Genomic DNA, 49,450 nt, shown 5'->3' with positions numbered 1-49,450 from the left:
ACCCGTCGAACCCGACGTGTAAATCACATACACCACACCATCCGGCGACACCACCGCACCCACATCCCCCACCGGCAACCCATCCAACACACCCGGCTCATCCACCACCAACACCACACCACCACAATCCACAAGCCCCACCGTCTCCCGCTCACACACCAACACGCCCACACCCGCATCACCCACCACAAACCCCAACCGCTCCACCGGCACCGCCGGATCCAACGGCACATAACCCGCACCCGCCTTCAACACACCCAACAACACCGGCAACAAATGCACACCACGAGTCAGACACACACCCACCAACGACTCCGCACCCACACCCCGCCCACGCAACCAATGCGCCACCCGATTAGCCCGCGCATTCAACTCCCCGTACGACAACGACACCCCACCCACCACCACCGCCACCGCATCCGGCGACCGCCGCACCCGCTCCTCGAACAACTCGTGCAGGCACGACTGGACGGGAGCCGCCGACCGGGGTGCGCCGATCACCACAGCTCGTTCCGCAGCGTCGAGCAGTTCCAGGCTCGCCAGCGGCGCGTCCACGTCGGCCACCGCGGCGGCGAGCAGGTTGCGCAGGTGGGTGGCCATGCGCTCGACGGTGGACCCGTCGAACAGGGCGGTCGCGTAGACGAGATGGCCGCCGAGACTGCCGTCGCCTGCGTCGCCGACCTGCAACTCCAGGTCGCACTTGGCGATGCCGCCGGTGAGCGGGTACGGCCACATCCGCGCACCCGGCAGCGCCACGGCGTCGCGGCGCGGCTCGTGCATGGTGAGGGCGACCTGGTAGAGGGGGCTGCGCGACATGTCCCGCTCCGGCTGCAACTCGTCGACCAGCCGCGCGAACGACACGTTCTGGTGGTCGTACGCGTCGGCAAGCACCTCGCGGGCCGCCGCGACGAGTTCGGCGAAGCTCTGCCGCTCGTGCCAACGGGTGCGCATCACCAGGTTGTTGATGCCGTACCCGATCAGTCCCTGTAGCTCCGGCCGGCTGCGCCCGGACACGACGGTGCCGACCGGCACGTCGGTCAGGCCGGTGTACCGGGAGACGAGCAACTGGAACGCGGCGAGGAAGACCACGAACGGAGTGGTGTCGAGCCGCTCCGCAAGCTGCCGCACCTGGCCGGCGAGCGCGGCGGGAAGCGCGAACTCGACCGCGGCGCCGTCATGCTCGCGCACGGCGGGACGCTGCCGGTCCGCGGGCAGGTCGATCGTCGGCAGCTCGGCGAGCTGCTCGCGCCAGTACTCCAGGTGCCGGGCCGTCTCCCGCTCGGCGCCGGCGGCGTGCTGGGCGGCAGCGAAGTCGGCGTACTGCACGGGCAGGTCGGGCAGGTCGGGGACGGCGTTCTCGACGAACGCGCGGTAGAGCTGGGTGAACTCACGCACGAAGACCTGCGCCGACCAGGCGTCGAACGCCACGTGGTGGAAGATCACCGCGAGGACGTGGTCGTCGGGTTCGAGGGCCACGAGCCGGGCCCGGATCGGCCAGTCCCGCTCGAGGTCGAACGGCCGGGCCGCCTCGGCGGCGAGCACCTCGGCGCAGCGCGCCTCCCGCTCGTCGGCCGACCCGGTGAGCACGTCGGTCGCCACCTGGATCAGGGCCGGCGCGTCGATCACCTGCTCCGGCTCGTCGCCGGTGAGCACGTAGCGGGTACGCAGGATCTCGTGCCGGGCGATCAGCGCGGACAGCGCCCGCTCGATCGCGTCCCGATCGGCCTCGCCGCGGATCCGGAACGCGAGCGGGACCAGGAACTCGCGGCTGTCCGGGTCGAGCCGGTTGAGGAACCACATCTGCTGCTGACCCGACGACAGGCGCAGCGGCCGGTCCCGGTCGGCGCGCGGCAGCCCGGATCGCCTGGCCGTCCGGCCCCCGCCCAGCCGGCGCAGGAGCAGTTCGCTGCGCAGGTCGGACACGGACGGGACCTGATCGATATTTTCGGTGGTCATCCGAGACCGCTCCCTTGCTCGCGACGGTTCCGCTCGTGGCGCGGACGTAGTGGTGGTGCGGGAAAGCACGGCACCAAGGCAGCCTCTCGGCGGGCGCGATAGTTCATCTATACGGCGACTATCCGCGCGTCCGCGCAGCTCACGGGCGGGTGGCCGCGGGCGGCGCCTCGGCCGGCTCGTCGTACGCGCGCAGCCGCATCTCCTCGTCCGCGGTGATCTGCAGCCGGGACATGCCGAACCGCAGCAGTGGCGGACTCATCAGCGAGGTCACGATCGCGATGAGGACGATCGTGGTGTACATCGTGGTCGTCAGGACGCCCAGCTGCACACCGACCATGGCGATGACCACCTCCATCACGCCGCGCGCATTCATGCCCGCGCCGAGAGCGACCGCCTCCCAGCGGTTGAGGCCACTGAGCCAGGCGCCGAGGAACGCGCCGCTGAACTTGCCCACGATGGCGATCACCAGCAGCAGCGTCGCGATGCCGAGCACGAGCGGCTTGGCCAGCAGCGTGAGATCCATGCGCAGCCCGGCGGTGGCGAAGAACAGCGGCGCCAGCACCGCGGTCACCAGCAGACGCAGCGGGGCGAGGCGCCGCACCACCTCCGGCCCGGCGCTGCCGATCAACATGCCCCCGATCAACGCGCCGAAGATGGCCTCCAGATGCAGCGCCTGAGTGGCGGTCGCGCACAGCACGATCAGGATGGTCGCGCTGACCAGGACGGGGCCCTGGCCCTCCGACCGACTCGCGACCCGCATCACACGGCCGACCAGCGGACGCCCGACGAACACGGCGACCAGCACCACGGCGGCCAGGTACGCGATCGGCAGCACCAGGTCGCTGGCGCGCAGTCCCGTTGTCGCGACGGCCGTCACCACGGACAGGCCGAGCCACCCCAGCAGGTCGTCGACCGTTCCTGCCATCAGGATGAGCTGGCCGACGTTGCGGTGGATCATCCGCAGGTCCATCAGGGTCTTCGCGATCACCGGAATGGCGCTGACCGCCATGGCGATACCCAGGAACAGCGCGAACGCCGGCCGTTGACCGTGCTCCGACAGCAGCGACCGTGGAAGCAGCAGCCCCACCGTGACGCCGAGGGCCAGCGGGATCAGCAGCCCCGGCAGACTCACCCGCAGCGCGGTCTGGTGGCGCCGGCGGATCATCCGCAGATCCAGGCTCGCGCCGGTGAACGCCACCAGCAGCACCAACCCGACCTGCCCGACGGCATCGAGCAGGTGAAACTGTTCGACGGTGGGCGGAAACAGCCATCGGAACGCCGCCGGTGCGACGCCCCCCAGCAATGACGGTCCCAGCAGGACGCCGGCCAACAGCTCGCCGACAATGGCGGGGAAGGAGAGCCGCGCGGCCAGCTTGCCGAGCAGCGCTGCGGCCAACAGCAGCACGCCGATCTGCAGGAGCAGGAAGAGCAGTGGGGTGCCACCGAGCGGGCTGACCGGGTCTGCGACGTACATGGAATCCCCTGCCTGAAGGCGACCGAGAGGGCTCGTCCACCATGAGCAGGATCCCTATACTCCGTCAGTATCCCCAGCTTGGCGCCGCTCGCCGAGCTGGCGTTGGCACGCTCGCCTCGCCGGCGCCGCGGGCCGGCCGCCGGGGGCTGTGCGGGATGGTGACGCGGGCCCGTCGTCGGCTCTCGCCGCGGGCGGCGCCGGCAATGGCCGATCCGGTATGGTATTTGCCTCAGTGGCCGGGCGAAGTGTGGGGGGTTTCCTTGAGGCGTCGAGGGTTCCTGTGGACGTCCGGGCCGGCCGACCGGCAGAGGATGAGGACGTGACCAGGCCCGCGTCCACGTCCACCAACGACCCGCTCCGGCCCGACAGGCGGCCCGGCGCCCGGTCCCATCCGCCGCGGACCCGGCTCCGTCGACTCTGGGCGCGTCACCTGGTCCGGGACGAGGGCGGCGCGGACCGGTTCGCGTTGTTTCTCGTCGCCGCGGTGGTCACGATCCTGGTGACCAGGGCGTTCCTGGGCATGGCCGGCTACCCCCAGGTGGGCAGCGGCGGGCTGCACGTGGCACACGTGCTGTGGGGCGGCCTCGGAATGCTCGCCGCCCAGCTGATGACCATGCTGTTCCTCGGCAGCGCGGTGAAGAACGCCGCCGCTCTCATGGCCGGTGTCGGGTTCGGGCTGTTCATCGACGAGGTCGGCAAGTTCCTCACCGCCGACAACAACTACTTCTACGAACCCGTCGCCGCCATCATCTACGCCGTCTTCGTCGCGACGTACGTCGCGGTGCGACTCGCCGTCAACCGGCGGCCCCTGAGCGAGCGGGAACGGCTGGTCAACGCCGCGCAGCGGACGGCCGACGGCTACGCCGGCTCGGCGACGGGCGGTGCGTGGCTGACCCGGATCCGCGAGCAGTGGCGGGCGGCGCTGGCCCGTTTCTGCCGCCGCCCGTTCGTCCGTCGCTGGACCGCACCGGCGATCGCGCTGATCACCCTCTTCTCGCTGGGTCGCCCACTCGTGCTGCTGTCTCGGCAGCCCAACCTGCCCAACGCCATCTACGCGGCGTTCGCGGCCACCGCGTTCGTGCTCGGGGTCCTCGGGCTGTGGCGCTCGACCCGTGGCCGGCCGGCGGCCGGGCTGTTCGAGGTGGCCCTGATGGTGGAGCTGCTCGTGGTGCAGGTCTTCTGGCTCCTGGACAACGAGTTCGCCGGCATCCTGCCGGTCGCCTGCACCGTGGCGCTGCTCGTCGTGAACCGGCAACACGCCGCCGCCGCGAGGCCTGACGGGGCAGCATGAACCAGTCGGGTGTGGCAGCCCGACCCGGAGATCGACTCCTGCACACGCGACGTCGCGGTGGGGGCGGCCCGCATGAGCGCCTGCATGTGGAGGTGGAACCCCGGCCCGACGGCGGCAACGTCTTCCGGCTACGACTCCCCGCCGGACCGCCTCCGCTGCGGACCGGCGCCCACCGTGCCGGCGGCTGACCGGCGCGACAGGTCTCGCCTCCGGCCGAGGTCGTCGCGGCGTTCCTCGCGCCGCTCCACGACGAGGCGGCACGGGCGGGCCGTCACGATCCGTCGGTGGGCGCGACGGTGGGCGGAGCACCGAGTCGCTCACCCATCCGTACGGTCGCCCCGACCGGCAGCGGCTCCATGGTGCCGGCGTCTCGTGAGCAGGCCAGGACGACCGTGGAACCGAACTCGAAGTGCCCCAGCTCGGCGCCGGCCGACGCGGGAAGCGCCGGATCGTAGCGACGACGGCGCACCTCGCGCCGTCGGGCGTTGGTGTGCAGGTCGTCGAAGGCGAGACGGGTCATCCCCACCATGGTGGCGCCGACGGCGACGATCGCCACCCGCCCGCCGCGCTCGCCGTCGACCTCGATGACGATGCGCTCGTTCACCGCGAAGAGGTTCGCCACGTTGGCCACGGCGGCGACGTTGACCGGCCAGAGTTCACCGGGGATGTAGGTGGCCGCGGTGACCTTTCCGGACAACGGGAAATGAATGCGGTGATAGTCCTTCGGCGAAAGGTAGAACGTGGTGTACGTGCCTCCGTCGAATCTGTCCGCCAACTCGCGGTCACCGAGCAGCGCGGTGAGGGAATAATTGTGTCCCTTGGCCTGCACGAGCGTGTCGGACTCGATGACTCCGTATGCGCCGACGGTGGCGTCGACCGGGGAGACGATGGCGTCGGCCGCGAGCGGACGTGATCCCGGCCTGAGCGTACGGGTGAAGAACGCGTTGACGGACGGGTACTGCTCGAGGGGGAGAGCCGCCTCCTCCGGCCGAGCACCGAAGATGCGGCTGTAGGTGCGGTACGCCGGGCCGCGCCACCGGACCGGAACGGTGCGGGTGGCGAGCCATCCCGCGCCGCGACTGATCGCGTGCTTCGGGATGACCGAGAGGACAAGAATGAGCATTCGGCCGAGCATCGCGGAACTCTAACACGACGCCAATTGTCGAGATCGGGTGCGTCAACCCGGAATGGTGTCGACGCGCTCGGACTCATTGTGCGTATTCAGCTGTCCGGCACCGACCGCCCGATGTGCGTGGGCGCCGGACCGCGCACCGTCGACGCGGCCTTCTCCAACAACTCGTAGCCGTACTCGCGGGAGATGGCCAGGGCCCGCGACGCGTACGCCCGCGCCTCGTCGTCCCCGGTCCCCCCGCGCAACCGGTGGGCCCGGGCCAGACCGATCAACGCCTGCGCCTCGGCGTGCCGGGCCCCGTCGCCCCGGGCCAGGGCGAGGACCTGCCCCAGGCGGTCGATCGCCGGATCGGCGTCGCCGGCCCGCAGGTCGAGGTCGGCGCGGGCGAGCAGGGCGTGCGCCTCGACCCACCGGTCACCGACCTCGCGGGCGATCCGCAGCGCCTCGACCGCGTCGCGTCGCGCCCGGTCGAGGTCACCGGTGGCCCCGTGCACCGCCGCCAGCAGCCGCAGGGTGTCGGCCTCGCAGCTACGGGCGCCGGCCCGCCGGTGCGTGGCCAACGCCCGCCCCAGATGGACCGAAGCCTCGTCGTAGCGGCCGAGCAGCAGGTGGGCCTCACCCAGGCAGCCGTGCGCCGTGCCCTGCCCGTGCCACTCGCCGACCCGGCTCTCCAGCTCGATGACCTGCTCGCAGTAGGTGACGGCGTCGGCCAGCCGGCCCTGCTGGAGACGGATGTTGCCGAGATTGGCCAACCGCGCCAACCGGCCGGCGAACCGGCCGATCCGGGTGTCGATCTCCAACGCCTCGAGGCTGTAGCGGGCGGCCAGGTCCAGCCGGCCGGTCTCGAACGAGACGTGGGCCAGATTGCTCAAGGCGCTGCCCTCGCCCTCGGCCCAGCCGCCGCGCCGGGCGAACCCGAGCGCCCGCCGGAAGTCGTCGAGCGCGTCGGCGTACCGGCTGGTGGCCAGCAGGACGGTGGCCCGGCTCAGGTGGGCGGCGGCCTGCCCCAGCGGATGGTCGTCCTCCCGTGCGTACGCCAGAGCGGCCTCGGTGACCGGCAGCCACTCCGCCGACGGCGAGGTGAAGTCGAGGTGCCAGCGCAGGTGGTCGGTGAGCCGCCAGGCGGCCGTCCGGTGCTCCGGCCCGGCGGCCATGACGGCGGCGATCATGTTGTCCCGCTCGGCCTCCACCCAACTCCGTGCCTCGGCCGCGGTGGAGAACCCGACCCGGTGCCGCGCGCTCACGCCGGACGGCAGTGGCAGCCGCACGACACTCGGATAGAGCAGGCCGGCGGCGAGGTCCATGGTGGACAGATAGTGGTCGTACAGTCGGTCGAGCGCGGCCTCCCGGTCGGTGTCCTCGATCGAGCCGCGTCGCCGGGCGTAGAGGCGCACCAGGTCGTGCCAGCGATAGCAGGCGGGAGCGGACTGCTCCAACAGGTGGGCTCGGGCGAGGGCGTCGAGCAGCGGCTCCACCTCGACCACCGGCACGTCGGCCAGGGCCGCGGCGGCCGGCGGGGTGACGACATCTCCCGGGGCGACGCCCAGCAGCCGGAACACCCGGCGGGCAGCCGCCGGCTGCGCCTCGTACGACAGGTCGAAGGCGGCCACGGTGGCGGTCGTGGTGTCGCCGGGGACACCGAGCGCCGCCAGCCGGTCGCCGGCGGCGAGCCGCTGGTTGTACCGGCCGATCGGGGTCAGCTCGGCCCGCAGGTTGGCGGCTGCGATGCGCATGGCCAGCGGAAGGTAGCCGCACAGTCGGGCGAGTTCCGCCGTGTCCCGTCCGGCCGCCCCGGGCAGCAGCATGGCCAGCAGGTCATCGGCCTCGTCCGGGGAGAGCACGTCCAACCGGAGCCGGGCCGCGCCCTCCCGGGCGGTCAGGCCACGCAGTTGCTCGCGGCTGGTCACCAGCACCACGCACCCGGCTCCCCCGGGCAGCAGCGGACGGACCTGGTCGGCGTCGGCGGCGTTGTCGAGCACGACGAGGATCCGCCGCAGGGCGGTCACGCTGCGGTAGAGCCCGACCGCCTCGTCCGGCTCCGCCGGGATTTGCTCCGCCGGCACGCCCAGCGCCTGGAGGAAGTGGACGAGCGCGGCCATCGGTGTCACCGGCGGCCGTGGTGAGCTGCCGCGCAGGTCGACGTAGAGCTGACCGTCGGGAAACCGATCCCGCTCCGCGTGCCCCCAGCGGACGACCAGAGCCGTCTTGCCGACCCCGGCCAGCCCCGTGACGACCACCGGCGGCGCGGGCCGCTGGCCGGCGAGGGCGTCCAGGGCCGCCAGCGGATCGCGGCGGCCGGCGAAGTGCGTGACCACGGCCGGCAACTGCGCCGGGGCCACCGGCCGGACGGCGGGCGCGGCGAGGCTCCGGTCGTCGGTGAGCACGGCGCGTTCCACGTCCCGCAGCTCCGGGCCGGGCTCGATCCCGGTCTCGTTGACGAGCACGTCACGGACCCGGCGGTACGCCTCCAGCGCCTCGGCCCGCCGGCCGCAGCGGTACAGCGAGACCATCAGGTGCCGGCAGAGCCGCTCGCGCATCGGATGCGCGTCCGCGAGCGCGGCCAGTTCCTCGACGATCTCCGCGTGCTGGCCCAGCTCCAGTTGCGCGGCGAAGCGTTCCTCGTACGCCGCCAGTCGGAGCTGCTCCAGGCGGGCCGCCGCCGCCGAGACGGTGAGCGTCTCGGGCACGTCGGCCAGCGCCGGGCCGCGCCACAGCGCCAGGCCGCCGGACAACTGGCGGACCCCGTCGGCGACGCGGCCCTCGGCGACCTCCCGCTTCCCGGCCCGCGCCATCCGCTCGAACACCTGGACGTCGATCGTGTCCTCGCCGGTCACCAGCTCGTAGCCGGCCGCACGGCTGACCACGTCGCCGGCCCCACCGGCCCGCAGCAACCGGCGCAGACGCATGACGTACCCGTTGACGGCGCTGGCCGCCGTCCGGGTGGGACGGCCACCCCAGATCTCGTCGACCAGTCGATCCCGGCTCACCGGTTGCCCGGCCTCGGCCAGCAGCACGGCCAGCACGACGCGGTGGTGCGGCGCCGTGACCGGCGCCCACTGCGCGCCGTCCCAGATCCGCACCGGTCCCAGCGCTCGTATCCGCACGACCAGTCCCACCGCCTCATCGCGGATTCATCGACGAATTATCACCCGTGGCTACGTTCCACGCGAGGCGTAGGAGCACCGACCGGCGTCGTGCGCCCGCGCCGGCCGACCGCACGAGAGGAGAACGCCAGCTCATGACATCCGCGTTGCACCGAAGGGCGAGGGCATCGGGCGCCGTCACCGCCGCCCTGGCGACGGTGGCCGTCCTCGGCCTCACCCTGGGGACCGGCGTCCACGTCACCCCTCCCGAGCCACTGACCGTCAGGCCGGTGGCGGCCCAGGCCGGCGCCGACCCGGGGATCTGCACCCGCGACATCACCTACCGGGGCGTGCTCACCCGCTGGACCTTCGACCCCTGTGTCCCGGACGGGGAACCGCTGCCCGCCGACGTGCACCAGGCGTTGGTGGAGGACTGGCAGGAGGTGAACGGCTGTCCGTCGGCGACCCCGACCACGACGGCGACCCCGGTGCGGCGGACCGTGCCCGCGGAGCCGGCCCTCGCCGGGACGACGGCGTCGGCCTACCCGAGCGGTCCCACCGGCAGCCCGAGCGCACCGGCGAGCACCAGCGCGAGCCCGAGCCCGAGCAGCAGCTCCTCGCCGTGCGCCAGCTCGTCGCCGGGACCGAGTGGCAGCCCGAGCGGTTCCCCGTCGGGCAGCCCCAGCGGGTCACCGTCGACCAGCCCGAGCGGGTCGACCAGCCCCAGCGGGTCCCCGTCCACCAGCCCGAGCGGATCGACCAGCCCCAGCGCCTCACCGTCGACCAGCCCCAGTGGATCGACCAGCCCCAGCGGGTCCCCGTCCACCAGCCCCAGCGGATCCACCAGCCCCAGCGCCTCACCGTCGACCAGCCCCAGTGGATCGACCAGCCCCAGCGGGTCACCGTCCACCAGCCCCAGCGGATCGCCGACGGACAGTCCGCCGCCCACCGACCCGCCCACCGATCCGCCCACCGGCCCGGTGGACCCGCCGCCCAGCCCGACGCCCGGCCCGCCGTGTCCGGGCAACGCGGCCGACGAGAGGCTGGGCGAGGCGCGCAAGGACCGCTACTGCCCGCCGAACCGCAACCCCGCCCAGCCGGTGGTGCTGGTGGCCACCGGAGACTCGGTCACCTCCGCCCACCTGCAGTTCATGAACGCCTTCCCGATGGGCGCCTGCGTGGGCAACACGAGAGCCGACTTCCGCGGCATGCCCGGCAACGACATGCTGTTCAGCTACGCCGGCAAGTACGCCGTCAATCGCAACCAACGGGTCGTCGAGTACTACAACTTCGCCCGCACCGGCTACGGCACCCAGCAGATCCTCGGCGCGGCCCCGGGACACCAGGACGCCTGCCAGAACCCCTGGGCCCGGAACTGGCCCCCCGTCGACCTGGCCACCCGGGCCATCCAGCAGGCCAAGACCGACCGGAAGGCCGCCTACTTCGTCAGCACCGGCGGGGTGAACAACACCACCTGGACGGGGCTGCTCAAGGCCCTCGCCAGTTGCGGGCTGATGGACCACTACCGCGAACTGATGCAGCGGTACTTCACCGAGCACAAGCTGCCGTTGCAGGCGCAGATGGACTGGTTCGACCGGGCGGGCAACTTCACCGCGAAGGCCAGGGTCATCGACGGCGGCGCGTGTCACGGCAAGATCGTCGGTGACGTCACCGGGATCAGGTACATCCACCACCGGGTCGAGGTGCCCACCTGGGACGGCCCGGCCCTCTACCAGCAGATCAAGGCGGACGTCGAGGAGATCGTCGACGAGGTGCTCGGCGCCGGCGCCGACAAGGTGGTGTGGATGGGCTACTACGACATCAGCCCGGCCCGGTTCGACGTCGGCCGGCTCGCCGAGCAGTACCGGGTGAACCTCGCCCAGGAGCTGCACGGCTACCTGCCGGGTCAGATCCCCTCCCAGGAACGGGACCTGATCGACGACCCGGGCTGGAAGGCGACCGTCGCGCAGTGGACGAACCAGCTCAACCTGGTGATCCGCACCGGGCTGCCGGCGGACAACCCGAGGGTGCGGTTCGCCCCGGCCCCGGCCCTCGGGGTCACCGACCTCCAGAAGACCGCCTTCGGCGGATCCCCCCACCCCAACGAGTCGGGTCACGGCAAGCTGGCCGCGGCGCTGGACGCGACCTTCAACTGACCGCTGTGCCGACCCGGTCGGGGCCCGTCACCACCCGGTGGCGGGCCCCGACCGGGAGGTGGCCCGCCGGAAGGGGCCGGGCCCGGCGCCACGGCCCGCGGTGACGGCGCGGCGGCGCTAGAGTTCGCCGACGCCCGCCGACGCCACCGGGACGGCCGGCGCGGCCAGCTTCGCCCGAGGGCGGTCGGCGTCCGGATGGCGCAGCTCGTCGAAGATCGTCAGCGCCTCCCGCCACGCCCGGCGGGCGGCGTCGACGTCACCGGCGGCCCGCAGGCTGTCGCCCAGGTTGTCCAACACCTCCGCCTCGTCGTACCGGTCGCCGAGTTCCCGGTGCAGCGCCAACGCCCGCCGGTAGCAGTCCGCGGCCCGGTCGTGGTCGCCGAGGCCGTGCCGGACGTAGCCGAGGCTGTCCCAGGTCAGCGCCGCGCCGTGCCGGTCGCCGTTCTCCTCGTGCAGCCGCAGGGCGGCCCGGCAGCAGCGCAGCGCCGGCCCCGGCTCGTCGAGCCGGGCGTGCATCCAGCCCAGGTTGTTGAGCGCCTTCGCCTGGCCGACCCGATAGTCGGCGGCCCGGTACAGGTCGAGGGCCAGCCGGGTCTCGTCGAGAGCCGCCCGCAGCCGGCCCTGCCGCGCGAGCACCCAGCTCACCCCGAGGTGCGTGTGCGCCCGGCCGGTGTCGTCGCCCAACTCGCGGTACAGCTCGAGGTCGCGTCGGTAGTGCCGGTGCGCCGCCTCGTGCTCGCCCGACCAGGTGCAGGCGATGGCGAGTCCCCGGTGCGCCAGGGCCTGACCGGCCAGGTCGTCCCGGCGCACCGCCGCCGCCAGAGCGGTCCGCTGCGCGGCGGCCAGCTCGGGCCAGTGCCCGCTGCGGTCGAGATAGGTGGTGAGGGCCGCCGCCAGCGTCCACGCGTGCCGGTCCAGGCCGATGCCCGCCGCCTGCTCCACGCACGCCAGCAGGACGTGGTGCTCGGCGGCGAACCACGCGGTCGCCCACGCGTGCTCCGGCCGGTCGCCCACCGTCACCCCCGGGTCGGGCGGCGGCAGTGCGGCCGGCCGCGCCAGCCGGTACGGGTCGAGCAGGTGGTCGGCCGCGTGCGAGGCGTGCAGGTAGTGGTCGAACAGGCGACGCCGGGCCGCCTCCCGCTCGGCCGCGGGGTCGGTGTCGTGACACAGCTCCGAGGCGTACGCGCGGAGCAGGTCGTGCATCGCGTACCGGCCGGTGGCGCGTTCGGTGAGCAGGTTCGCCCGGGTGAGCCCGGCCAGCAGCGGGCCGACCCGGGCCGGTGGCAGCCCGGCGAGGCTGGCCACCGCCGCCCGGCCGGCGTCCGGGCCGGGGTGCAGCCCGAGCAGCCGGAACAGCCGGGCCGAGTCGGCGTCCAACGCGCGGTACGACCAGGAGAAGACCGCCCGCACATCGGTCGCGGGGTCGCCGGTGGCCAGCGCGGTGAGCCGGTCCGGGTCGGTGTTCCGCAACTCGGTGGCGAGCGCCGCCAGCGGCACGTCGGGCTGCCCGACGGCGCGGGCCGCGACGACGGCGAGGGCCAGTGGCAGGCCGGCGCAGCGGCCCACGATCTCGTCCAGCGCGGTCGGGTCGCGACCGGCGCGACCGCGACCGAGCCGACCGGACAGCAGCTCCCGGGCCTCGGCCGGCGGGAGCAGGTCCAGCGTCACCGGATGGGCCCCGTCGCTGACCACCAGCCCGGTGAGCCGGTTGCGGCTGGTCACCACCACCAGGCTGCCCCTCGATCCCGGCAGCAGCGGTCGCACCTGCTCGTCGTCGCGGGCGTTGTCGAGCAGCACCAGGACCCGGCGGTCGGCGAGCAGGGTCCGGAACAGCGCGGCCTGACCGGGCAGGTCGGTGGGCACCCGCTGGGGCGGCACGTGCAGCGCCTCCAGGAAGCCACGCAGCGCCTCGCCCGGCGGCACGGCCCGCCCGTCCAGGTCGAACCCGCGCAGGTTGACGTAGAGCTGCCCGTCCGGGTAGCGGTGCGCGACCCGGTGGGCCCAGTGCACCGCGAGGGTGGTCTTGCCGACCCCGGCGGTGCCGGCGATCGCGGAGATGACCACCGCCTGCCCCGGCGCACGCTCACCGCCGTCCGGGGTCGCCCCCGACGGTTCGGCGGGCAGCAGCGCGTCCAGTCGGCGCAGCGCCGCCGTCCGGCCGGTGAACCAGGCGGGGTCGCCCGGAAGCTGCGCCGGGGGCGGGCCGGCGGGCGGCGCGGGTGCGGGTACGGGCGCCGGCCCGGCCGGGGTCTCCCCCCGCAGCACCCGCAGGTGGGCCCCGCTCAACTCGGGGCCGGGCTCCACCCCCAACTCGTCGACCAGGTGGCGGCGGGTCTCGGCGAAGACCCGCAGCGCGGCGGCCCGCTGGCCGCAGCCGGCCAGGGCGAGCAGGTAGCCGGCCACCAGTGGCTCCCGCAGCGGATGCTCGACCACCAGGGGACGCAACACACCCGCGGTCGCGGCGAACCGGCCGAGGCCGAGTTCCACGGCGGCGAGCCGCTCGTAGGCGAGCAGCCGCTGCTCGTCCAGGCCGGCGACGGCGTCGTCGACGAACGCCCCGGCCGCACCGGCCAACGCCGGCCCGCGCCACAGCGCCAGCCCGTCGCGCAGCAGCCGCGCCGCCTCCGCCCGCCGGCCGGCCGTCTCCTCGGCGCGGGCCCGTTCGACCGCCACGGTGAACTCGGCGAGGTCCAGCTCGGTCCCGCGCACGGTGAGCCGGTAGCCGCCGCCCTGGGTCGCCAGCAGGTCGGCCGCGCCCGCGTCCCGCAGGGCCGCCCGGATCCGGGAGACGCAGACCTGCACCTGGGTCCGGGCGCTGGCCGGCGGGTCTGTGCCCCAGAGCGCCGACACGAGCTGCCCGAGGGGCACCAGCCGGCCGGCGTTGAGGAGCAGCAGCGCCAGCACCGCGCGTTGCTGCGGGCGGTCGATGGGAAGGACCCGCCCATCGGCGGTCACCTGGACGGGACCGAGGAGGGACCACCGCATGGCTTTCCCCGTCAGTCGTGGTCGGACGACCCAGTCTATGGACGGCGTGGCCGACGTGGCCGACGACAAGCGGTCGGATAGCGGACGACAAGCGGCCCCGCCCAGGCTTTCCCCAGCCGCCGGGCCACGGGTCCGGCGGGAGGCGGGCCGGCGCGACGCCGGTCGAGACGGCAGGGAGAGCGAGATGCGGGTAACCAGGGGACGGGGCGCGCTGACGGCCGTCATGTCGACGGCTGCCGTGGTGGCCGGATTGGGCTGGGCGACGCCGGCCTCGGCGACGCCGGCGGGATTGGAGACGGTCACCCAGTCGGTGGCCGAGAGCAGCACGGACAAGTCGGCGCTCGCGTCCTGCCCGGCCGGCAAGGTGGTCACCGGGGGCGGTGGCTTCCTCACCGCCGGATCGTCGGCCGCCGGACGGGTCGGGCTGGACCGGCTGGAGCCGCTGTCGAACGGCACCGGGTTCGTCGCGACGATGCGGGAGGTGGGCCCGGTCAACTTCGTCGGCGACTGGGGACTCCAGGGCCTCGCCCAGTGCGCCACCGCGCCGGCCGGCTACCAGGTCGTGGCCACGACCGGGGCGGTCGGGACGGCGCTCGTCACGGCGAGCTGCGGGACGAAGAAGGTCATCGGGATGGGCGGGCGGATCAACAGCGGCCTGGGCGACGTCGTGCTCGACCAGGTGGTGCCGTCGTTCGACCTGACGTCGGTGACCGTCCGGGCGGTCGCGGTGCAGGGCACCTCGCCGGCCGGCTGGAGCGCCACCGCGATCGCCGTCTGCGCCACCGCGCCCGCCGGGCTGGAGCGCATCTCCCTGATCGGGACGAGCGCGAGCAACCCGTCCGACAACAGCAACACGGCGTGCCCGGCCGGCAAGGGCCTCTACGGCGCGGGCGCGGACATCAACGCCGGCAACGGCCAGGTGCTGCTCACCGCGGTCAACATCACCGGGGGGAACACCGTGCGGACGCGGGCGGACGAGGACGCCGACGGCTTCGCCGGCTCGTGGAGCCTCAACGCGTACGGCATCTGCGGAAGCTGACCCGTCGGTCGGGGCGGCACGGTCACCGGATCGGGCCACCCCGACACCCCGTGCCCCTGATCCACGGCGTCCCCCGGGTGGGATCGGCCCGCGGGCCGGTCCCACCCGGACGGGTCAGAGTCCGCCCTCGCTGAGCCGCCGGCGGTAGCCGCGGGCGCCCTCGGAGCCGACGTTCTCGTTGACGTCCACGCCGCCCGGGTTGGTCTGCACGTGGTAGTACGTGGCGCCCCACAGGTTGCTGGCGACCGAGTTGTCGAAGTGGATCAGGTTGGCGTACTTGTAGCCCTTGTCGTACTGGGAGATGGCGGTGGTGCGGATCGAGTACTCGGTGCCGATCACCCGCTTGCCGGGCCAGATCGACGCGGCCCGCTGCAACGTCTCGGCGTAGGTCAGCTCGTTGACGTTGCCCTGCTCGGTGAAGCTTCCGTTGCTCGGGTTGCTGTAGAAGTGGACACCGACGAAGTCGCACTTGGCGATCGCGTCCCGGTAGTTCTGGTTGCCGTACCAGTCGTCGGGCCGCACGCCCTTGTTCGGCGACAGGGCCGTGCCGCAGATCAACGCGCCGGGGAACTCCGCCCGGATGCGGTCGATCGTGGCGCTGAGGCACCACCCGTAACCCCAGATGTCGCTCACCCCGATGTTCGGCTCGTTACCGAGCTCGATGATGCACTTACCGGCGCCGGACCGGATCCGCTTGTACTCGAAGAACCGCGAGTTCCGGATCTCGTTGACCGCGTTGTTCGCGTCGATCATGGTGTTCGTGTCCCCGGTGACGGTCCGCACGATCAGGTGGTCCGTGGCGCCGCACGCGGTCCAGACGTAGTCCGGGTTGGCCGCCCAGCCACCCGCCAACCCCCACCCGGTGACGACCTTGGCGAGGTTGGCCGACTGGTTGGAGATCGCGGTCAGCCAGGTCTGGTAGCCGTCGGTCAGCACCGGGCCGTGCGCCCGGTAGAACGGGGCCGCCGAGGCCGGCTGACCCGCCCCCAGGTACGCGCCCACGCCGACCGCCGCCGCCGCGCCGCCGGTCAGCCGGATGAGCGAACGCCGGGACAGCCTCCGACCCGACCGGCTGTTCTCGTCCTCGTCCACTGGTGTCTCCTCACGCATCGATGCGGACGTGGCCCGGACGGTCGCACCGCCGACCGGGCCGCGTCCGCGGTCCCGTACCGATCCCGGTCGACGCCGGGCCCCACCACCATCCGGCCGGGCCGGTATAGCGGTGGTATACGGGCGCGCTGAGCAGGGCGTACGGGCGGACCGGCGCGACTCAGACGCCGCCCGCGTGGATGGGCGGGGCGGCCAGCAGCCCTCGGGTCCGGTCGATCCAGAGCGCGGCTGCCATCCGCTCGAAGATCCGCAACGCCCCGCGCAGGGCGTCGCGGGCCTCGTCGGGCCGGCCCCGCGCCAACTCCAGCCGGCCGATGCTGAACAGCGCGTAGCCCTCCCAGCGGACGTCCCCGCCGGTGCGGAAGACCGCCAGCGCGGCCGTCAACTCCCTGGCGGCCTCCTCGTGCCGCCCGAGCCCGGTCAGCGCGTCGCCGAGACCACGTCGGGCGTACGCTTCGCCGAGCGCGTCCGCGACGTCGGCGAACGCCGCGCGGCAGTCCCGGTAGGTGGGCACGGCCCGCGCGAAGCGCTCCTGGTCGACCTGGGTCATCCCGAGACCGAGCAGCGCCGCCGCCTCGCCCAGCCGGTCCCCCAGCGCGGCGAAGTCCGCCCGGCAGCGCAGGAAGCACTCGGTGGCCTCGTCGTAGCGTTCCTGGTCCAGCCGGATGCTGCCCAGCGTGCGCCGGGCGTACGCCTCGCCGTCGCGGTCACCGAGCGCGGCGAACGCGCGCAGGCACCGCTGGGCCGCCGCCGCCGCGTCGGACAGCCGGCCCAGGCCCCGGTACGCCACCGACAGCCCCCGCAGTGTCTCCGCCGTGCCGCGCCGGTCGTCACCGGCGACGAACAGCGGCAGCGCGGCACGGTAGCGGGTGATCGCGGTCCGCGCGTCGCCGCGTCCCCAGCCGGCGTCGCCGAGCCCGCGCAGCGCCGCGGCGCGCTGGAGGTCGTCGCCGGTCCGTCCGGCCAGGTCCAGGCAGCGGCCGAAGTGGTCGGCGGCCTCGGCGAAGCGGCCCCGGTCCCGGTACAGGTCACCGAGGCGCTGGGTGAGCGCGACCTCGACGGCGACGTCCCCGGCGCGGCGGGCCGCGTCCTGCGCCAGCTCGTGGGTGGTCCGCCAGGCCTCCCACTGGGAGCGTTCCTCCAGGAACCGGGTCAACGACCGGGCCAGACGCCAGGTGACCGCCCAGGCGCCGGCCCGGTGCGCCTGTTGGACGGCGGCCACCAGATCGGCCTGCTCGGCGGCGAACCAGCACCGCGCCTGCTCGGCGTCCGGGCCGGTCAGCGCCGCGGCGGCGCGCTCCGCCGGCGTCAACCAGGCCCGCAGCGCCGAGCCGACGGCCGACCGCCGCGCCGGTTCGGGCTCGGCGGCGGCCATCTCCGCGGCGTAGACCCGAAGCAGGTCGTGCAGGCGGTACCGGTCACCGGCGGACGACTCCAGGAGCTGGGCGTCGACAAGCGACTCCAGCAGCCGTTCCGCGCCGGTCGGCGTGGTGCCGAGCAGGGCGGCGGCCAGCCACGCGGTGACGGTCGGCTGGTCCAGCAGGGCCAGCAGGCGGAACGCGCGACGGGTGTCCGGTTCCAGGCCGTCGTAGCTGAGCTGGAAGCTGGCCCGTACGTCGAGGTCCCCGGCGCGCAGTTCGTCGAGCCGCCGCCGGCTGTCGGCCAGGCGCCCGGCGAACGCGGCAAGCGTCCAGTGCGGACGGGTGGCCAGTCGGGCGCCCGCCACCCGCACGGCCAGCGGCAGCCGGCCGCAGAGCCGCACCACCGTCGCGGCGTCGGCCGGATCGACCCGCGCGCGGTCCCGGCCGGCGGCGGCCAGCAGCAGCGTCACCGCCGCCTCCGCGTCCAGCACGTCCAGCGGCAGGTGCCGGGCGCCGACCAGGCCGGCCAGCGGGGTGCGGCTGGTCACCAGCGCCGCGCAACCGGCGCCGCTGGGCAGCAGCGGGCGGACCTGCCCCTCCCCGGCCGCGTCGTCGAGCAGCACGAGCACCCGGCGGTCGGCCAGCGCGCTGCGGTAGAGGTGGACGCGCTCGTCGAGGTCGCCGCCCGGCGGCGGGGCCGGCCGGCCCAGGGCGCGCAGGAACTGCGCCAGCACGTCGGCCGGATCGACGGGCCGTTCCCCGTGGCCGTGCAGCCGCACGTGGAGCTGCCCGTCCGGGTAGTGCGGTCGGAGCAGGTGCGCGGCGTGCACCGCCAGGCTGCTCTTGCCCACCCCGCCGGTACCGGACACGGCGTGGATGCGCAGCGCGCCCGCCGTACCGCTGAGGTGGTGGGTGATCTCCGCCACCTGCGCGGCCCGCCCGGTGAAGTCGGCCAGGTCGGCGGGGAGCTGGGCCGGGCCCGGCTCGGCCGCGCGGTGCCAGGGCAGCCGGGCCCCGAGCGCCCGCAGCGCCGGACCCGGCGCGACCCCGACCTCGGCGGCGAGCAGCCGACGGAACTCCCGGTACGCGGTCGCCGCGTCGGCGTGGCGGCCGGCGGCGAGCAGCCCGCGCAGCTCGTGCTCCCGCAACGGCTCGTGCAGCGGGTGGTCGACGATCAGCCGCCGGGCCCGGGGCAGGACGGCGACCGGCCCGTACAGGCGGGCCTCCACCGCCAGGGACTCGTCGAGCGTGACGAGGTGCCGGCGCTCCAGCAGGGTGGCCTCCTCCCGCAGCAGGCCCCGGTCGACCAGGTCGGCCAGCGCGCGCCCCCGCCACGTCGACAGCCCCCGCCGGTAGGCGTCGTGGGCCGCCGGCAGGTCGTCGGCGGCGGCGGCCCGCCGGGCGGCGTCCACCAGGTCGTCGAACTCGGCGGCGTCCAGCCGGTAGGCCGCCCGGTCGAGCCGGTAGCCGCCGTTGCGGTGGCTGAGCGCCGTGCCGAGCAGCTTGCGGAGCTGGTGCACGTAGAGCTGGAGGTTCTTGACCGCCGACCGTGGCGGGTCGTCCGGCCAGAGCGTGTCGACGAGTTCGGTGACGGTCGCCGCCCGCCCGGCGCGCAGCACCAGCGCGGCCAGCAGCGCCCGCTGCTTGGGCGGGCCGAGCGGCACCGCGTCGCCCCGGTCGGTCTCGGCGGTGCAGGGTCCGAGGACGCGGACAAGCATGCTGATCACCCCGTCGGAGGCGGTCACCGACCACGCACGGTGCTCCGCGACGCAGTTTAGATCGCCCGTCGACGATGCGTCCGGGTCCGCCCGGTCACCGGCGCAGGGCGTCGGCGAGGGCGGCCAGGTACGCGCCGGCCCGCGCCCCGTTGACCAGCCGGTGGTCGTAGGCCAGGCCGAGGTCGGCGGTGGTCCGCTCGCGTAACCCGCCGTCGGCGTCGAGCACGACCTCGCGGTGCACGTCGGGCACCGACAGCGCGCAGGTGACACCGGGCGGGATGATCGGCCGGGCGTGGGTCACGCCCGGGGTGTCGTTGAGCGCGACCAGGAAGTTCATGCCGATCATGTCCTCCTCGGACAACCGGTTGCGCAGCGCCCGCATGCGCAGCGCGACCACGGTGTCGGCGAGGTCGCCCAGGTCCAGCTTCGCGGCGTCCCGGATCACCGGCAGGAACAGCCCGGTGCCGACGTCCACGGTCAGCCCGACCGCCGGCTGCGCCGCGTCGCGCACCCGGCCGTCGCCGGTGAGCGTGGCGTACAGGTCGGGGAACCGCTCGTGCAGCGCGGCCACGGCGGCGATGACGAGCTCGGTGAGGCCGACGTCGGCGCCGGTCTCCTCGGCGGTCCGGCGGGCGTACCCGAGGGCGGCCGTCACGTCGACGCGCACCACGGTGAACGCGGCCGGGATCTCCCGGTGCGAGGTCGCCACCACCTCGGCGACGCGGCGTTGCGCCGGTGACAACGGCCGTCCGGCCGGCGACGCCACCGGCGGCCGGACCGCGGCGGCCGGGCCCGGCGGCGGTTCCGGGGGCGGGCCCGGCGGCAGTTCCGGGGGCGGCGGCGGTTCCGGGGGCGGCGCGGTCGGGGCGGGCGCGGCCCCGACCGGCAGGACGCGGCCGATGACGCCGCCCGGGACGCAGTCCGCCCCGGCGGCCACGTCGTGCCACAGCACACCGGCGTGCGTCGCGGCCAGCTCCTCGATCGCCTTGGCGGTCTCCACCGCCGCGATCGGCTCCCCGACGCCGACGGTGGCGCCGGCCGGTGCCAGCCACTCCAGCAGCAGGTAGCTCTCGTCGGTCGGATTGAGCGTGGGCACCCGCACCGGGACACCCGGCTCGGCGGTCCCCGCCGGACGCGACCCGGCCGGCGGCGGGTCGGCCCCGGTCGCCCGCGGCGCGGCGGGCCCGCCGGCCGGAACCCGCATGATCCGCTCCAGGATGGTGTCCGCGCCGAGCAGGACCGCGCGTTCCAGGTGCGGGGCGGACGGGATGACCCGGTCGGCGGAGCTGACCAGCTCGACCGGCCGGCGCAGCAGCGGCCACGCCTCGGCGTGCAGCCGGGCGGCGACCTCGCCGCCCCAGGTGCCGCCGGCCGTGCTCTCCTCGGCGACGATCACCCCGGCCGCGCCGTCGAGCACGCCGCGCAGCCCGTCCACGTCGACCGGGTAGAGCCGGGCCGGCACCAGCACCTCGACGGCGCGGCCCCGCCCGGCGGCGTCCCGCGCGGCGGCGATGGCCCGCTCCGCGACCCCGCCGGGCGCGATGACGAGCGTCGGCGCGGTGTCGGCGGCCGGGTCGTGCACGCGGGCCCAGTTGCGGTCCGCGCCCCGCATCTCGACGGCGAAGCGGTCGTCGACGCGGCCGTCGACGTACCGGCGGCGGGTGTAGAGGATCTTGTCCTCGAACAGCATCGCCGGTTCGCCCCGGCGCAGCGCGGCGGCGAGCACGTCGGCCGCGTCGTGCAGGGGCGACAGTTCGAAGAGCGCGAGGTGCGGGATGCCGATGAAGTGCTTCTGCACGCTCTGGCTGTGCGTCGCGCCGTAGCCCCGCCCGCCGCCCACCGGACAGCGGACCACCACCCGCATCGGGACGCGCTCGCCGTACATGCTGACGGACTTGGTGAGGAGGTTGAGGATCGGGTCGAACGCGAGACCGGCGAAGTCGCCGAACATGATCTCGACGAGCACGGTGTCACCGCAGAGCGCCAGGCCACCCGCGACGCCGGTGATGCCGTTCTCGCTCAGCGGCGTCGACAGCACCCGGTCCGGGTAGGCGGTGGACAGCCCCCGGGTGACCTTGAACGCGCCGCCGTACGGGTCGGCGACGTCCTCACCCAGCAGCCAGACCCGGTCGTCGGCGGCGAACAGCTCGTGCAGGGCGCGGTTGAGGTTCTCGCTCACCCGTTCGGCGCGGGTCACGCCACGCCGCCGCTCACCAACGGCCGGGACAGCACCTCGGCCGAGACGTCCGCGACCCGCCGCCGGGCCCGCGCGTCCGCCGCCGAGAACTGCTCCGGGTACGCGGTGGCGTAGCGCTCCAGCCAGTCGAGCCGCCGCAGCTCGCGCAGCTCGTCGGCGGCGCGGGAGTCGTCGCCCTTGCTGTGCGGGCCGAGCCGGACCGTGTGCTGCACCAGCACGTGCGGTTGCCGGGTGGCGCGGACCCGCGCGACGTGCGGCGCGGCGCCGGCCCGCACCTCGTTGAGGTCGAGCGAGTCCGACTCGCTGACGGTGATCCCGAACCCGGCCACCCGGCCGGCGATGGTGCCGGCCAACTGCGCGGTGGTCGGGGTGGACTGGGCGATCCGGTTGTGCTCCACCACCACCAGCAGCGGCACCCGCCAGAGCTGCGCCATGTTGAGCGCCTCGTAGACCGCGCCCTCGCCCCAGGTGCCGTCGCCGACGTAGGCCGCCACGATCCGGTCCTGCCCGGTGCGGTTGAGGTGCAGCCCGACGCCGACCGCGGCGGGCAGGCTCTCCCCCTGCACCCCGGTGGACAGGAAACCGTCCCGGCGCAGGTGCTGGCTGCCGCCGTGCCCGTGGCACACCCCGCCGTCCCGGCCGAGCAGTTCCGCCAGCAGGCCGTGCGGGTCGGCGCGGTGGGCCAGGTAATGCCCGTGCCCCCGGTGGTTGCTGAACACGAAGTCCCCGGTCAGCAACGGGGCCAGCGCGACCGGGATGTGTTCCTGGCCCAGGCAGGTGTGGGTGGTGCCGGCGAGGTGGCCGTCGGCGTACAGGCGGAGCAGCTCCTCCTCGAAGCGGCGGATGAGCAGCCCGGCGTCGAGGTCGGCGTCGCCGAGCGGGGACGGCGCGGCGGCCGTCATTCCTCGACGCCCCGCCGCGCCAGCAGCGCGCGCAGGTCCGCCACCGACCGCACGGCCCGGATCTCCCGGGGGGTGATGGTGACCCGGTAGGCGTCCTCGACCGCCGCGACGATCTGGAGGTGACGCAGGCTCACCCAGGCGGCCGTGGTGGCCGGACCGGTCTGCGCGTCGACCTCGTCGACCGGCAGCTCCAGCACGTCGGCGACGAGTCGCACCAGCCGACTGGACATGCCGTGTCCCTTCCGGAACGGGTCCTCCGGCGGCAGCGGCGGCGGCGCGCTGGCACACCGACCGGATGATCGATGCCTATACCGCGACGATGGTACAGGCCCAGTGCATGCCCCGGCCCAGCGAGATCAACGCGACCCGGTCACCCGCGTCGAGCTCCCCGGCGGCCAGCAGGCGGCTCAGCCCGAAGAGCTGGTCCGCGGCCCCGAGGTGCCCGTGCTCGGCGGCCAGCTCCCGGTTGGTCCGGGCCAGCGGCACCCCGTGCGCCTCGGCCAGCGACGTCATGGCCCGCTCGTTGTCGCCGACCAGGATCAGCCGCGCCAGGTCGGCGACCGCGACACCGGCCCGGGCGCAGGCCCGCTCGGTGACCCGCACGGCCCGTTCGTCGAGTTCGCGGGCGAACTGCGCGAACTGCTCGGCGTCGTAGTCGAAGAACTCCATCACGTGCCACCCGTCGAAAGCGGCGGGCGGTTCGCCGCCGGACCCGAAGGGCGCCGCCGCGCCGCCGCTGTCGAGCCGGTGGAACCCGGCGTAGCGGCCGTCGGTCACGGCCTCGGTGGCCAGCCAACGCAGCCGCGGGTGTCCGCGCCGGGCCACCGTGGCGACCGCGCCGTCGGAGAACACCATCGGCTGGGTGTCCATCCGGTTCCAGTACGCCTCACAGGTCCGGTTCGCGGCCACCACCAGCGCGGTGGCGTACCCCGGGTGGGTGGCGAACCGGCCCGCGACGGTGTCGAGGCTGAGCACGCCGGTGGTGCACGCCTGGGTGAGCAGCACCGCCTCGGCGTCCACCAGGCCGAGCCGGTGCGCCAATTCGGCGGCGGCGTCCCAGTAGAGGTGTTCGGTGACGTCGGTGACGGCCAGCACCAGCAGGTCCAGCTCGGCGGCGGGCAGCGCGGCGGCGTCGAGCGCCCGGCGTGCGGCCCGTTCGGCGAGGTCGGTCACGCCGACCTCCGGCGCGGCGCGGTGCACCTGCCGGTAGCCGTAGCCGAGGACCCGTTGCACGTCGTCGGTGTACTCCCCCACCACGTCCGCCACCGGCGCCGGGTCGCCGAGCGCCTCCCCGAAGGACACCAGCCCGAAGCTCATGTTCGCCCGTCCCGCCGTGGATCCCGTCGATGCCTACCATTGCCGGGTGCCCCGAGAGCATCTCACGCCCCTGACCGGAACCCCGTGGCACGTCTGGCGTTCCGCGCTGCTGCGCTCGGCCGGCTTCCCGGCCGCCGGGATGCGCCGGTTCGCCGCGCCCGCGCTCGCCGCCGTCGCCGACGCCCACCTCGCCGGGGACTGCGACGAGGCCACGTTCGACGCCGCGTTCGACGACGCCGCCGCCGAGTTGGGCCGGGCGGTCCACGACGTCGCCGGGGACGACGCGTTCCGCACGGCGCTCACCTGGCAGAACCCGGCGGTGCTGGTGGCCGTCGACGCGATCCGGCGGGACGGCCCGCACGCCCCACGCAACCTGCGCCGGCGCCACCGGGAGGAGGTGGTGGCGAAGTACTGGCAGCGCTACTGCCTCAAGAACGACACGGTCGGCTTCTTCGGCCCGATCTGCTGGACCGAGCTGGGCGGCCCGGGTCCGGTCGTCACCGTACGGCCGGGTCCGGCCCTGACCCGGGACCGCCGGGTCTTCCTGGAACGGTGGGGGCTGGACGCGCTCGGCGCGGCGTTCGCCCGCGCGGCCGGCGTCCGCGACTGGCTGCCGGTGCGGCTGTCGCCGGAGCTGACGCTGCGGGACCGGGTACTGCGGCACCCGCACCGCGCGCCGCAGGCGCTGCCGGCGGGGACGGCCGCGCTGCTGGCGCTGGCCCGGCGGCGACCGCGGGTCGGGGACCTCGTCGCCGGGCTGCTCGCGGACCCGGCCAGCGGTTTCCGTCGCGCCGCCGACGTGCACGCGCAACTCGACGCGCTCGCCGGCAGCGGCGTGCTGCGGATCGGCTTCGACCTGCCGGTCGACCTCACCGCCGAGGACGCGCTGCGCGACCAGCTCGCCGCGATCGGCGACGACGCGCTCCGCGCCCGGCTGCTCGGCGAGCTGGCCGAGGTCGGCGCGCTGCGCGACGCGGTGGCCGCCGCCGACGACCCCGACGCCCTGGCCGCGGCGATGTCCATGCTGGAGCGCCGGTTCGTCGAGCTGACCGGCCGGCCCGCGCGGCACCAGCCCGGCGAGGTGTACGCCGGGCGCACCCTGTGCCACCTGGAGACCGTACGCGACCTCGACATCCGCTTCGGCGACGCGCTGCTGCGCCGGCTCGCCCCGCTGGAGCCGCTGCTGCTGTCGGCGCGGTGGCTGACGGCGGCGATCGGCGACGCGTACGCCGACGCGCTGGCCGCCCTCCACCGCGACCTGTCGGCCGACGCGGCGAGCCCGGACGTGCCCCTGGCCGACCTGTGGTTCCACGCCCAGGCGGTGGTGTTCGGGGCGGACCCGCCCAGCGCCGCCGTCACCGCCGACTTCCTGGCCCGCTGGGCGACCGTCCTCGGGCTGGCCGACGCCGACCCCGACGCCCGCGAGTTGCGCTTCGACGCCGCCGAGCTGACCGCGCGGGTCGCCGCCGCGTTCCCCGCCACCGCGCCCGGCTGGGCCGCCGCCCGGATCCACAGCCCGGACGTGCACCTGTGCGCCCCGGACGAGGCGGCGCTACGGCGCGGCGACGTCACCGTCGTGCTCGGCGAGCTGCACGTGGCCCTGGCCGCGTTCGACACGCACTTCTTCGCCCACGGCCACCCCGATCCGCAGCGGCTGCGCGACGCCATGCGCGCCGACCTGCCCGAGGGCCGGGTGCGGCTGCTGGCCCCGGTGGACTGGCCCCGGCACACCGCCCGCATCGCGGAGTGGCTGCACGGGCCCGCCGACGCACAGCTCGGCTTCACCGGCGCCCCCGGCGCCGACCCGGACCGCCTCGTGCCGATCACCGACCTCACGGTGCGACCCGATGCCGACGGCGGCCTGCGGGCGTACGCCGGGGACGGCCGGCAGTGGCCGCTGCTGGAGGTGTTCGCGCCGCTCGTCGACCACCAGGTGTTCGACACGTGGAAGCTGGCCGGGAACGCCGGGCACACGCCCCGGGTCACCGTCGACGATCTGGTGCTGGTGCGGGAGACGTGGCGCACCACGGTCGGCGCGACCGGGCTGCACACGGTGAAGGGCGAGCGGGCGCGCTACCTCGCGGTGCGGCGCTGGCGGCGCGCGCTCGACCTGCCCGAGCAGGTCTTCGTCCGGGTCGACACCGAACTCAAGCCCACCTTCGTGGACCTGACCAGCGGCGTCTACACCCGGCTGCTGTGCACGCTGCTGCGCGGCGCGCACGAGCGGGGCGGGGACCGGGTCGGGTTGACCGTCACCGAGCTGCTGCCCGGCCCCGGCGACGCCTGGCTGACCGACGCGGCCGGCCGGGCGTACGCCTCGGAGCTGCGGCTACAGATCGTCGACCCGGCGCCCGCGCGGTAGCCACCGCGTCGCGTCCGCCGGGGCGTCCGGGGTCTCGGTGTCGAAGTGGCGCAGCCGGCGCATGCCGTAGGCGCCCGCCGCCACCACGGCCAGCGCCAGGCCGGACACCACGAACGCGAACCCGAGCCCCCGGCCGGGGCCGGTCCCGATCAGCGCACCGACGCTGCCGGCCAGGGCGCCGCCCGGGGCGAACATCGGTTCGAGCACGGACCCGCTCAGCGGCACCAGCACGGCGAAGCCCAGCGGCAACGTCGCCCAGGTCAGCGTCTGGATGATCGCCAGCACCCGGCCGTGGAACCGCTGCGGCACCTTCACCTGGATGAGCGACAGGTAGATGCCGTTGTGCAGGCCCAGACCGAGGCCCACGCCGAAGCTGCCGAGCGCGATCAGCCACAGGTTCGGGCGTACGCCGCTGAGCACCAGGCTGATCGCGACCCCGAACGCGATGGCGATCAGCGCGGGCATCCGGCGTCGGGTCGGTCCACCCCAGACCGCGACCGCCAGCCCGCCCAGGACGGCGCCCAGCGCCTCGGCGAACGCCACGGTGCCGACCTGGCCCATGGTGCCGAACGCCAGCACCATCGGCGGCACCAGCAGCAGGCCGGCCAGGCAGAGGTTGTAGAGCGAGAAGAAGCCGAGCATGGCCCGGAAGCCCGGCTCCGCCCACGCCATCCGCGCCCCGCCGACCAGTTCGGCCAGGAACGGCTCCTTGCGGCGGCGGCCGAGCAGCCGGGGGAAGCGCACCACCGCGAGCACGCCGATGGCGACCGTGTAGCTCACCATGTCGATCACCAGCACCCCGGTCAGGCCGACGGCCGCGAGCAGGCCCGCCGCCAGCAGCGGCACCGCCAGCGAGCTGAGCCCCACGGCGAGCTGGGCGATGCCGTTGGCGTGGCCCAGGTAGCGCTTCGGCACGACCTGCGGGATCGCGGCCAGGTAGGTGATGCGTTGGAACACCGACGCCGCGCCGAGCACGCAGACCAGCGTGTAGACGGCGGCCAGCCCCAGCCGGTCGGTCCACAGCAGCGTGGCCAGCAGCGCCTCCGCCGTCACCGCGACCGCGCAGGCGGCGATCAGCACCCGACGCCTGTCGAACCGGTCCGCGACGGTGCCGGCGACCGGCAGCGCCAACAGCGCCGGCAGGTAGGCGATCACCCCGGACAGGCCGAACCACAGCATCGACCCGGTGCTCAGGTAGACCCAGACCGGCACCGCCCACTGGGTCAGCGCCGAGCCGGTGGCCGAGACGAGCTGGCTCACGGTGAGCGCCAGGAACCGGCGTACGCCGGGTTGCACCCCGGCCTCGACGGCGGCCGGGTCGGCGCTTGTCGCGGCGAGTTCCCAGCCGTCACCGGCGACCGGGGCGGGCGCGGTGCCCGGCGCGGACAGACCCGGGTGGGTGAGCACCTCGGCGAGCGCCCGGGCCCGCTGCTTGACGAAGTAGTGCCCGGCCTGGTCGAGCACCACCAGCGCGGTGGAACCGCCGAGGAAGCCCCACTCGCGGTAGCGCTCCTCGTAGTACTCGGTGAGCACGTCGTGGGTGCCCACGACGGAGATCACCGGCGCGGGGACCCGGACCGGCTCGGCGTCCAGCCAGGCGGTGAACCGCTCCTGCGCCTCGGCCGCCTCGCGCCGCACGTGGTGGACGAACCGGTCGACCTGTGCCGGGTCCAGGTCGGCCAGCTCGGCGCCGATCGACCGCAGGAACGTCTCGTAGCGCCGGTCCGCGCCCCGCGCGTCGACCCAGTCGACCAGCCGGCCGAGCATGTTGTCCGGCCGGGCGGTGGGGAACACGCCACCGGCGTAGATCGCCTCGATCGGCCGGCCCCGCTCGTGCAGCCGCCGGGCGATGCCGGTCAGCAGCGCGCCGCCGACGCAGTGGCCGTAGAGGACCAGCGGGCCGTCCACCCGGTCCTCGATCTCGGCCACGCACCGCTCGACCAGCTCGTCGAAGGGCAGCTCGGTGTCGTCGACGCCGACGTCGTGCCCGGGGACGGCCAGCGAGTAGAGCGTGTGCCCGGGCGGCAGTTCGTCGGCCAGCGGCTGGTAGATGCTGGCCAGCCCGCCGCCGTAGGGCACGCACACGTAGGACCGCACCCGTTGTGCCGCCGGCACCGGCCGGGTCAGCTCGTAGAGCAGCGGACGCCGGCGGTCGTCGGCCGGACCGTCGATCAGCGCGGCCAGCCCCGCCACGGTGGGGTGCTGGAACAGGTCCATCACGCCGACGTCGACCGGCCCGTACGCCGCGCGCAGCGTGGCCAGCATCCGGATCGCCAGCAGCGAGTGCCCGCCGAGGGCGAAGAAGTCGTCGTCGAGGCCGACGTCGGCGACCCCGAGCGCGTCCTGCCAGGCGGCGGCGACGGCCCGTTCGACAGGCGTGACCGGCGGGCGGTGCGCGGCGGTCCCGCCGCCGTCGGGCACCGGGTCGGGCAGCGCGGCGGTGTCCAGTTTCCCGTTGGCGGACAGGGGCAGCGCGTCCAGCGGCACGAACGCCGACGGCACCATGTAGTCCGGCAGCCGCCGCCGCAGCGCCTCCCGCAGCGCCGCCGGGTCCACCGCCCCGGCGCCCGCCGCCGGTGTCACGTACGCGACCAGGCGCTGACCGGCGGGGGTGGCGCCGCGGACCGCGACGGCGGCGGCGCCGACGCCCGGCTGCTCGCGCAGCACGGCGGCGATCTCCCCCGGTTCGATCCGCAGCCCCCGTAGCTTCACCTGGTCGTCGAGGCGACCGAGGTACTCCAGGGTCCCGTCGGCCCGCCAGCGGGCCCGGTCGCCGGTGGCGTAGAGCCGCCCGCCGGCCGCGCCGAACGGGTCGGGGCGGAACGCGTCGGCGGTGAGCCCGGGTCGGCGCAGGTAGCCCCGGGCCACCTGCACCCCGCCGAGGTGGAGCTGCCCGGCCACCCCGACCGGCACCGGCCGCATGGCCTGGTCGAGCACGTGGGCGCGCACGTTGCGGATCGGCCCGCCGATCGGCACCCGGGTGACGGCGGCCAGCGCGGCGGGCGTGGCCGCCCAGGCGGTCACGTCGATCGCCGCCTCGGTGGGCCCGTAGAGGTTGTGCAGCGACGCCGCCGGGAGCGCGGCCACGGCCCGGCGGGCGAGGTCCAGCGGCAGTTCCTCGCCGCTGCACACGATCCGCCGCAGCGAGCCGCACCGGGCCAGGTCGGCGGCGTCGGCGGTGGCCAGGAACGCGTCCAGCATCGACGGCACGAAGTGGACGGTGGTGATCCGCTCGCGGGCGATCAGCTCCCGCAGGTACGCCGGGTCGCGGTGCCCGCCCGGCGCGGCCAGCACCAGCCGCGCGCCCACCAGGAGCGGCCAGAACACCTCCCACACCGACACGTCGAAGCCGATCGGCGTCTTGTGCAGCACCGCGTCGTCCGGCCCCAACGCGAAGGCGTCCTGCATCCAGTCCAGCCGGTTGACCACGCCGGCGTGCGCGTTGACCACGCCCTTCGGTCGCCCGGTGGACCCGGAGGTGTAGATCACGTAGGCCGCGTTGCCCGGCCCGGCGGCCCGGCCCGGCACCGGTCCCGGCCGGTCCGGTCCGGTCAGCGGCACCGGCCGGTCCGGTCCACCCACCGGCACCGGCCGGTCCGGACCGGTCAACGGCAGCACCACGCCCGCCCCGGCGAGGCCGGTCGGCACCTCGTCGGCGAGCAGCACCTCCGCGCCGGCGTCGGTCAGCATGAACGCCAGCCGCTCCGGCGGATGGTCCGGGTCCAGCGGCAGGTACGCCGCGCCGGCCCGGTGGACGCCGAGCAGCCCGGCGACGAGGCGGTGGGAGCGGGGCTCGTGGACGGCGACGACCGACTCGGGCCCCACCCCGTGGGCGGTCAGCCGCCGGGCCACCCGGTCGGCGGCGGCGGACAACTCGGCGTAGGTCAGCCGGGTGTCGCCGTCGACCAGCGCCACCGCGTCCGGCGTGCGCCGGACCTGGGCGTCGAACAACTCGGCCAGGGTGCTCCGGCGCACCGGGGCGGCGGTGTCGTTCCAGCCGGTCACCACCCGGTCCCGTTCGGCGTCCGACATGACCGGCAGCGCGCCCACCCGGGTCTGCGGCGACGCGACGGCGGCGGCGAGCAGCAGCAGGTAGCGGTCCGCGAACGCGGCCATGCCGGCCGGCTCGAACAGCGCGGTGTCGTACTCCAGCCGCAGCTCGTCGCCGGCGATCTCCAGCGACAGGTCGTCCATCGCGCCGCCGAACGCCGCGCCGCGCCCGGTCGGCAGGTGGTGGAACGTCACCTGGTAGAGCGGCGGCAGACCGGGGTCGCGACGCACCGCCAGGTCCTCGACCAGCTTCTGGAACGGCATGTCCTGGTGGTCCCACGCGTCGAGCACCACCCGGCGGACCCGGCGCACAAGCGTCCGGAACGGCGGATCACCGGAGACGTCGACGCGCAGCACCAGCATGTTCATGAACATGCCGAGCAGCGGTTCCAGCTCGGCGCGGTCCCGGCCGGCCACCGGCATGCCGACCACGACGTCGTCGCTGCCCGACAGCCGGTGCAGCAACGCCACGAACGCGGCGAGCTGCACCATGAACGGGGTGGCGGCGGTCTGCCGGGACAGCTCGGGCAACGCCTCCGCCACGCCGTCGGGCAGGGCGCGGCGCACGTCGGCGCCGTGGAACGCGCGCGTCGACGGGCGCGGGCGGTCGGTGGTCAGCCCGTGCACGGCGGGCAGGCCGGCCAGCGTCTCCCGCCAGTACGCGCGCAGCTCGCCCCGGCGGGGGCCGTCGAGACGGTCGCGTTCCCAGGCCGCGTAGTCGGCGTACTGGACGGGCAGGTCGGGCAGGTCCGGCGCGCGGCCCGCCACCGCGGCGGCGCACAGTTCGGTCAGCTCCGCGCGCAGGTTGAGCAGCGACGTGCCGTCGAGGATCACGTGGTGGCCGGCGAAGAGCAGCCACCAGGTGTCCGCGTCGAGCCGCAGCAGCCGCGCCCGCCACAGCGGCAGGCCGTCCATCGGCAGGTCGAGGCGGGCGTACTCGGCGACGATCCCGACGCGGGCACGCTCCCGCTCCGACGGCGGCAGCCCGGACAGGTCGGTCACCGGCAGCTCCACCGGCACGCTCGGATGGATGTCCTGCCGGAGTTCGCCGTCCACCAGGCACAGCGTGGTGCGCAGCGCCTCGTGCCGTTCGGTGACCGTCCGCAGCGCGGCGAGCGCCTGCTCCGGGCCCGCCCCGGCCGGCAGGGTGACCGCGTCGGTCATCGTGAACAGCGGCTGCCCCGGGCTGAGCTGGGCGGTGAACCAGACCCGCTCCTGGGCGTACGAGGCGGCGGCGCGGTAGACGCCGTCGACCGGGGTGAGGTCCGGCGGCGACTCGGTCACGCCGGCCGCCCCGGCCGGCGCAGGCGCGGGATCGGTGCCTCCGTCGCCGTGGCCGGCGGGGTGGCGCGCAGCGCCTCGATCCGGGCGGCCATCGCGGCGACCGTCGGCGCGTCGAACAGCACCCGCATGGACAGCCGGGCGCCGACGGCCTGGCGGATGCGCAGCACCAGGTGCGCCGCCACCAACGAGGTGCCGCCGAGCCGGAAGAAGTCGTCGTACGGGCCGACCTCGGCGACGCCCAGGACGTCGCGGAAGATCCCGGCGACGGTGGCGGTCAGGTCGCCGTCGACGGCGGTCGCGGTGGCGGTGGTCGCGGCGGTGACCGAGGCGAGCCGCCGCTCGTGGCCGGCGACCGCGGCCACGGTGTACGCGCCGATCGCGACCGAGCCGGCGCGGCCCCCGGCGAGGACCCGGCGCGCCGCCGCCGTCGCCGCCGCGGCGGGCAGCCCGTCGTGGTCGGGCACGCCGTCCTCCCGCCACGCGCCCCAGGCCAGCGCCACCACCCGGGTCGGCCAGCCGTGCGGGGCGCGGGCGTACGCGTCGAGGAACGCGTTGGCCGCCGTGTCGTCGACCCGGCCCAGGCCACCGGCGAGCGCGGTCACCGAGGCGCTGAGCGCCACGAAGTCCAGCGGCAGGTCACCGAAGACCTCGCGCAGCACCAGCGCGCCGGTGAGCTTCGGCCGCAGCTCCGCGGCGGCCTCCGCCAGCCGTGACCCGGCGGCCGGGCCGGTGTCCGGCCGCCGCGCGGCGTGGATGATGCCGTCGAGACCGCCGAGGTCGCGCAGCACCTCGGCGCGGACCGCCCGCATCGCGTCCGGGTCGGCCACGTCGGCGGTGAGGTGCCGCACCCGGGCGCCCGCCCGCTCCAGCGCCTCGATCCGGGCGGCCGGCGGTGCGGTGGCGCGGCTCACCAGCACCAGCCGCGCGCCGGGCCGGGCCAGCTCGGCGGCGAACGCGCCGCCGACCTGGCCCGAGCCGCCCGTGATCAGATACCGCCCGCCGTCCCGGACGATCGGCCCGGAACCGGCCCGACCGCCGGCCGGCACCGCCGCGAACTCGCGGATCCAGCGACGCCCACCGAGCCGCAGCGCGACCGCCTCGGCCCGGTCGACGCCGAGCAGCTCGTCGGCCAGCGGGTCGACGGCGGGTTCGCCCGGGTCGGCGTCGATCCAGTGAGCACGCAGCCGCGGGCGTTCCAGCGGCGCCGAACGCACCACCCCGGCGACCGTGGCGTGTTCCGGGCGCAGCAGGTCGGCGCCCGTCACGTCGGCCACCCCGGCGGTCACCACGTCCAGCTCCACGTCGGTGTCCGGCAGCGCCTCCAGCAGCGTCAGCAGCGCGAGGTAGCCGTGGTCCTGGGCCGCCGACACGGCCGACGCGTCGGAGCCGGCCGGGTCCCCGTCGAGCGGCCAGGCGTGCACGACCCGGCCGGCGCGCTCGTCGTCGGCGCACTCGTCGAGCAGCCGACGGTGGTCGGTGACGCTTGTCGGCCGTACCTGGTAGCCGTCCGGGCGGACCGCGAAAGCCGGCCCGGGGCGGACCACCGTGACGTCGACGCCGCGTTCCCGCAGCCGATCCGCCAGTGCCGTGCCCCGTCGGCCCGAGGCGAACAGCAGCAGCGCGGCCGGCACGTCGGCGGATGCCGGGGCGGGCAGCTCGCGCCAGAGGGGAACCTCGACGACGCCGTCGTCGTGGCGGCGGTCGGCGGCCGGCGCGGCGGGCGCCACGGCCGCCGGCGCCGGGTCGATCCAGTGTCGGGTCCGCTGGTACGGGTAGCCGGGCAGGGACACCCGACGCGGCCGGCCGGGCGTGGGCAGGTGGACCGGCACCCCGGCGGTCCACAACCGGCCGGCCGCCTCGTGGGTGGTCTGCCGGTCGGTCAGCCGCTCCCCCGGCGCGGGCAGCGTGCGCAGCGGCGCGCGGGCCCCCGCCGGCAGGCTGAGCCGGGCCAGCCCGGCGAGCTGGCGGCCGGGGCCGCACTCCAGCAGCAGCCACCCGTCGGGCGGGCCGGTCGCCGCGAGGGCCGCCACCGTGGCCCCGAAGCGCACCGGCCGGCACAGTTGCTCCGCCCAGTACGCCGGGTCGGTGAGCTGCGCGTCGGTGAACGGCGCGGCGGTCGCCGCCGACCACACCGGCGCCGCCGGCGCCCGGCGCGGCACCGCCGCCACCAGCGCCGCGAACTCGTCGCGCACCGGCTCCAGCAGCGGCACGTGCATCGCGTACGGCGTCCGCAGCGGCGTGCAGCCGATGCCGCGTCCGCGCAGCGTGTCGGCGACCGCGGTCACCGGCTCCGGCGCGCCGGCCAGCACGCAGGTCTGCGGCCCGTTGCTGATCGCCACCGCGACCCCGGCCGGCAGCAGCGGCGTGATCTCGTCGGCGCCGCGCTGCACGGCGAGCATCCGGCCCTCCGGCGCGGCCCGGACCAGCCGGCCCCGGGCGGCGGCGAGGCGCACCGCGTCGGGCAGGTCGAAGACCCCGGCGACGGTGGCCGCCACCAGCTCGCCGATGGAGTGGCCGAGCATCGCGGCGGGCGTGACGCCCCAGTGCCGCCACAGCGTCGCCAGCGCGTACCCGACCGTGAACAGCGCGGGTTGCAGCACCTCCGGCTCGGCCAGTCGCTCGTCGGCCCCGGGTCCCGCGCCGACGAGCAGCTCGTGCGGGTCCCGGCCGAGGACCCGGGCGCACTCCTCGACGGCGGCGGCGAAGACCGGCTCGGTCGCGGCCAGCTGCGCGCCCATGCCCGGGTGCGCCGAGCTCTGGCCGGAGAAGAGCAGACCCACCCGGGGCGGGTCCGCCGCGTCCCCGTCGCCCCGGCGTCGCGGATCGGTCAGGGCAGCCGCCGCCCGGGTCCGGTCCACCGCGACCACCGCGGCCCGGTGCCGGTAGGCCGGCCGTCCCTCCCGCAGCGTGTACGCCACGTCGCGCAGCTCCAGCTCCGGCCGGTCGGTGAGGTGGGCGGCCAGCCCGGCGCACGCCGCCGCCAGCGCGGCCGGGGTCGCGGCGGACACCTGGAGCAGCTCCCCGCCGCCGTCGTCCGGTTCGGTGGGGGCGAGCGGTGGGGCCTCCTGGAGCACCAGGTGCGCGTTGGTGCCGCCGAGGCCGAGCGAGCTGACTCCGGCCCGCAGCGGGCGCTGCTCCGCCGGCTCCCACTTGGTCAGCGTCGACACCACGTAGAACGGGCTCGCCGCGAAGTCGATCTCCGGGTGGGGCCGGTCGTGGTTGATGCTGGGCGGGATCAGCCGGTGCCGCATCGACAGCACGGTCTTGATCAGGCCGACCACGCCGCCGGCCGCGCTGAGGTGACCGATGTTGGCCTTGGTCGAGCCGACCCCGCACCAGCCCCGCTCGGCCGTGCGCCGCCCGTACGCCGCGCTCAACGCCGCGATCTCGATCGAGTCGCCCAGGACCGTGCCGGTGCCGTGCGCCTCCACGTAGCTGACCGAGCGCGGGGCGACGCCGGCCACCGCGAGGGCCTGCACGACGACCTCCACCTGGCCGGTGACGCTGGGCGCGGTGAAGCCGGCCTTGGTCGCGCCGTCGTTGTTGACCGCGTTGCCGATGATCAGCGCCCGGATGTCGTCCCCGTCGGCCCGCGCGTCGGACAGCCGCTTGAGCACGACGACACCGACGCCGCTGCCGTAGACGGTGCCGTCGGCGTGCGCGTCGAACGGGCGGCAGTGCCCGTCGGCGGAGGTGTAGCCCTCGTCCGCGACGTACCCGACGGCGTGCGGCAGCTCCACGCAGACGCCGCCCGCAAGCGCCGTGTCGCACTCGCCGTTGCGCAGCGCCTCGCTGGCCAGGTGCACCGCGACAAGCGACGACGAGCAGGCGGTCTGCACGGTCATCGCCGGGCCGCGCAGACCGAGCCGGAACGACACGCTGCTGGCCAGGTAGTCCGGCTTGTTGCCCAACGACACCCGCAGCTCCCCGGCGTCGGCCAGCGCGCGCGGGTTCCGCCGGACGTTGAGCCACTGGTAGAGGTCGGCGTTGCCGCCCGCGTACACGCCGATCTCGCCGTCGTAGCGGGCCGGGTCGCAGCCGGCGTCGGTCAGCGCGGCGTGCGCGTGTTCCAGGAACAGCCGCTGCTGCGGGTCGGCCAGCTCCGCGTCGCGCGGGCTCATCCCGAACAGGCCGGCGTCGAACTGGTCGACCTGGTCGAGCACGGCGGCCACCGGCACGTACGCCGGATCGTCGAGTTCGTCGGCGGCGACGCCCCGGGCCAGCAGTTCCGCGCGGCTGAACCGGGTGAACGACTCGGCGCCGTCGACCAGGTTGCGCCAGAACCGCTCCGCCGAGGCCGCGCCCGGCACGCGCAGGCTGAGCCCGACGATCGCGATCGGCTCCACTGTCTCGTTCGTCACGGCATGACCTCCGGCTCGGCGGCATCGCGGATGTGCAGGCGCAGCTCGCTGACGTAGTGGCGGCCCCGGCCGTCGGGCAGCCACGCCTGCGCCGGCGTGGGCAGCAACTCGGTCACCGTCACCGGCACGTCCGCGCCGCCCGCCCGCCGGGCCGCCCGCAGCATCAGGCAGAGCCGGTTGGCGTAGAGCGGGCTGGTCAGGTCGACGTACTCGGGTTTCAGCTCGGTGGCCACCCGGACGAAGACCCGCTCCGGCAGGCCCAGCGCGGCCCGCCACCGGCGTACCGCGAGGTAACGGCGGGCCGGGTCGACGGCGTCGGTCAGGCCGGTCGCCCCGACGGTGACGCGCCACGTCTCCCGGGCCAGCACCAGCCGGTCCACGGTGACCCGGGGGCTGTGCGGGCGTTCGGTGATGAGTTTGAACGCGTCGCCGGCGTGCACCGCGATCAGGTCGGAGAACACCTCGACGAGCGGCCAGCGGGTGCCGTCGGGGCCGGTCGCCACCAGCACGCCGGCCACCTCGGAGACCACCGCGGCGTTGGCCGGCACCAACCGGTCCCGGCCCGCGCCGGGGGCGTCGGCGAACGCGAGCCGGTGGTCGTCCGGCCCGAACAGGGACGCCGACAGCCGGCCGCCGACCCGGGGGAAGTCGACCGGGTAGACCGGACGCAGCCGCGCCGGGCCCAGGTCCGCCGCGTACGCCCGGCGCAGCCGCGCCAGGTCGGGATGGCAGTGGGTGAACAGCTCGGCGTTGAACGTCGCGTACGCGGCGTGCAGCTCGCCGAGCACCGCGACGACCTCGGCGTCGGGCGACTCCGCGACGAGTTGGAGGTCCGGGCTGTGGATCCGGCCCGCGCTCCAGCCGGGTCGGGTGGCCGGGAACTGCGCGGCGACCCGGGGCGCCAGCTCGGCCGCGTCGACAGTCAGCCGCGCGGTGCCGGCGGGCAGGTCGGCGAGCCGGAGCACCCGTTCCCAGCGGGCGGCGAACTCGCGCGCGACCCGGTCGGCGGGCCGGTCACCGGGGCCGAACAGCGGGCCCTGGGCGACGAACCACAGGTCCCCGAGCCGGACCGGCCCGTCACCGCTCAAGTCGTCGTGGAGGTCACGCAGCGCGTCGCCGTACGCCGTGGCCAGCTCGGCGGTGAGCCAGCGCGCGGCCCGCAACGGCAGGTCCAGCGCCGGGGCGAGGGCGTCGAGCAGGTCCCGGCCGACGGTGAACTCGACGTCGCGGACGGTCTCCTCGTGGCACAGCGCCCGCCCGGCGTAGTTCTGCCCGGCCCGGCGGCGCGGCGGCCGGCCGGTCAGTCCGGTGAACTCGGTGTCCAGGGCGGCCAGCGCGGCGGCCAGCGCGGCGGGGTCACCGGCGGCGTCGGCGACGCGGTCGCGGGCGGCGGTGAGCCGGTCCAGTCCGGCCCGGGCCGGCTCCCGGGCCGCCGGGTCGCCGACGGCGTCGATCCGGGCGCGCAGGCCGGCCTCCGCGGCGAAGCCCGGCGGCAGGTCGAAGTCCCAGCGCAGCAGCCCTCGCTCGGCCAGGTGGGTGAGGAGCAGGAACCCCTCCTCGGGCCGGCGCACGCCGGTCTGTTCGTCGCGGACCAGGTCGTCGACGATCTCCCGGGCGGGGCGGCGTCCGTCGCAGCGGGCCAGCGCGATCGACTCGGTCAGCGACACCGGGGCGGGACGCTGGGCGGGCCGGTGCACGACCCGCCCGTCCAGGTGGGCGTGCGGCGCCAGCGTCGGGGCCAGCCACGACCGCAGCAGCGGGTCCGCCACCAGCCGGTCGGCGTACGCGGACAGCGCCCAGTGTTCCAGGTGGACGACGCGTCGGCGGAGCAGGCCGGGGCCGGGCCGGGCGGTGACGGCAGCCGGACCCGGCGCCACCACACCCCAGCACACCGGGCCGAAGAAGCCGATGGTCTCGCACTTGGCGACGTAGCGCTGCCAGTAGCCGGCGACGACGTTCTCCCGGCCCCGGCGGCGGACGTTTCGTGGCCCGTCCGGGCCGTCGCGGACCAGCCCGTCCAGCGCCACCAGCACGTCCGGGTTCTGCCAGGTGACGGCCTCGCGGAACAGCGGGTCGGCGGCGATCCCGCACACCGCCGCCGACGCCGCCCGGGTGGCGGCGGCGTACGCGGCCGGGAACGCGGCGTCGTCCACCTGGCCGGCGAGGTGTCGGTCGGCGGCGGCGGCGCACTCCGGGGCGGCGAAGCGGTCCAGGCCGTCGGCCGGGAACCCGGCGCTGCGCAGCAGCGCGTCCCGCCAGACCGACCAGCCGGTGTCGCCGAGGGGCACCAGGTGCGTCATTCCGGATCACCCGCCCCGATCGGCCCGTCGGCGGCCCGGCGCAGCACCCGCTGGCGGCGCACCGCGCCCCGGCGGGCGGCCCGTTCCACCGCCGCGTCCTCGGCGCTGTCGCCGGGCGACCCGGCGGCGGCGTGGCCGTTGTCCAGGTGCGCGGCGAGCGCGCGGACGGTCGGGTGGTGGAACAGGTCCACCACCCGCAGGTCGGTGCCGAGCAGCCGGTTGAGCTGCCGCTGCACCACGGCGACGGCCAGCGAGCCGCCGCCGACGTCGAAGAAGCTGTCCGTCGCGGCCACCTCGGGCACGCCGAGCACGTCGCACCAGACCGAGGCGATCCGCCGTTCGGTGGCGGTGGCCGGGCGGGCGGCGGTCGCCCCCGGCCGGCTCGTGGCGCGGGTGACCGGCGCGGCCCGGGGCACCTCGCCCGGGCTCCCGGCGGGAACGGCCGTCCAGGCCGGCAGCTCGGAGACCGGCCGCCCGGGATCGGCGGCCCCGGCGCGCAGCACCCGCTCCACCTCGCCCAGCACGGCCGCCATCAGGTCGCCGCCGTAGACGTCGGGGTTGAACACGATCTCCACCCGGAGCTGCCCGTCCCGGGTCACGCCGTACAGGGTGAGGTCGAACGGGGACCCGGGCGCGGCCACCGGCACCGGCTCGCTGGTCAGGCCGGCCAGTTCCAGTTTCGGCTCGTCGAACGTGTACATGTTGAACAGCACCTGCACCAGCGGGCTGCGGTCCAGCAGGCCGCCCAGGCCGAACCCGCCGACGACGCGTTCCACAGGCGCCTCCGGGTGGGCGAGCGCGGCGAGCAGCTCCGCCCAGGCGGCGCGGACGTGCGCGGCGAAGCCGGCCTCCGGGAGCGGACGCAGCCGCAGCGGCGCGATCTCGATGAAGAACCCGACCATCGGCGCGAAGTCGGCCGCGCGCCGGTCCACCGTCGGGGTGCCCACGAGCAGGTCGGGCAGGCCGGTGCGGCGGGCCAGGACCAGCGCGAACGCGGCCAGCACGGTGGCGGCCGGGGTCGCGCCGAGCCCGGCGGCGAGGTCGGTCAGGGCAGTGGTGGCGGCCCGGTCCAGCCGGGTGCCGACCGTCGCGCTGGCGTACGTCTGCTCGGCCGGCCGCTGCCGTCCCCCGGGCAGCTCCACCACCACGGGCACGCCGTTCAGGTGCGCCAGCCACCAGTCCAGGTCGGACGCGCCGCGGCGCCGGGAACGCTCCTCGCGCCACGCGACGTAGTCGCCGTAGGTGGCGGCCAGCGGCGGCAGCGGCGGCCCCTGCCCGAGCGCGGCGCGGTAGGCGGTGGCCAGGTCGGCGTGGAACAGCGACTGGGACCAGCCGTCGAACACGGCGTGGTGGGCGTAGACGGCCAGTACGTGCTCGTCGACGCCGGTCCGGATCAGCTCGGCGCGCCACAGCGTATCGGTGGCCAGCGCGAACGGCCGCGCCGCGCCGGCCGCGAGGTGCGTGGCGAGGTCCGTGCCCGGCGACAGGTCGCGTACCGGCAGCGGCACCGGCGCGGGCGGGTCGACCACGGCGTACGGCACGCCGTCGGTGTCGGGTATGCGCCACCGCAGGATCTGCTGGCGGTCCGCGACGGCGGTCAGCGCGGTGGCGAGGGCCGCGACGTCGAGTCCGCCGGTGAGCCGTTCGGCGAAGGCGACGTTGTAGGCGGACGCGGCGGCCGGGAAGTAGCGGTCGAGGAACCACAGCCGGCGCTGCGCCGGGGACAGGGCCGGCGGCCGGCCCCGGACGGCGGCGGTCGGGTCGGTCCCGGCGGCGGCGTCGACGCGGGCGGCGATGCCGCGCAGCGTCCGCCCGAGCAGCACGTCCTCGACCGCGACGTCCCGGCCCAGCCGCTCCCGCAGGTCGGCGACGAGCCGCATCGCGGCGATCGAGTGTCCACCGTGGTGGAAGAAGTCGGCGTCGCGGTCGACGGCCGGCGCGTCCAGCAGCGCCGACCACGCCCGCGCGACGAGGCGTTCGGTGTCGGTCGCCGGCGCCTCGCCGGTCGGTGCCGGCTCCGGCGCGGCGGCGGTGAGCGCGGCCAGCCGGTCGACGTCGATCTTGCCGTTGATGGTGACCGGCAGCGCGGGCATGGTGTGCATCCGCGCCGGCACGGCCGCCGCCGGCAGCAGCCGCGCGCAGTGGGCGCGCAGCACGGCCACGTCCAGGCGGGTCGCCACGTACGCGACGAGTTCCGGCCCGCCGGGGCCGCCGCGCGCCTGGACGCTGGCCAGGTCGACGTCGGGGTGGCGGCGCAGCACCGCCTCCACCTCGCCCAGCTCGATGCGCTGCCCGCGGATCTTGACCTGCCGGTCGGCCCGGCCGAGGAACTCCAGGTTCCCGTCCGGCAGCCGGCGGGCCAGGTCACCGGTGCGGTAGAGGCGCTGCCCGGGCCGGTCGGTGAACGGGTCCGGGACGAACCGCTCGGCGGTGCGCGCGGCGTCGAACAGGTAGCCCCGGCCGAGACCGGGCCCGCCGGCCAGCACCTCACCGATCTCGCCGGGACCGACCTCGCGGAACCGGTCGTCGACGAGGTGGATGCGGTGGTTGGCGGCCGGCCGGCCGATCGGGATGGGCCGGGTCCACCCGCCGCTGCCCTCGAACCAGGTCACCAGCACGGTCGCCTCGGTCGGGCCGTAGACGCTGACGAACCGCCGGCCGCCCTCGGTCCACCGGCCGACCTGCTCCGGGCCGGTCGCCTCCCCGCCGGTCATCACCAGCCGTACGCCGGGCAGCCGGGCCGGGTCCAGCAGCGGCAGGACCGGCGGCGGCAGCACCACCACGTCGACGTCCTGCTCGGCGCAGACGCGGTACAGCCGGGTCGGGTCGGCCCGCTCGGCGTCACCGGCCAGCACGACGGTGCCACCGGCGGCGAGCGGGGCGAGCAGGTCGGCCACCGACGCGTCGAACCCGATCGAGGCGAAGGCCAGGCAGCGGGTCGAGGGACCGAAGCCGGAGAACTCCGCGATGCCGGTGACCGCCTCGGTCAGCGCCCGGTGCTCGATCACCGCGCCCTTGGGCCGTCCGGTCGACCCCGACGTGAACATCACGTACGCGGTGGTGGCCAGCGTGGCGGGCGTCGGCCGCCAGCGGGCCGTCGACGTGGGCACGTCCCGCACGGCGTAATCGGCGAAGACGCCGGGCGCGACGGCCGGCGCGCCCACCACGACGCGCAGGCGGGCCTCGCCGGCCAGCTCGCGCAGTCGCGGCGCCGGCAACGCCGGGTCGAGCGGAACGTAGCCGGCGCCGGCCGCCTGCACGCCCAGCAGCGCCACCACCAGGTCCGGGCGGCGGTCCACGCAGACGCCCACGAGGTCGTCCGGGGCGATGCCGTCCGCGCGCAGCGACGCGGCGAGGGCGGCGGCGCGGCCGACCAGGTCGGCGTAGCTCAGCGTCCGGCCGCCCTGCGTCACGGCCGGCGCGTCGGGTCGCCGGGCGGCGTGCCCGGCGACCAGGTCGGGCAGGCACACCTCGGGATAGGGCAGGTGGGGACCGGTCATCGCGTCGCCTCGATCCAGTGCCGGGTCCGCTGGAACGGATAGCCGGGCAGCGGCACCCGCCGTCCCCGCGCCACCGGCGGGTCGCCACCGTCGCACCAGGACCGGGTCGCGGCGTCGTCGGCCACCGGCCCGCCCCGGGCGAACGCGGTGAGCTGCGCGACCGCCTCCGGCACGTCGGCGCAGCCGACCGCGCCCCGGTGGGCCAGCCGCCGCCGGCCCACCGCCAGCGTGTACGCCACGTCCGCGATCGCGAGGTCGCCCTCGGCCAGCCGCGCGGCCAGTCGCCCGGCCAGCTGCCGCAACGCGGTCGGGCTGCCCGCCGACAGGCCGAGCACCACCCGGTCGCCGTCGGCGCCGGCGGGCCCGTCCCGGTCGCCCGCGCCGGGGGCCTGCTCCACCAACACGTGCGCGTTGGTGCCGCCGAGGCCGAACGAGCTGACCCCGGCCCGCCGCGGCCCGTCCCACGACCGGGTCCGCGCGGTGACCTCGACGCCCGCCGCGGCCAGGTCGACGTCGCGGTGCGCGCCGGTGAAGCACGCCGTGCCCGGCACCTGCCCGGTCCGGACCGCGTACGCGGCCTTGATCAACGAGAGCACGCCGGCGGCGGCGTCCAGGTTGCCGACGTTGCCCTTCACCGAGCCGAGCAGCAGCGGGGCCCGGCTGCCCCGCCGGGCCCGGACCAGCGCCTCGACCTCGATCGCGTCACCGACCGGCGTGCCGGTGCCGTGGCCCTCCAGGTAGCCCACGTCGGCCGGGTCCCAGCCCACCGACGCCAACGCCTCCGCCAGCACCGCCGCCTGCCCGGCCACGCCCGGCACCGTGAAGCCGGGCCGGTCCGCGCCGTCGTTGTTCACCGCCCACCCGGCCAGGACGGCGTGCACGTGGTCGCCGTCGGCGCGCGCGTCGGCGAGCCGTTTGAGCACCACCGCGCCCGCGCCGTTGCCGAACACCTGCCCGGTGGCCGCCGCGTCGTAGGGGCGGCACACCCCGTCGGCGGCCAGCAGTCCGCCCGGCCGCAGGCGGTAGCCGGCCTGCCGGGTCGACACCACCGCCGCCCCACCGGCGACCACCACGTCGCAGCGGTAGTCCAGCAGGCTCTGCGCGGCCTGGCAGACCGCGACCAGCGAGGTCGAGCAGGCGGTCCGGACCGCCACCGCCGGCCCGGTCAGGCCCAGCGCGAACGCGGCACGGGTCGGCAGGTAGTCGCCGTCGGCGCCGGTCAGCACGTCGTCCCAGTCCTCGGCCAGGTCCCCGGCGGCGGGCCGCAGCGCCGGGCTGCCCAGCAGGTGGTGACGCAGGTAGCGGTTGGGGCCGCAGCCGGCGAACACGCCGATCTGGGCCGGGTCGCGGTCGGGGTCGATGCCGGCGTCCTCCAGCGCGTGCCAGGCCACCTCCAGGAACAGCCGGTGCTGCGGGTCGAGCAGCGCCGCCGCCCCGGCCGGGTAGCCGAACAGGTCGGCGTCGAAACCCGCCAGGTCGTCGAGCCGGCCGAACACCGGCACCCAGTCGGGGTCGGTGGGCGCGCCGTCGGCGGCGGTCAGCCGGCGTACCGACACCGTGCCGGCCAGCAGGTTGCGCCACAGGCTGACCGCGTCGTCCGCGCCCGGCACCCGGCAGGCCAGCCCCACCACCGCGATCCGGTCGTCCTCACTCACGGTGCCTGCCTTTCGTTCGCGACTGCGGGACTCCGCTGCGCTGCGTTCCTCGCGCTCACGGCGCCCGCCTTTCGTTCGCGACTGCGGGACTCCGCTGCGCTGCGTTCCTCGCGCTCACGGTTCGCCCTCCCCCGGGCCGCCGCCCCGCGCGGCCCGGCGCCGCGCCATCCGGCGGCCGACCGCCGCCAGGCGACCGTCCTCCGGCACGCCGACCGCGCTTCCCGCCGCCAGGTGCGCGGCCAGCGACGCCACCGTCGGGAACTCCACCAGCCGGGCCAGCGGCACCCGCCGCCCGAGCTGTTCCTCCAGGTGCTTCTGCACCAGGGCGAGCTGGAGCGAGTGGCCGCCCGCGGCGAAGAAGTTCACCCGCCGGTCCACGGTGGGCAGTCCCAGCACCGCGCGCCAGCCCGCCGCGATGGTCTCCTCGACCGGCCCCGACGGCGGCCCACCGGTCGGGCCATCGGCCTCCGCGTCCGGGTCCGGCAGGGCGGCCGGGTCGAGCTTGCCGGTCGGGCCGGTCGGCAGGTCCGCCACCGGCACCACGGCCCGGGGCACCATGAAGTCCGGCAGCACCGCCGCCAGCCGCTCCCGCAGCACCGCCGGCCGCAGGTCCGCACCGCCGGCCGGCACGACGTACCCGATGATCTCCTGCTCGCCGGCGCCGGCCGCGCCACGCCGCGCCACCACGGCCGCCCGGCCCACCCCGGGCAGCCCGGCCAGGTGGGCCTCGACCTCACCCAACTCCACCCGGTAACCGCGGATCTTCACCATCCGGTCGCTGCGGCTCAGGAAGACCAGCGTCCCGTCGGGCAGCCGCCGGGCGACGTCCCCGGTCCGGTACGCCCGCACCCCGTCGTGCTCGGTGAACCGGGCCGCCGTCAGCTCCGGCAGCCCCAGGTAACCGAGCGCGACGTGCGGGGTGCGCACGACGACCTCGCCGCTCCGGCAGGTGGGGCGCCCGGCCGGGTCGGTCAGCACCACCTCGACGCCCGGCAGCGGGTGCCCGATCGGCACCACGGCCCGCTCCGGTCGGGCGTCGGGCGGCAGGTGGTGCTGCGTGGCGAAGCTGATCTCGGTGGTGCCGTACCCGTTGACGAACACCACACCCGGCGCGAACGACCGCCGGGCCAGCGTCACGTCGTGCCGGGTGACCTCCTCGCCGCCGAGCAGGACCGCCCGGACCGACGGCAGCCGCCCACCGTCGCCCAGGCTCGCCACCAGGTAGCGGTAGACGGTCGGGGTGGAGTGGTAGACCGTGACGCCCCGGTCGGCGAGCGCGCCGGCCAGGTGACCGAGGCCGTGCGCCCGCACGTCGACGGGGACGGCGGCGGCGCCGGACAGCAGCGCGGCGAACGTGTCGGTGACCGCCATGTCGTAGCCGAACGAGGTGAGCACGCTGGTGCGGTCGTCCAGCCGGACGGCGAAGTTGCGCACGTGGTTACGGATGCCGAACAGCACGTTGCGATGGCTCTGCACCACCCCCTTCGGCTGCCCGGTCGACCCGGAGGTGTAGAGCACGTACGCCGGATCGTCCGGCCGCGCCGGGCCGGGCGGCACCGGCGGGCCGGACCCGGGAACGCCCGGTCGCAGCGGCACCACGGGCAGCGCCGGCAGCCCGGCGTCGGCGGCCAGCGCGGCGGCGAGCCGCGCGTGTGCGGAGTCGGTGACGACGGCCCGTACCCCGGCGTCGCGCATCATGCCGGCCAGCCGGATGGTCGGGAACACGGGGTCCAGCGGCACGTACGCCGACCCGGACGCCAGCGCCGCGAGGATCCCGGTGATCGTGGCGACCCCGTGGCGGCACAACACCGCCACCGGCGCGGGCGGCGTCGCGGGGTCGCCCGGCCCGGTCAGCGCCGCCGCGGTCGCGGTCACCGCCGCGCCGAGGTCGCGGTAGGTCACCGTCGCGTCGTCGGCCAGCACCGCCACCCGGTCCGGGTGCGCGGCGACCACCGCGGCGAACGCGGCGGGGATCGTCCCCCCGCGTACGGCGTCGGCCTCGGTGCCGTCGCCGCCGTGCAGTCGGCCCAGGTCGGGCGTCGGACGCCGCTCGTAGCGGGCCACGCGCAGCACGTCGGCCGACGACGCGTCCGGGTCGAGCGCGGACAGCACGTCGGCCAGGTCGGCGCGCAGGTCGTCGGCGTAGTCGTCGGGCAGGCCGGTCAGCGTGCCGGCGCGCAGGTCGGGGTCGATCCGGACGACCGCGTCGGGGGTGACGCCGGGCGACGCCGGGCGCAGCGCGTGCCACAGTTCCCGGATCGGGGCGTCGACGGTCAGGTCCAGCGTCACCGGCTCGTCGCCGTGGCCCAGCGTCACCACCTGGACGCCGGTGTACCGGCGGACCAGCAGCGCGGTCGCGGTGAGGACCACCGTGGCCGGCTCGACCCCGGCGGTCCGGGCCCGCGCGACGAGCCGCTCGGCCGGCCCGGCGGGCAGGCCGAGCGGGTGGGCGGCCGGCGTCGGGCTCACCGCCGGCCCACGACGGCCGCCGCGACGTCGGCGACGGTGGACACCTCGGCGTCCGCGTCGGCGACGGTGAAGTCGTCGGCGTAGCTGCCGGTGCCGTGCACCACGATGTCGTGTCCGGCCGGCACCAGGCCCCGGTCGACGGCGTTGCAGACGCCGGTCAGCGCCATCACGATCGACCACTCCCGCAGCCGTCCGGGCTCGGCCGGCAGCACGAGCCCGGCGTCGGCCAGCCGGGCCCGGGCCGCCGGGTAGCGCTCGACGCACTCGCGCCGCGACACCACGATGCCGTCGCCGCCGTGCCTGTCGATCAGCGCGTTCATCGCCGGGGAGGTCACCGGGCGGTGGGTGTAGAAGGTCGGGTCGAGCACCTCGGCCGGGTCGTCGGTGACGGCCGGGAAGCGCGGGTCCTTGTCCTGCGTCCAGGCGTCCAGGCTCTCGTCGCGGGTCCAGGTCGGGACGTTGTCCCGCGCGAACGAGCCGTGGCGCAGGCTGAGCACCATGTCGGGCGTGCCGAGGTGCTGCACGAGCAGGAAACCGGGACGGTCGTCCGGGTCGGCCCGGCCGGCCGCCTCCAGCACGTCGCGGCCGAGGTTGTAGCCGAGCAGACCGAACGCGCTGGAGACGGCGTGGGCGTGCCAGCGGGCGAGGCCCCCGCCGGTCGGGGCGACCTCGGCCTCGAACGCGGCCCGCGCCGCGTCGGCCACCAGGTAGTTCTTCAGGTCCAGCGTGTACCAGAGCGTGACGCCGTGCTCGTCGTGCAGCCGGGCGGCGTACGCGTCGACGAACGCGCGGCCGAGCGCCTTCACGCCCTCCGGGTCGTCGCCGGTGTAACGCAGCAGCGGGTTGAGCCGGCGGGCGACCGGGTCGGCGGCGAGCGCGTCGTGGCGGAACTTGTGCCGGGTCGCCCGCGGCGCGAGCACCACGATGGCGAGTTGCTCGGGCGTGACCAGCCCGGCCGCGTACGCGCGGGCCACCGCGTCGCGCAGCGCGACACCCTTGTTGGCGGAGGTCGGGGTGACGATGCGCAGCCGGGCGCCGGTACGCCGGATGTGTTCCACCGCGCGGGCGACGATCACCAGGGACGCGAACGTCTTGGTGGTCCGGGTGCCCGGGTTGCCGGTCAGGTCGAGCAGGTGGAGGCGGTGGCCGCCGTACGCACCGAGCGGGGCCCAGCGCACCGTGGCGGCGGCGTAGAAGTCGCGCACGGCCGGGGTCAGCTCGGGCAGGTCGAAGCCGGGCGCGAAGCCGGGCGTGCCGGCGGCGTCGCCGGGAACCGCGCCGCACCGCCGCACCGCCGCGGCGATGACGTCCTGGTAGTCGGTGATCAGGTTGCGGACGGTCGGGGCGGTCACGGACATCGGGCTTCCTCCCACACACTCCGGGCACGGGCCGGCGCCGGCGGCACCGTTCGCAGGTGGTCACGCAGGGCGGTGAACCGGGCGAAGACCTCCGGCAGCTCGCCGGCGTGCCAACCGCCGGCCAGGTCCGGCCGGTACGCCGCCAGCGCCGCCCGGGCCCGCTCCGGGTAGCGCACGTGGCCGTCGTCGACCTCGACGCCGTCCCGGCGCCCGGCGGCGGTGTTCCAGGCCGACGCGTGCGCCACGTCGACGCCGGCCGGCAGGCGCAGTTCGGCCCGGCCGTCGCGCAGTCGGACCGGATAGCCGCCCGGCAGGCCCAGCGGACCGGGCAGGTTCGCCACCACCTCGTCCACCCCGGCGGCCAGCGCCGCCACCACGGCGGCCCCGGCGTGCCCGGCCAGCGCGTTCAGCTCCGGGCGGGGCAGGGCGCGGTATCCGGCGAGCAGCGTCGTGACGTCCGGGACCTCCCGGCCGTCCAGCCAGGCGCGCACCTCGGCGGTGTCGTCGGTGGCGGCCGGGTCGGGCGCCGCGAGGTGGGCGTGGTGGCCGAGCACGGCCAACCGTCGGGGCCCGGGGCCGCCCAGCGCGGCGTCCAGGCAGGCGGCCAGCGTCGCCACGTTGCCGATGCCGCAGAGCACCGGCCGGCCCGCCGCGGCCAGCAGCGGGTTGACCGCGTCCGGGAAGGCGGCGTTCACCAGCGACGCGTCCGGCGCGCCGGCGGCCAGCGCGGCGGCCAGCCGGGACACCAGCTCGGCCTGCAACGCCAGCGTCACCCCGAACCCGGCGGCGGTGACCAGTTCCGTCCAGGCCGACGGCGCGTGCGTCCGCTCGTACGGCGACTGGGCCGACGCGGCGCAGACCAGCACGTCGGGCCGGAGCCGGGCCATCGACGCGGCGTCGGCGGCGTAGCCGGCCCCGGGGTCGGTGGTGGACGGGGTGAACGGCCGGGCGGTGAACCCGACGGCGGTGCCGGTGACAGTGGCCCGCACCTGTGCGCCCCGGGCCAGCCGGTCCGCCGCGCCCGGGTCGCGGGCCAGCACGGTCACCCGGAGCCGGACGGGGGTGGGGATCGCGGCCAGGGAGTCGCAGAGCGCGCGGGCGAGCCGGCCGCCGCCCACCACGACGACGTGCCGGGACGCGTCACCGGGCGGCGCGGACATCGCGTCCCCCGTCGGTGACCCGGGTCAGCCAGTCGGCGAACGACCCGGCGCGCAGGCAGCCCGCCGGGCTGACCTCCAGGCCGGCCATCTCGCGCACCCGCACCGCCACCCGCAGCGCGGTCAGCGAATGCCCGCCGAGGGCGAGGAAGTTGTCGTCGTCGTGGACCGCGTCGACGCCGAGCGTGACCCGCCACGCCTCGCGCAGCCGGTCGGTGAGCACGCCGCCCGGTTCGGCGGCGAGGTCCGCCCGCGGTCGGGGTGGCGGCGGCAGCTCCCGCCGTGCCACCTTGCCGTTGGGCAGCCGGGGCAGGTGGTCGACGAGGACGATCTGGTCCGGGCGCATCGCCGACGGCAGCGCCGACGCCAGGTAGCCCTGGAGCTGGGCGGTGGTCAGCATCTGGTCGGCGGGCTCGGCCCAGGGCGACCCGGCCGGCGGCTGCTCCCCCGACCGCACCGCGTAGAGGTAGCTGACGTCGGCGTCGGCGTCGACGTTCCAGTCGCCGATCTCGTGCACCGTGAACCCGGCCGCCGACAGCAGCTCCCGGGCCGGTGGCGCGGTGACGCTGCTGCGCTCGACCTCCAGGCACACCTGGCGGACGCGGGGCCAGTGCTCCGGACGCACCCCGCGCAGCACGCTCAGCTCGGTGCCCTCCACGTTGACCTTCAGCAGGTCGACCCGGTCGAGCGCGAACCGGTCCAGCAGCTCGGACAGGGTCACCGTCGGCACGACGTGCGCCACCGGGGTCAGCCGGCGGCGCGCGTCCGCCAGCAGCGCGGCCCGTTCGGCGTCGTCGGCGGCGCCGCCGCCGTGCCGGTAGTGCGACCGGACCAGCTCCGACGCCGCCCCGGCCCGGTCGGCGCCGAGGCCGGACAGGTAGCTCAGCTCCGGAAACGAGATCAGCTCGGCGGTGCCGGCGACGTCGGTCACCGCCGCCTCGACGACGGACGCCGAGGCGGCGTAGAGGCCGAGGTTGGCCCGCAGGTACGGCAGCGTGTCCGGATTCGGTTCGACCGCGACCAGGCGTACGTCGCGGGCCTGCCGGGTCGCCCAGAGCGCGAACAGGCCGATGTTGGCGCCCACGTCGACGACGACCGCGCCGTCACCGAGGCGGACGCCGAACCGGGAGTATTCCGCGTGGTCGAAGATCTGCCGGTAGAGGAAGACCGCCTCGTCGGGCGAGGCGGCGGTCACCGCCATGCCGTTGGGCAGCCGGAACCGGGGCAGCCCAC

The 49,450-nt window shown here is 75.8% G+C and carries 25 protein-coding genes (1 of these 25 running past the window's edge); 4 read left to right on the top strand and 21 right to left on the bottom strand.

The features are described 5' to 3' along the window. On the bottom strand, positions 1 to 1,956 hold a 1,956-nt coding region (locus tag ACLQ2W_RS31860; protein ID WP_425791357.1), incomplete at its 3' end, for a condensation domain-containing protein. 139 nt (positions 1,957 to 2,095) lie between these two features. Further along, a complete protein-coding gene (locus tag ACLQ2W_RS31855) occupies positions 2,096 to 3,361 on the bottom strand; it encodes a cation:proton antiporter (RefSeq protein WP_425791355.1) in 1,266 nt (421 codons plus the stop codon). Between the two features lie 388 nt (positions 3,362 to 3,749). Here ACLQ2W_RS31855 and ACLQ2W_RS31850 point away from each other — a divergent pair, with 388 nt between their 5' ends. Further along, positions 3,750 to 4,721 (top strand): hypothetical protein, encoded by a 972-nt coding sequence (locus ACLQ2W_RS31850; protein WP_425791353.1) that lies wholly within the window; start codon positions 3,750 to 3,752, stop codon positions 4,719 to 4,721. Positions 4,722 to 4,992: 271 nt separating this feature from the next. On the opposite strand, the gene asd is transcribed toward ACLQ2W_RS31850, so the two are convergent. The 3 genes from asd to ACLQ2W_RS31835 all read right to left on the bottom strand — a co-directional run bounded on the left by asd (position 4,993) and on the right by ACLQ2W_RS31835 (position 9,909). Next, a complete protein-coding gene (gene asd, locus ACLQ2W_RS31845; RefSeq protein ID WP_425791351.1) occupies positions 4,993 to 5,844 on the bottom strand; it encodes an archaetidylserine decarboxylase in 852 nt (283 codons plus the stop codon). 98 nt (positions 5,845 to 5,942) lie between these two features. Then, positions 5,943 to 8,957 (bottom strand): BTAD domain-containing putative transcriptional regulator, encoded by a 3,015-nt coding sequence (locus ACLQ2W_RS31840; RefSeq protein WP_425791349.1) that lies wholly within the window; start codon positions 8,955 to 8,957, stop codon positions 5,943 to 5,945. 520 nt (positions 8,958 to 9,477) lie between these two features. After that, positions 9,478 to 9,909, bottom strand: coding sequence for a hypothetical protein (locus tag ACLQ2W_RS31835; protein ID WP_425791347.1), 432 nt, complete (start codon positions 9,907 to 9,909; stop codon positions 9,478 to 9,480). 7 nt (positions 9,910 to 9,916) lie between these two features. Between ACLQ2W_RS31835 and ACLQ2W_RS31830 the strand changes: the two genes are divergently transcribed. After that, the gene (locus ACLQ2W_RS31830) at positions 9,917 to 11,092 is read left to right on the top strand and encodes a hypothetical protein (RefSeq protein ID WP_425791345.1); all 1,176 of its coding nucleotides are present in this window, start codon (positions 9,917 to 9,919) and stop codon (positions 11,090 to 11,092) included. A gap of 117 nt (positions 11,093 to 11,209) precedes the next feature. Here the strand turns inward: ACLQ2W_RS31830 and ACLQ2W_RS31825 are convergent, their stop codons facing one another. Continuing rightward, on the bottom strand, positions 11,210 to 14,077 hold the full coding sequence (locus ACLQ2W_RS31825) for a BTAD domain-containing putative transcriptional regulator (RefSeq protein WP_425791343.1): 2,868 nt from the start codon (positions 14,075 to 14,077) through the stop codon (positions 11,210 to 11,212). Between the two features lie 184 nt (positions 14,078 to 14,261). Between ACLQ2W_RS31825 and ACLQ2W_RS31820 the strand changes: the two genes are divergently transcribed. Next, on the top strand, positions 14,262 to 15,116 hold the full coding sequence (locus ACLQ2W_RS31820; RefSeq protein WP_405090162.1) for a hypothetical protein: 855 nt from the start codon (positions 14,262 to 14,264) through the stop codon (positions 15,114 to 15,116). A gap of 114 nt (positions 15,117 to 15,230) precedes the next feature. Here the strand turns inward: ACLQ2W_RS31820 and ACLQ2W_RS31815 are convergent, their stop codons facing one another. From ACLQ2W_RS31815 to ACLQ2W_RS31790, 6 genes are all read right to left on the bottom strand, one after another. Beyond that, complete coding sequence (locus ACLQ2W_RS31815; protein WP_425791341.1) at positions 15,231 to 16,208, bottom strand: hypothetical protein; 978 nt, start codon at positions 16,206 to 16,208, stop codon at positions 15,231 to 15,233. Between the two features lie 178 nt (positions 16,209 to 16,386). After that, positions 16,387 to 19,332 carry an AfsR/SARP family transcriptional regulator gene (locus ACLQ2W_RS31810; protein WP_425791339.1) on the bottom strand — a complete coding sequence of 982 codons (2,946 nt, stop codon included), beginning with the start codon at positions 19,330 to 19,332 and terminating at the stop codon, positions 16,387 to 16,389. Between the two features lie 67 nt (positions 19,333 to 19,399). Continuing rightward, positions 19,400 to 21,502 carry a 2-oxo acid dehydrogenase subunit E2 gene (locus tag ACLQ2W_RS31805; RefSeq protein ID WP_425791337.1) on the bottom strand — a complete coding sequence of 701 codons (2,103 nt, stop codon included), beginning with the start codon at positions 21,500 to 21,502 and terminating at the stop codon, positions 19,400 to 19,402. After that, positions 21,499 to 22,404: a thiamine pyrophosphate-dependent dehydrogenase E1 component subunit alpha gene (locus ACLQ2W_RS31800; protein WP_405090166.1), complete on the bottom strand. Its 906-nt coding sequence runs from the start codon at positions 22,402 to 22,404 to the stop codon at positions 21,499 to 21,501. The genes ACLQ2W_RS31805 and ACLQ2W_RS31800 overlap by 4 nt, the downstream gene beginning before the upstream one ends. Further along, a complete protein-coding gene (locus ACLQ2W_RS31795) occupies positions 22,401 to 22,634 on the bottom strand; it encodes an acyl carrier protein (RefSeq protein ID WP_281939165.1) in 234 nt (77 codons plus the stop codon). The genes ACLQ2W_RS31800 and ACLQ2W_RS31795 overlap by 4 nt, the downstream gene beginning before the upstream one ends. A 76-nt stretch (positions 22,635 to 22,710) precedes the next feature. Next, positions 22,711 to 23,721 carry a 3-oxoacyl-[acyl-carrier-protein] synthase III C-terminal domain-containing protein gene (locus ACLQ2W_RS31790; RefSeq protein WP_425791334.1) on the bottom strand — a complete coding sequence of 337 codons (1,011 nt, stop codon included), beginning with the start codon at positions 23,719 to 23,721 and terminating at the stop codon, positions 22,711 to 22,713. Between the two features lie 46 nt (positions 23,722 to 23,767). Here ACLQ2W_RS31790 and ACLQ2W_RS31785 point away from each other — a divergent pair, with 46 nt between their 5' ends. After that, positions 23,768 to 26,083: a lantibiotic dehydratase gene (locus tag ACLQ2W_RS31785; protein ID WP_425791332.1), complete on the top strand. Its 2,316-nt coding sequence runs from the start codon at positions 23,768 to 23,770 to the stop codon at positions 26,081 to 26,083. Here ACLQ2W_RS31785 and ACLQ2W_RS31780 read toward each other — a convergent pair. The 9 genes from ACLQ2W_RS31780 to ACLQ2W_RS31740 form a co-directional block, all read right to left on the bottom strand. Continuing rightward, positions 26,051 to 31,417 carry a non-ribosomal peptide synthetase/MFS transporter gene (locus tag ACLQ2W_RS31780; RefSeq protein WP_425791330.1) on the bottom strand — a complete coding sequence of 1,789 codons (5,367 nt, stop codon included), beginning with the start codon at positions 31,415 to 31,417 and terminating at the stop codon, positions 26,051 to 26,053. The two genes, ACLQ2W_RS31785 and ACLQ2W_RS31780, sit on opposite strands and share 33 nt — an antisense overlap. Then, positions 31,414 to 35,778 carry an SDR family NAD(P)-dependent oxidoreductase gene (locus ACLQ2W_RS31775; RefSeq protein WP_425791328.1) on the bottom strand — a complete coding sequence of 1,455 codons (4,365 nt, stop codon included), beginning with the start codon at positions 35,776 to 35,778 and terminating at the stop codon, positions 31,414 to 31,416. Before ACLQ2W_RS31775 ends, ACLQ2W_RS31780 begins: the two co-directional genes overlap by 4 nt. After that, positions 35,775 to 38,078, bottom strand: a complete 2,304-nt coding sequence (locus ACLQ2W_RS31770; RefSeq protein ID WP_425791326.1) for a lantibiotic dehydratase — start codon at positions 38,076 to 38,078, stop codon at positions 35,775 to 35,777. Before ACLQ2W_RS31770 ends, ACLQ2W_RS31775 begins: the two co-directional genes overlap by 4 nt. Further along, positions 38,075 to 41,578 (bottom strand): amino acid adenylation domain-containing protein, encoded by a 3,504-nt coding sequence (locus tag ACLQ2W_RS31765; RefSeq protein WP_425791324.1) that lies wholly within the window; start codon positions 41,576 to 41,578, stop codon positions 38,075 to 38,077. The genes ACLQ2W_RS31770 and ACLQ2W_RS31765 overlap by 4 nt, the downstream gene beginning before the upstream one ends. Next, on the bottom strand, positions 41,575 to 43,233 hold the full coding sequence (locus ACLQ2W_RS31760) for a beta-ketoacyl synthase N-terminal-like domain-containing protein (RefSeq protein WP_425791322.1): 1,659 nt from the start codon (positions 43,231 to 43,233) through the stop codon (positions 41,575 to 41,577). The genes ACLQ2W_RS31765 and ACLQ2W_RS31760 overlap by 4 nt, the downstream gene beginning before the upstream one ends. 114 nt (positions 43,234 to 43,347) lie before the next feature. After that, positions 43,348 to 45,702 carry an amino acid adenylation domain-containing protein gene (locus tag ACLQ2W_RS31755; RefSeq protein ID WP_425791320.1) on the bottom strand — a complete coding sequence of 785 codons (2,355 nt, stop codon included), beginning with the start codon at positions 45,700 to 45,702 and terminating at the stop codon, positions 43,348 to 43,350. After that, positions 45,699 to 47,060 (bottom strand): DUF6002 family protein, encoded by a 1,362-nt coding sequence (locus ACLQ2W_RS31750; RefSeq protein ID WP_425791318.1) that lies wholly within the window; start codon positions 47,058 to 47,060, stop codon positions 45,699 to 45,701. The genes ACLQ2W_RS31755 and ACLQ2W_RS31750 overlap by 4 nt, the downstream gene beginning before the upstream one ends. Next, positions 47,051 to 48,220 carry a potassium transporter TrkA gene (locus ACLQ2W_RS31745; protein ID WP_425791316.1) on the bottom strand — a complete coding sequence of 390 codons (1,170 nt, stop codon included), beginning with the start codon at positions 48,218 to 48,220 and terminating at the stop codon, positions 47,051 to 47,053. Before ACLQ2W_RS31745 ends, ACLQ2W_RS31750 begins: the two co-directional genes overlap by 10 nt. Next, positions 48,201 to 49,450, bottom strand: the end of a protein-coding gene (locus ACLQ2W_RS31740) for an amino acid adenylation domain-containing protein (RefSeq protein ID WP_425791359.1). The gene runs 1,375 nt beyond the window's last position; the window shows 1,250 of its 2,625 coding nt (coding positions 1,376–2,625); its start codon lies beyond the right edge, outside the window; it ends in the stop codon at positions 48,201 to 48,203. Before ACLQ2W_RS31740 ends, ACLQ2W_RS31745 begins: the two co-directional genes overlap by 20 nt.

It is taken from the genome of Micromonospora sp. DT227 (assembly GCF_049841835.1).
Taxonomy (GTDB): Bacteria; Actinomycetota; Actinomycetes; order Mycobacteriales; family Micromonosporaceae; genus Micromonospora.
The sequence above is the reverse complement of the archived record's forward strand: the minus strand, read 5'-3'. Positions and strand labels throughout refer to the sequence as shown.

Coding starts and splice junctions, on each gene's coding strand:
- ACLQ2W_RS31820 (WP_405090162.1), top strand. CDS start 14,262: ATGCGGGTAACCAGGGGACGGGGCGCGCTGACGGCCGTCATGTCGACG.
- ACLQ2W_RS31790 (WP_425791334.1), bottom strand. CDS start 23,721: ATGAGCTTCGGGCTGGTGTCCTTCGGGGAGGCGCTCGGCGACCCGGCG.
- ACLQ2W_RS31765 (WP_425791324.1), bottom strand. CDS start 41,578: ATGACCGGTCCCCACCTGCCCTATCCCGAGGTGTGCCTGCCCGACCTG.
- ACLQ2W_RS31770 (WP_425791326.1), bottom strand. CDS start 38,078: ATGACGCACCTGGTGCCCCTCGGCGACACCGGCTGGTCGGTCTGGCGG.
- ACLQ2W_RS31800 (WP_405090166.1), bottom strand. CDS start 22,404: ATGACGGCCGCCGCGCCGTCCCCGCTCGGCGACGCCGACCTCGACGCC.
- asd (WP_425791351.1), bottom strand. CDS start 5,844: ATGCTCATTCTTGTCCTCTCGGTCATCCCGAAGCACGCGATCAGTCGC.
- ACLQ2W_RS31825 (WP_425791343.1), bottom strand. CDS start 14,077: ATGCGGTGGTCCCTCCTCGGTCCCGTCCAGGTGACCGCCGATGGGCGG.
- ACLQ2W_RS31750 (WP_425791318.1), bottom strand. CDS start 47,060: ATGTCCGTGACCGCCCCGACCGTCCGCAACCTGATCACCGACTACCAG.
- ACLQ2W_RS31745 (WP_425791316.1), bottom strand. CDS start 48,220: ATGTCCGCGCCGCCCGGTGACGCGTCCCGGCACGTCGTCGTGGTGGGC.
- ACLQ2W_RS31795 (WP_281939165.1), bottom strand. CDS start 22,634: ATGTCCAGTCGGCTGGTGCGACTCGTCGCCGACGTGCTGGAGCTGCCG.